General features: G+C 73.7%; 49 protein-coding genes, 1 tRNA gene and 1 riboswitch (1 of these 51 cut by a window edge). Of the genes, 18 read left to right on the top strand and 32 right to left on the bottom strand.

The annotated features are described in order from the left end of the window. On the top strand, positions 1-294 hold the 3' portion of the coding sequence (locus tag ACF1AK_RS21575) for a GNAT family N-acetyltransferase (protein ID WP_391500432.1). The gene continues 201 nt to the left of window position 1, outside the view; 294 of the gene's 495 nt are visible here — the last part of the coding sequence; the start codon falls outside the window, past its left edge; its stop codon occupies positions 292-294. Between the two features lie 4 nt (positions 295-298). Here ACF1AK_RS21575 and ACF1AK_RS21570 read toward each other — a convergent pair whose 3' ends face one another. From ACF1AK_RS21570 to ACF1AK_RS21550, 5 genes are all read right to left on the bottom strand, one after another. Then, entirely contained in the window at positions 299-2,008 is a 1,710-nt protein-coding gene (locus ACF1AK_RS21570) for a glycosyltransferase family 39 protein (protein WP_391500431.1), read from the bottom strand. A 2-nt stretch (positions 2,009-2,010) separates the two neighbouring features. Next, on the bottom strand, positions 2,011-3,849 hold the full coding sequence (locus ACF1AK_RS21565; protein ID WP_391500430.1) for an ArnT family glycosyltransferase: 1,839 nt from the start codon (positions 3,847-3,849) through the stop codon (positions 2,011-2,013). Then, complete coding sequence (locus ACF1AK_RS21560) at positions 3,849-4,952, bottom strand: glycoside hydrolase family 26 protein (RefSeq protein ID WP_391500429.1); 1,104 nt, start codon at positions 4,950-4,952, stop codon at positions 3,849-3,851. Before ACF1AK_RS21560 ends, ACF1AK_RS21565 begins: the two co-directional genes overlap by 1 nt. After that, positions 4,949-6,385 (bottom strand): glycosyltransferase family 2 protein, encoded by a 1,437-nt coding sequence (locus tag ACF1AK_RS21555; RefSeq protein WP_391500590.1) that lies wholly within the window; start codon positions 6,383-6,385, stop codon positions 4,949-4,951. Before ACF1AK_RS21555 ends, ACF1AK_RS21560 begins: the two co-directional genes overlap by 4 nt. A 292-nt stretch (positions 6,386-6,677) precedes the next feature. Continuing rightward, positions 6,678-7,775, bottom strand: a complete 1,098-nt coding sequence (locus tag ACF1AK_RS21550) for a hypothetical protein (RefSeq protein WP_391500428.1) — start codon at positions 7,773-7,775, stop codon at positions 6,678-6,680. A gap of 157 nt (positions 7,776-7,932) precedes the next feature. Further along, positions 7,933-8,074, top strand: a riboswitch (cobalamin riboswitch). 179 nt (positions 8,075-8,253) lie between these two features. Between ACF1AK_RS21550 and ACF1AK_RS21545 the strand changes: the two genes are divergently transcribed. Further along, the gene (locus ACF1AK_RS21545; protein ID WP_391500589.1) at positions 8,254-10,659 is read left to right on the top strand and encodes a ribonucleoside-diphosphate reductase subunit alpha; all 2,406 of its coding nucleotides are present in this window, start codon (positions 8,254-8,256) and stop codon (positions 10,657-10,659) included. Beyond that, a complete protein-coding gene (locus tag ACF1AK_RS21540; RefSeq protein WP_391500427.1) occupies positions 10,659-11,675 on the top strand; it encodes a ribonucleotide-diphosphate reductase subunit beta in 1,017 nt (338 codons plus the stop codon). Before ACF1AK_RS21545 ends, ACF1AK_RS21540 begins: the two co-directional genes overlap by 1 nt. Before the next feature lie 51 nt (positions 11,676-11,726). On the opposite strand, the gene ACF1AK_RS21535 is transcribed toward ACF1AK_RS21540, so the two are convergent. The 5 genes from ACF1AK_RS21535 to ACF1AK_RS21515 all read right to left on the bottom strand — a co-directional run bounded on the left by ACF1AK_RS21535 (position 11,727) and on the right by ACF1AK_RS21515 (position 14,838). Then, positions 11,727-12,803: a protein-L-isoaspartate O-methyltransferase gene (locus tag ACF1AK_RS21535; protein ID WP_391500426.1), complete on the bottom strand. Its 1,077-nt coding sequence runs from the start codon at positions 12,801-12,803 to the stop codon at positions 11,727-11,729. Positions 12,804-13,075: 272 nt separating this feature from the next. Further along, positions 13,076-13,279, bottom strand: coding sequence for a DUF397 domain-containing protein (locus ACF1AK_RS21530; RefSeq protein WP_391500425.1), 204 nt, complete (start codon positions 13,277-13,279; stop codon positions 13,076-13,078). Positions 13,280-13,356: 77 nt separating this feature from the next. Further along, positions 13,357-13,578 (bottom strand): DUF397 domain-containing protein, encoded by a 222-nt coding sequence (locus ACF1AK_RS21525; protein ID WP_391500424.1) that lies wholly within the window; start codon positions 13,576-13,578, stop codon positions 13,357-13,359. A 166-nt stretch (positions 13,579-13,744) separates the two neighbouring features. After that, positions 13,745-13,954: a DUF397 domain-containing protein gene (locus tag ACF1AK_RS21520; RefSeq protein WP_391500423.1), complete on the bottom strand. Its 210-nt coding sequence runs from the start codon at positions 13,952-13,954 to the stop codon at positions 13,745-13,747. Between the two features lie 29 nt (positions 13,955-13,983). Then, the gene (locus ACF1AK_RS21515; protein WP_391500422.1) at positions 13,984-14,838 is read right to left on the bottom strand and encodes a helix-turn-helix domain-containing protein; all 855 of its coding nucleotides are present in this window, start codon (positions 14,836-14,838) and stop codon (positions 13,984-13,986) included. A gap of 231 nt (positions 14,839-15,069) precedes the next feature. Between ACF1AK_RS21515 and ACF1AK_RS21510 the strand changes: the two genes are divergently transcribed. The 4 genes from ACF1AK_RS21510 to ACF1AK_RS21495 all read left to right on the top strand — a co-directional run bounded on the left by ACF1AK_RS21510 (position 15,070) and on the right by ACF1AK_RS21495 (position 17,313). Continuing rightward, a complete protein-coding gene (locus ACF1AK_RS21510) occupies positions 15,070-15,504 on the top strand; it encodes an ATP-binding protein (protein ID WP_391500421.1) in 435 nt (144 codons plus the stop codon). A 93-nt stretch (positions 15,505-15,597) separates the two neighbouring features. Next, a complete protein-coding gene (locus ACF1AK_RS21505; protein ID WP_391500420.1) occupies positions 15,598-15,852 on the top strand; it encodes a type II toxin-antitoxin system Phd/YefM family antitoxin in 255 nt (84 codons plus the stop codon). Beyond that, positions 15,849-16,100, top strand: coding sequence for a type II toxin-antitoxin system RelE/ParE family toxin (locus ACF1AK_RS21500; RefSeq protein WP_391500419.1), 252 nt, complete (start codon positions 15,849-15,851; stop codon positions 16,098-16,100). Before ACF1AK_RS21505 ends, ACF1AK_RS21500 begins: the two co-directional genes overlap by 4 nt. 202 nt (positions 16,101-16,302) lie before the next feature. Then, on the top strand, positions 16,303-17,313 hold the full coding sequence (locus tag ACF1AK_RS21495; RefSeq protein ID WP_391500418.1) for a ferritin-like protein: 1,011 nt from the start codon (positions 16,303-16,305) through the stop codon (positions 17,311-17,313). A 21-nt stretch (positions 17,314-17,334) separates the two neighbouring features. On the opposite strand, the gene ACF1AK_RS21490 is transcribed toward ACF1AK_RS21495, so the two are convergent. The 5 genes from ACF1AK_RS21490 to ACF1AK_RS21470 all read right to left on the bottom strand — a co-directional run bounded on the left by ACF1AK_RS21490 (position 17,335) and on the right by ACF1AK_RS21470 (position 24,364). Continuing rightward, a complete protein-coding gene (locus tag ACF1AK_RS21490) occupies positions 17,335-18,195 on the bottom strand; it encodes a sugar ABC transporter permease (protein ID WP_391500417.1) in 861 nt (286 codons plus the stop codon). Further along, entirely contained in the window at positions 18,192-19,796 is a 1,605-nt protein-coding gene (locus ACF1AK_RS21485) for an ABC transporter permease subunit (protein ID WP_391500416.1), read from the bottom strand. Before ACF1AK_RS21485 ends, ACF1AK_RS21490 begins: the two co-directional genes overlap by 4 nt. A 48-nt stretch (positions 19,797-19,844) precedes the next feature. Beyond that, positions 19,845-21,137: an extracellular solute-binding protein gene (locus ACF1AK_RS21480; RefSeq protein WP_391500415.1), complete on the bottom strand. Its 1,293-nt coding sequence runs from the start codon at positions 21,135-21,137 to the stop codon at positions 19,845-19,847. Between the two features lie 75 nt (positions 21,138-21,212). Then, complete coding sequence (locus ACF1AK_RS21475) at positions 21,213-22,556, bottom strand: alpha/beta hydrolase (RefSeq protein ID WP_391500414.1); 1,344 nt, start codon at positions 22,554-22,556, stop codon at positions 21,213-21,215. Then, positions 22,553-24,364 (bottom strand): glycoside hydrolase family 13 protein, encoded by a 1,812-nt coding sequence (locus tag ACF1AK_RS21470; RefSeq protein ID WP_391500413.1) that lies wholly within the window; start codon positions 24,362-24,364, stop codon positions 22,553-22,555. Before ACF1AK_RS21470 ends, ACF1AK_RS21475 begins: the two co-directional genes overlap by 4 nt. 183 nt (positions 24,365-24,547) lie before the next feature. On the opposite strand from ACF1AK_RS21470, the gene ACF1AK_RS21465 reads away from it, so the two are divergent. After that, the gene (locus tag ACF1AK_RS21465; protein WP_391500412.1) at positions 24,548-25,561 is read left to right on the top strand and encodes a LacI family DNA-binding transcriptional regulator; all 1,014 of its coding nucleotides are present in this window, start codon (positions 24,548-24,550) and stop codon (positions 25,559-25,561) included. Between the two features lie 69 nt (positions 25,562-25,630). On the opposite strand, the gene def is transcribed toward ACF1AK_RS21465, so the two are convergent. The 8 genes from def to ACF1AK_RS21425 all read right to left on the bottom strand — a co-directional run bounded on the left by def (position 25,631) and on the right by ACF1AK_RS21425 (position 33,628). Continuing rightward, positions 25,631-26,242: a peptide deformylase gene (def, locus tag ACF1AK_RS21460; RefSeq protein WP_391500411.1), complete on the bottom strand. Its 612-nt coding sequence runs from the start codon at positions 26,240-26,242 to the stop codon at positions 25,631-25,633. 51 nt (positions 26,243-26,293) lie between these two features. Then, entirely contained in the window at positions 26,294-27,283 is a 990-nt protein-coding gene (locus ACF1AK_RS21455) for a tetratricopeptide repeat protein (RefSeq protein WP_391500410.1), read from the bottom strand. Between the two features lie 283 nt (positions 27,284-27,566). Next, positions 27,567-28,850, bottom strand: a complete 1,284-nt coding sequence (locus ACF1AK_RS21450; RefSeq protein ID WP_391500409.1) for an HD-GYP domain-containing protein — start codon at positions 28,848-28,850, stop codon at positions 27,567-27,569. Positions 28,851-28,966: 116 nt separating this feature from the next. Further along, complete coding sequence (locus ACF1AK_RS21445) at positions 28,967-30,460, bottom strand: HD-GYP domain-containing protein (RefSeq protein WP_391500408.1); 1,494 nt, start codon at positions 30,458-30,460, stop codon at positions 28,967-28,969. A gap of 371 nt (positions 30,461-30,831) precedes the next feature. After that, positions 30,832-31,203 carry a mycothiol system anti-sigma-R factor gene (gene rsrA, locus ACF1AK_RS21440; RefSeq protein WP_391500407.1) on the bottom strand — a complete coding sequence of 124 codons (372 nt, stop codon included), beginning with the start codon at positions 31,201-31,203 and terminating at the stop codon, positions 30,832-30,834. Further along, positions 31,200-31,943, bottom strand: coding sequence for a sigma-70 family RNA polymerase sigma factor (locus tag ACF1AK_RS21435; protein WP_380295037.1), 744 nt, complete (start codon positions 31,941-31,943; stop codon positions 31,200-31,202). Before ACF1AK_RS21435 ends, rsrA begins: the two co-directional genes overlap by 4 nt. A 247-nt stretch (positions 31,944-32,190) precedes the next feature. After that, entirely contained in the window at positions 32,191-32,850 is a 660-nt protein-coding gene (locus tag ACF1AK_RS21430; RefSeq protein WP_391500406.1) for an alpha/beta family hydrolase, read from the bottom strand. 25 nt (positions 32,851-32,875) lie between these two features. Next, entirely contained in the window at positions 32,876-33,628 is a 753-nt protein-coding gene (locus ACF1AK_RS21425; protein WP_391500405.1) for an SOS response-associated peptidase, read from the bottom strand. Positions 33,629-33,763: 135 nt separating this feature from the next. Here ACF1AK_RS21425 and ACF1AK_RS21420 point away from each other — a divergent pair, with 135 nt between their 5' ends. From ACF1AK_RS21420 to hisN, 5 genes are all read left to right on the top strand, one after another. Beyond that, the gene (locus ACF1AK_RS21420; RefSeq protein ID WP_391500404.1) at positions 33,764-34,480 is read left to right on the top strand and encodes a M50 family metallopeptidase; all 717 of its coding nucleotides are present in this window, start codon (positions 33,764-33,766) and stop codon (positions 34,478-34,480) included. An 85-nt stretch (positions 34,481-34,565) separates the two neighbouring features. Beyond that, entirely contained in the window at positions 34,566-35,897 is a 1,332-nt protein-coding gene (gene aroA / locus ACF1AK_RS21415) for a 3-phosphoshikimate 1-carboxyvinyltransferase (protein ID WP_391500403.1), read from the top strand. 16 nt (positions 35,898-35,913) lie between these two features. Beyond that, entirely contained in the window at positions 35,914-36,969 is a 1,056-nt protein-coding gene (gene rsgA / locus ACF1AK_RS21410; RefSeq protein ID WP_391500402.1) for a ribosome small subunit-dependent GTPase A, read from the top strand. Positions 36,970-37,095: 126 nt separating this feature from the next. After that, positions 37,096-37,419 (top strand): DMT family transporter, encoded by a 324-nt coding sequence (locus tag ACF1AK_RS21405; protein ID WP_391500401.1) that lies wholly within the window; start codon positions 37,096-37,098, stop codon positions 37,417-37,419. Positions 37,420-37,525: 106 nt separating this feature from the next. Further along, positions 37,526-38,323 (top strand): histidinol-phosphatase, encoded by a 798-nt coding sequence (gene hisN, locus ACF1AK_RS21400; protein WP_391500400.1) that lies wholly within the window; start codon positions 37,526-37,528, stop codon positions 38,321-38,323. A gap of 143 nt (positions 38,324-38,466) precedes the next feature. Here the strand turns inward: hisN and ACF1AK_RS21395 are convergent, their stop codons facing one another. Continuing rightward, the gene (locus tag ACF1AK_RS21395) at positions 38,467-39,945 is read right to left on the bottom strand and encodes a catalase (protein WP_391500399.1); all 1,479 of its coding nucleotides are present in this window, start codon (positions 39,943-39,945) and stop codon (positions 38,467-38,469) included. A 103-nt stretch (positions 39,946-40,048) separates the two neighbouring features. On the opposite strand from ACF1AK_RS21395, the gene ACF1AK_RS21390 reads away from it, so the two are divergent. Further along, on the top strand, positions 40,049-40,471 hold the full coding sequence (locus tag ACF1AK_RS21390; protein WP_391500398.1) for a Fur family transcriptional regulator: 423 nt from the start codon (positions 40,049-40,051) through the stop codon (positions 40,469-40,471). Between the two features lie 83 nt (positions 40,472-40,554). Here ACF1AK_RS21390 and ACF1AK_RS21385 read toward each other — a convergent pair whose 3' ends face one another. The 3 genes from ACF1AK_RS21385 to ACF1AK_RS21375 all read right to left on the bottom strand — a co-directional run bounded on the left by ACF1AK_RS21385 (position 40,555) and on the right by ACF1AK_RS21375 (position 46,038). Next, positions 40,555-42,525, bottom strand: a complete 1,971-nt coding sequence (locus ACF1AK_RS21385) for a sel1 repeat family protein (protein ID WP_391500397.1) — start codon at positions 42,523-42,525, stop codon at positions 40,555-40,557. Between the two features lie 357 nt (positions 42,526-42,882). Continuing rightward, positions 42,883-42,956 (bottom strand) — tRNA-Met (locus ACF1AK_RS21380). A 67-nt stretch (positions 42,957-43,023) separates the two neighbouring features. Beyond that, entirely contained in the window at positions 43,024-46,038 is a 3,015-nt protein-coding gene (locus tag ACF1AK_RS21375; RefSeq protein ID WP_391500588.1) for a UPF0182 family protein, read from the bottom strand. Between the two features lie 199 nt (positions 46,039-46,237). Here ACF1AK_RS21375 and ACF1AK_RS21370 point away from each other — a divergent pair, with 199 nt between their 5' ends. Beyond that, on the top strand, positions 46,238-46,798 hold the full coding sequence (locus tag ACF1AK_RS21370) for a PPA1309 family protein (protein ID WP_391500396.1): 561 nt from the start codon (positions 46,238-46,240) through the stop codon (positions 46,796-46,798). 16 nt (positions 46,799-46,814) lie between these two features. On the opposite strand, the gene ACF1AK_RS21365 is transcribed toward ACF1AK_RS21370, so the two are convergent. The 4 genes from ACF1AK_RS21365 to ACF1AK_RS21350 all read right to left on the bottom strand — a co-directional run bounded on the left by ACF1AK_RS21365 (position 46,815) and on the right by ACF1AK_RS21350 (position 50,010). Further along, positions 46,815-47,894 (bottom strand): PDZ domain-containing protein, encoded by a 1,080-nt coding sequence (locus tag ACF1AK_RS21365; RefSeq protein WP_391500395.1) that lies wholly within the window; start codon positions 47,892-47,894, stop codon positions 46,815-46,817. 90 nt (positions 47,895-47,984) lie between these two features. After that, a complete protein-coding gene (locus ACF1AK_RS21360) occupies positions 47,985-48,173 on the bottom strand; it encodes a hypothetical protein (RefSeq protein ID WP_391500394.1) in 189 nt (62 codons plus the stop codon). Between the two features lie 182 nt (positions 48,174-48,355). After that, positions 48,356-48,796: a molybdenum cofactor biosynthesis protein MoaE gene (locus ACF1AK_RS21355; protein WP_391500393.1), complete on the bottom strand. Its 441-nt coding sequence runs from the start codon at positions 48,794-48,796 to the stop codon at positions 48,356-48,358. A 65-nt stretch (positions 48,797-48,861) separates the two neighbouring features. Next, complete coding sequence (locus ACF1AK_RS21350; protein ID WP_380295005.1) at positions 48,862-50,010, bottom strand: NAD-dependent epimerase/dehydratase family protein; 1,149 nt, start codon at positions 50,008-50,010, stop codon at positions 48,862-48,864. A gap of 209 nt (positions 50,011-50,219) precedes the next feature. Between ACF1AK_RS21350 and ACF1AK_RS21345 the strand changes: the two genes are divergently transcribed. Together ACF1AK_RS21345 and ACF1AK_RS21340 are read left to right on the top strand one after the other, a co-directional pair. Then, on the top strand, positions 50,220-51,809 hold the full coding sequence (locus ACF1AK_RS21345; RefSeq protein ID WP_391500392.1) for a zinc-dependent metalloprotease: 1,590 nt from the start codon (positions 50,220-50,222) through the stop codon (positions 51,807-51,809). Then, positions 51,806-52,396 (top strand): NUDIX hydrolase, encoded by a 591-nt coding sequence (locus ACF1AK_RS21340; protein ID WP_391500391.1) that lies wholly within the window; start codon positions 51,806-51,808, stop codon positions 52,394-52,396. The genes ACF1AK_RS21345 and ACF1AK_RS21340 overlap by 4 nt, the downstream gene beginning before the upstream one ends. Before the next feature lie 316 nt (positions 52,397-52,712). Here ACF1AK_RS21340 and ACF1AK_RS21335 read toward each other — a convergent pair whose 3' ends face one another. Continuing rightward, positions 52,713-53,372: a M48 family metallopeptidase gene (locus ACF1AK_RS21335; RefSeq protein WP_391500390.1), complete on the bottom strand. Its 660-nt coding sequence runs from the start codon at positions 53,370-53,372 to the stop codon at positions 52,713-52,715. A gap of 324 nt (positions 53,373-53,696) precedes the next feature. On the opposite strand from ACF1AK_RS21335, the gene ACF1AK_RS21330 reads away from it, so the two are divergent. Then, on the top strand, positions 53,697-54,785 hold the full coding sequence (locus tag ACF1AK_RS21330; protein ID WP_391500389.1) for a ThiF family adenylyltransferase: 1,089 nt from the start codon (positions 53,697-53,699) through the stop codon (positions 54,783-54,785). The last annotated feature ends 647 nt before the right edge of the window (positions 54,786-55,432 follow it).

The raw sequence follows: 55,432 nt of genomic DNA, 5'->3' as shown, positions 1-55,432 counted from the left end.
ACCTTCGCGGTCGGCGGCACCCCGTGGGCGGACATCGCCACCCCCGAGGAGGGCGAGATCCGGATGCTCGCCACCGCCCCGGCCGCCCGGGGGCGCGGCGCCGGCGAGGCCCTGGTGCGCGCCGCGCTCGCCCGCAGCCGCGAACTCGGGCTGGCCGGCATGGCGTTCTCCACCCAGCAGGAGATGACCACCGCGCACCGGATCTACGAGCGGGTCGGCTTCCGCCGCGACCCGGAGCGCGACTGGTCGCCGGTCCCGGGCGTGGACCTGATGGTCTACCGCATGACCTTCTGACCGGTCACCCGGTCCTGCGCTCCAGCAGCACCAGCCGCAGGTGCGGCAGGTTCTCGGTGCGGACGGTGCGGAACCCGTTCAGCTCCTTGGCGACCTTGTCCGGGACGGCGCCGAACGGCCGGCGGTCGGCGCCGGACACCAGCAGCCAGATCCGCCGGGTGCCGGCCAGGCAGCGGGCCGGCTCCTCGCACTCCAGCGCGCCGAAGCTGCCGGCCTGCTCCGCGGACACCCGCTGGAGCACGTCCGCGGGCGCCGGCCGCCCGCGCAGCTCGTAGGCCAGGGACCGGCGCAGCGAGCTGCCCGGCTCGTACACCACGCCGTCGCCGGGGCGCACCCCCGCGCCGATCAGCCGGGCGGCGGCCCGGGCGTCCGCCTCGCCGGGCAGGTCCTCGCGCACGGTGGCCTGGGCGGGCCAGGCGAGCGCGGCGGCCAGCGCGACGGCCACGACCAGCGGGGCCGGCCCGGCGAGCCGGCGCGGCGGCGTGCGGGAGGCGGTGAACCGGGCGACCAGGCCGGGCAGCCGCCCGACCGCCTCGGCGACCAGCAGGGTCCAGGCGGGCACCGTGAAGAGCAGGTAGCGGGCGAGGAACAGGTGCAGCCAGTGCGCCGTCCCCAGGGTCAGCAGCACCGGCAGCAGTGCCCAGCAGATCAGCAGGCCGGCGCCCTGCTGGCGCAGCACCAGCAGGCTGACCGCGCCCACCACGCCGACCACCAGCAGGGTCCAGCCGAGCGCGGCGGACCCGGCGAGGTCGGTGACCAGCGCGCCGAGGTCGTCCCAGTCGCGCTCGTTCCAGGCGATCTGCCCGCTCTGCCCGGCACCGAGCAGCAGCAGCGGGCTGAGCAGCAGCACGGCGCCCGCCGAGGCCAGCGCCCAGCGGCCGGGCAGCACCCAGCGGGTGCCGTCGTCGGCGGCGGCCGGCGTGCGGCGGAACTCGCGGACCACCAGCAGCAGGTGGCCGGGCAGCACCATCAGCGTCACCACGTGGGTCAGCCCCATGGCGACCACGGTGAGCCCGTAGCCGGACCAGGCGAGCAGCGCGGCGCGCGGTGCGGCCGGCAGCGCCCCCGGGCGGTCCTGGACCAGCCGGGTGAGCAGCAGGGTGCTGCCGACGGCCGCCAGCACCGCAAAGGCGTACGGGCGGGCGTCCTGGCCGTACCAGGTGACCGCCGGGCAGAGGGCGAACAGCAGGCCGCCGAGCAGCCCGGCCCGGGGCGAGAGCAGGCGCCGGCCGAGCAGGGCCAGGCAGCCGGCGGCGGCGGCCGTGGCGAGCGCCGAGGGCAGCCGCAGGGCGGCCTCGGAGTCGCCCGCGACGGCGATCCACAGATGCAGCAGCACGTAGTAGGGCGCCAGCACGAGGTCCATGTTCCCGAGCAGCGCGCCGAGGTCGGACCAGGACAGCGTGGCCGCCCACCAGGAGGCGTGCTCGTCCCGCCAGAGCTGGCGGTCCCCGAGGCCGTAGAGGCAGAGTGCCAGGACCAGCAGCACCGGGGGCAGGGCGACGGCGAGCGCGGCGCGCCACCGCGGGGCCCGCTCGTCGGTGTCCGGCACGGCGGGGCCGCGGGGCACGGCGGCGCGCGGCGGCGCCCCCGGGGCGGGCGGCACCCCGGGAGCGGGCGGCGCGGGCGGCGCGGGCGGGAACGCGGGCATCGGCGGGTGGCTCGGTTCCGGCGGCAGGTTCACCGGGCCGTCCGTCGCCTGTATCGGGGTGGTCATCGCTACTGTTTGACCCAGATCCGGTAGTAGCCGGTTCCACCGACGTGTGTGAAGGGAATGCGTCCGAGCAGCCGGTAGTGCGGGCTCCGGGCGATCGCGTCGGCCACCACCCGGTCGGTGTCCGGGGTGGCGACGCCGTCGAGCACCACGAGGTCGAACCAGCCGTCGGCGATGGCGGTGCGGTAGCCGTCGTCACCGGTGTGCAGCGCGCCGGCCTGGTCGACGTACCCGATGCCGTAGGTCGAGGTCCACTGGCTCTGCAGGGTCAGGTCGCTGGTGTAGTAGACCGGGACGTTGTCGGCCGAGGCCAGGTAGCGGCCGGTGCTGGTGACGTGCTGGCGCACCACCTCGGTCATCCGGGTGGAGTCGGGCCAGGTGTCGAACCGCCAGGTCGACTGGCTCAGCCCGAGGGCGAGCGTCACCACCCAGAGCAGGATGCCCAGTTGCGGGTGCCGGAAGTGCGGGCCGACCAGCCGGGCCAGGCCGATGCCGGCCATCGGCGCGGCGAACAGCAGGCCGAAGCCGAGGTGCTTGTACAGCGCGACCGAGGTGTTGAGGTGCATCTGGTAGGCCGGGGCGAGCAGCGCGGTGCCGGTCAGCAGCAGGCCGAGCAGGATCCGGCGGCGGCGGCCGGGGCCGGTCATGGTGCGCACCAGCGGCGACTCGTTCATCCGCCCCCGCAGCGCGTACGCGACCGCGCCGCCGACCGCGGTGACGAACATCAGGCCACCGAACTCCACGCACTGGCGCGCCAGTTCGGTCCAGGGCTCGGTGCCGTGGGCGCGCTGGGTGGTGGTCGCCCGGACGCCCGAGAGGACGTCGGTGAAGGTCATGCCCAGCCAGAGCAGCCCGCCCGCGCCGCCCGCCAGCAGCACGCCGCGCAGCAGCGGCTGGCGGTTCTTGTCCCGCCGCCCGGTGAGCACCGCCAGCAGTACCAGGCTGGGCAGGTAGAGCGCCGAGGCGTACTTCAGCCCGACCGCCAGCACCGCGAACGGCGCGGCGAGCAGCACCGCGGGCGCGGGCGCCCGGTCGGTGCGCACCACGATCCAGATCGCCAGGGCGAGCAGCAGCACCGCCGGGGCGTCGTAGGTCGCGAAGAAGCCGAGCACCACCGTCGACTGGGTCACCGCGAACATCGCCGCGGCGCCGAGCGCGACCCGCTCGTTGAACAGGCGCCGGCTGAAGCCGTAGAGCAGCGCGGTGGAGCCCAGCATGCAGACCAGGCTGAACAGCCGGACGCCGAGCATGCCGAAGTGGTTCTCCAGCACCGCGGCCGCGATCGGGTACAGGGTCGGCGCGCCGGAGAAGTAGGTGTTGTAGTCCTTCGGCAGGGGGGTGTCGTAGAGCCAGTGCGAGAGCTGCGCGTGCCCGGCGTACATGTAGAGCGCCTCGTCCTGGAACGCGGTGTTCGACAGCCGTACGGACATCGCGGTCTGGATCAGCAGGATGCCCAGCAGCAGCGCCCGGCTGATCCAGGAGCGGCGGCGGCCCGGGTCGAGCGTCCAGCTGGCCTCGGGGACCGGCGGCAGGGTGTAGCCGGGGCCCTCGGGCCGGTCGCGGTCGCCGTCCGGGCCGGACGGCCCGCCGGCGTCCGGCTCGCCGTCGGCCGGGCCGCCGTCGGCCGGGCCGGCCTCGAACGGGCCGCCCTCGTACGGCTCGTCCTCGTCCGGGTCGTCGTCGTCCGGGCGGTCGGTGAACCGCACGCCGGTGTCGGGCCGTTCCTCGTGCTGCGGGAGCGGCGGCGACGGGTGGCGGCTGTCGAACCACGAGCCGCCGGTGTCGGGCACCCGGACCGGCGCGTCCTCGGCGAGGGGGTTGCGGGGCGTGGGGATGGACGTCATCAGGGGCTCTTCACATCGAAGCTGTAGCGGCCGTCGGACACCGCCTGCTTGAAGGCGTTCTGGGACTGCGGGTCGCCCTCGATCCGCCAGTCGACCTCCTTGTTGAGGTTGAACCAGATGAAGCCCAGGCAGTCGGGGCGCTTGATCACGTTCGCGGCGAGGTTGTAGATGTCGGACACCTTGCGGGTGCCCGGCTCGGAGCCCGTCTCGGCGATGATCCACGGCTTGTCGGTGAAGGTGCGGATCTGGTTGAGGGTGGGCGTGTAGAGGGTGTCGAAGGTGCCCGCTTCGAGGTGGGTGTAGTACGCGACGATGCCCACCCAGTCGACGTAGGTGTCCCCGGGGTAGTAGGGCTTGAGCGCCACCGTCGGCACCGGGTTGATGCTGTTCGGGCTCCAGACCCAGATCACCTGGCCGACGCCGAGCTGGGTGAAGACGTCGTGCAGGTGCTGGTAGGCGGCCACGAAGTCGGCCGCCGTGGTGGTCTTGGTGCCCCAGTCGTACCAGGTGCCGTTGAACTCGTGGGCGAAGCTGATCGCGACCGGCACGTTGGTGTTGCGCACGGCCGCCGCGTAGCGCTTGACGTAGTCGTCGTGCTTGCCCGCCGCGATGTCGGCCAGCGGCGTCTTGTAGGGCTCCCAGGCGATGAACGGCAGCGCGCCGCCCTGCCAGGCGTTGGTCACGCCCTTGACGTCGTACTCGTCGCCCCAGCCCGAGTAGTACTCGACGATGTTCGGCCGCTTGCCGATCCGGCCGGCGAACTCGTCGACGCCGGCCATCGACGCCGGGGCGCCGTCGACGGCCACGCCCAGGTACTTCTTCGCCGGCTTGAGCAGCGGGCGGACGTCGTACGGCAGCGCCGCGTCGGGGGTGGCCGTCCTGGCCGGCGCGGCCGTCGCGGTGGCGCTCGCGCCGCCCGCGGCCCCGGCCGTGCTCCCGGCGGACGCCGCGGCGCTGGGGCCGGCCGCCGCCGCGGGGCCCAGCGGCTCCTGGCCGAGCAGGTCGCAGGCGGCCAGCGGCAGCACCAGCAGGGCCGCCGCGAGGGCGCGGAACAGTGCGGCACGCGCCCGGCGGGCGCCGGGGGTGCGGGTGGGGAGGCTCATGCCACGGAGTCCTGGGATCGGGGCTGGATGAGGATGCGGCCGACCGTCACCGCGTAGAACAGGCCCGAGGAGAGCACCAGGGCGAAGTCCAGCGGGTACAGCGTGAACATCCGGTACACCGCCGCGACCACCCAGACCAGCGCGGTGCCCCCGCCCCAGACCACGATGCCGGTCCAGAAGCGCCGCTGCCGGTTCTTGGCCTTGCTGGACCCGGTCGGCTGCCAGCCGCGCTGACGGCCCCGGACGAGGTCCCAGACCGCGAAGAAGTGCGCCCAGCCGTACATCATCCGTCCGGCCCAGGCCTCCAGCCGGTACGGCGCCCGGTGCCAGAGCGGGAAGATCACGGTCGCGTACACCAGGCTGGGCAGGACCAGCACCAGGTGCTGCACCTGCAGCAGGTCCGGCCGCCAGAGCAGCAGCATGATCGGCAGCATCGGCAGCGCGAAGGTCAGCAGCGCGGTGTGGATGTAGTAGAGGAACCCGGAGACGTAGCAGAGCCGGGTGGTGAAGTCGAGCTTGGTGTGCCAGAACTTGCGGCTGGTCATCAGCGACATCGAGCCCATGCACCAGCGGTACTGCTGGTTCTGGAACGCCCCGGCGTTGTCCGGGCAGACGCCGGTGGACAGGGCCACCGGTATGTACTGCAGGTCCCAGCCCAGGGCCCGCAGGTCGAAGCCGGTGTGCACGTCCTCGGAGTGGGCGATCAGCGTGGTGCCGCCGTTCTCCACCAGCGCGGCCCGCCGGTAGACCGCGCAGCTGCCGACGCAGATCGCGCCGTCGTTGCGCTGCCGGGCGACCTGCACCGAGCGGTAGAACAGCTCCTGGATGGCGCCGGCGCCGCGCTCGATCCAGTTCTGCGAGTCCAGCACCCGGAAGAACTGCGGCGACTGGACGATGCCGAGCTTGGGGTCGCGCTGCAGGTAGGGCAGCACCTCGTGCAGCAGGTCGTGCCGGGGCGCGAAGTCGGCGTCCAGGATGAGGATGAACTCGCCGTCCGAGCGGCCGAAGCCGTAGTGCAGGTTGCCGGCCTTCTTGAACCAGCCGCGGTTCTCCCGCACCCCGTACCGGAAGCCGAAGTCCGCGGCCATCGCCTCGACCTCCGGGCTCGCCGCGTCGTCCAGGACGAACGGCATGACCAGGCCCGGGTAGTGCTCGGCCATCTTCCGCACGTACGTCCAGGTGTTGTGCAGCACCTCGATCGGCTCGCCGCAGACCGGCAGGAAGACGTCCACCGTCGGGTACTCGGCGGGGCTCCACTGCCGCACCAGCCGGCGGTGCTCCTTGACGTCGAAGTTGGGCGTGAAGCTGTTCACCCGCAGCGACACCACGTAGTAGACGACCGTGAAGAACAGGAACGGCACGCAGAGCCAGAACCACGACCCGAGGGAGTACAGCTCGGCCTGACTGACCACCAGGCACCCGAAGCTCACCATCGAACAGAGGGTCAGCACCCACTGGTGGCGGATGGTGTAGCTGTACTTCTCCTGCGAAGTGGGCGGCGCCGGCAGCAGCATCGCGGGGACGGGCTCGCCCGTTCCGCGCCGGCGCCCCGCCGCTCTGCGCCGTCTGCTGGTCGCATTGACGGCAGCGCTCACCGCGCGGTACCTCCTGCTCGCTGATTCCCCGTCGGGGCGGCCACGGGGGGACGCATCCCTCCCCCGAGGGCGGTCATCCTATCCGACCGCCCCGGGCGCCCTTCGCGGGCCGTCCCGTCCCCGCCGGGGGTCAGCCGGTGTGGGATCCCCGGGCCAGCAGGACGTCCTTCGTACGCTCCGCCAGCGCGCCGGCGGCGGCCGTGGCGAGCTGGTCGCTCTGGTCCGTCCCCTGCTTCAGCGAACCGGCCACCGTGAAGTAGCCGAAGCGGCCGATCGACGCGTGGGTCTCGGTGCAGCCGGACTTGTCGGTCACGCAGAACACCGGGACGCCGGTGCCGGACAGACCCTGGATCAGTCCCGCGTGGCGGCCGATCGCCCGCTCCGCACCCGCCTTGTTGTCGAAGACCGCGACCCCGACCGTGACGGCGCTCTCGCCGCTGACGTACGTCGCGCGGACCAGCGAGCGGCAGGTGTCGTCGCCGAGCGCCAGGCCGAGTCCGCCGGTGGTCGCCTTGGAGCAGGGGGCGGTGGAACCGGTCACCTGGCGGGTCCACACCTTGCCGTCGACGGTCCGGGTCTGATCGGGGAACAGCGTCGCCGCGTCGACCGGCAGCTTGTCGGTGGCGGCGTCGGAGATCACCGCCACCGCCTGCTCGGTGGGCGTGGCGGTGGCGGACGGGGTACCGGCGGTGGTCCCGCTCGCGGCCGGCTTCGGGCCGTCACCCTTGTCCCGGCCGTTGATCCACACCCCGGCCCCGACGATGCCGCCGACCAGCACGGCGGCGACGACCACCGCGCCGATCCACAGCCGCTTGCGGCGGCGCGACTCGTCGGCGTGCCGGTCCGCCATGGCGTTCCAGTCCGGCTCGGCCGGGGCCGGCTGCGGCGGCTGGGCGCCCTGCTGCGGCCAGCCGGCGAACGGGGGCGCGGGCTGCGGTCCCGGCGGCGGTCCGGCCTGCGGCCCCGGCGGGGGGCCCTGCGGGGGCCCCGGCTGCGGGTACGGCACCGCGCCGGACGGCACATGCGGCGCCACCGGCGGCTGGGCCTGCGGCGGCACCCCCGCCCCCGGCTGCACGTACGGCGTCGCAGGCGGCCCGAACCCGCCGGGCGGCGGCACCGGCGGCTGCCCCGGCTGCGGCACCTGACCCGGCGCGCCAGGCTGCTGACCCTGCCCCGGCGGCACGGCCCTACCGGCCCAGTCCCCCGGAGCGCCCGTTCCCTCGCTCATGTGCCGAGATCGTAGGGCATGCACCCGACGGGGGACCGTCCCGGTGACCAATCCGTTTCGCAACGGACCCCGCCGCGGGCACCCCGCGGCCCCGCCCCGGTACCACCGGTCATCGGAGCAACACGCCACGCTGCACAACATGTGGTGTCGCATCCAGCGAGCACCACTAGATGTATGCTCATCCCTGCTGTCGACGCAGGGGAACCCGGTGCGAGTCCGGGACTGCCCCGCAGCGGTGTGCGGCCGCCTCCCGAGGTGCGCCGCGAGTCCGAGTACCTGCCGACGGCGTGCCGACGCCTCCCCGCAGGGGCCATGGCACCAGCACCACCTTCCGGGCCTCGCGGGCGGGCCGGGGACGACACGCGCGCGACGCCTCCGGGCCGCGCGGCGGTCTCCCCTGCCCCGAACGGTCCGGCCCGAGCCACCCCCGTCGCCGCCGCCAGGAGAGAGCGCCTTGACCACCGCTGCCTCAGCCACCCTGCCCGCCCAGGGTTCCAGCTCCGCCCCCGCCGACCCGACGGTCTCCGACCCCGGCGGTGCGCTCCTGCGCCTCCTGACCGACCGCAGCGCCGACCTCCCCCAGGCCGACCCCGGCCATGTCGCCGCCGCCGCGCTCCGCGGCCGCCACGCCGGCTCGGACTTCGCCGAGCTGCGCGGGCTGGCCGTCGACGCCGCCGCGTCGATGATCGCCGAGGACCCGCAGTACTCCAAGCTCGCGGCCCGCCTGCTCGCGCTGGAGATCGTGGACGAGGCGGCGAGCCAGGGCGTGGTCTCGTTCTCCACCTCGATCGCGGTCGGCCACGCCGAGGGCCTGATCGGCGACACCACCGCCGCCTTCGTCGCCAAGCACACCGCCGCCCTGGACGCCCTGGTCGACCCCCGGGGCGACGACCGCTTCGAGTACTTCGGCCTGCGCACCGTGCAGTCCCGCTACCTGCTGCGCCACCCGATCACCCGCAAGGTCGTCGAGACCCCGCAGTACTTCCTGCTCCGCGTCGCCTGCGGCCTGGCGGTCGGCGACACCGAGCAGTCGGTCGCCGAGGTCGCCGAGCTGTACCGCCTGATGAGCCGGCTGGAGTACCTGACCTCCTCGCCGACCCTCTTCAACTCCGGTACCCGCCACCCCCAGATGTCCAGCTGCTACCTGCTGGACTCCCCGCTGGACAACCTGGACTCGATCTACTCGCGCTACGCGCAGATCGCCCGCCTGTCCAAGCACGCCGGCGGCATCGGCCTGTCCTACTCCCGGATCCGCTCGCGCGGCTCGCTGATCCGCGGCACCAACGGCAAGTCCAACGGCATCGTGCCGTTCCTGCGCACCCTCGACTCCTCGGTCGCCGCCGTCAACCAGGGCGGCCGCCGCAAGGGCGCGGCCTGCGTCTACCTGGAGACCTGGCATGCCGACATCGAGGAGTTCCTGGAGCTGCGCGACAACACCGGTGAGGAGGCGCGCCGCACCCACAACCTCAACCTGGCGCACTGGATCCCGGACGAGTTCATGCGCCGGGTCAACGCCAACGCCGACTGGTCGCTGTTCTCCCCCGCCGACGTCCCCGAGCTGGTCGACCTGTGGGGCGAGGAGTTCGACGAGGCCTACCGCAAGGCCGAACTGGCCGGCAAGGCCGTGCGCACCATCCCCGCGCAGACCCTCTACGCCCGGATGATGCGCACCCTCGCGCAGACCGGCAACGGCTGGATGACCTTCAAGGACGCCTCCAACCGCGCCGCCAACCAGACCGCGCTGCCGGGCCGCACCGTCCACTCCTCCAACCTCTGCACGGAGATCCTGGAGGTCACCGACGACTCCGAGACCGCCGTCTGCAACCTCGGCTCGGTCAACCTCGGCGCCCACGTCGCCGCCGGCGCGACGGCCGGCGACCTGCTGGGCGCGATGGACTGGGAGCGGCTGGACGCCACCGTGCGCACCGCCGTCACCTTCCTCGACCGCGTGGTGGACATCAACTTCTACCCGACCCCCGAGGCCGGCGCCTCCAACTCCCGCTGGCGGCCGGTGGGCCTGGGCGTGATGGGCCTTCAGGACGTCTTCTTCCAGCTGCGGATCGACTTCGACTCCGCCGAGGCCAGGACGCTCTCCACGCTCATCGCCGAGCGCATCATGCTCACCGCCTACGAGCGCTCCGCCGACCTGGCCGAGCAGCTGGGCCGCCACGAGGCGTACGGCGAGACCCGCGCCGCCCGCGGCGAGCTGCACATCGACCACTTCGGCTCGGCCACCCCCGAGTGGGCCGACCGCTGGGCCGCGCTGCGCGAGCGGATCGCCGTCACCGGCCTGCGCAACTCGCTGCTGCTCGCGATCGCGCCGACCGCGACCATCGCGTCCATCGCGGGTGTGTACGAGTGCATCGAGCCGCAGGTGTCCAACCTGTTCAAGCGCGAGACGCTGAGCGGTGAGTTCCTCCAGGTCAACCCGTACCTGGTGCGCGACCTCAAGGAGCTCGGCGTCTGGGACCAGCAGACCCGCGACGCGCTGCGCGACGCCAACGGCTCGGTCCAGGAGCTCGGCTGGCTGCCCGAGGAGATCCGCTCGCTGTACCGCACGGCCTGGGAGCTGCCGCAGCGCGCGCTGATCGACCTGGCCGCGGCCCGCATGCCGTACATCGACCAGAGCCAGTCGCTGAACCTGTTCATGGCCGCGCCGACCATCGGCAAGCTCAGCTCGATGTACGCGTACGCGTGGAAGGTCGGCCTGAAGACCACCTACTACCTGCGCTCGCGCCCGGCCACCCGGATCGCCCAGGCCGCCTCGGGCACTGCCCGCGCCGCCGCCCCGGTGCCCGTGAACGCCCCCACCATGACCCAGGCCGAGCAGGACGCCATCGCCTGCTCCCTGGAGAACCCCGAGTCCTGCGAGGCCTGCCAGTAATGAGCTCCGAAGACCGCAAGATGCTGCTCGACCCCGGCTTCGAGCTGACGCTGCGCCCGATGCGCTACCCGTCGTTCTACGACCGGTACCGCGACGCCATCAAGAACACCTGGACGGTGGAGGAGGTGGACCTTCACTCGGACGTCGCCGACCTGGCGAAGCTGAGCGAGGGCGAGCGGCACATGATCGGCCGGCTGGTCGCGTTCTTCGCGACCGGTGACTCGATCGTCGCGAACAACGTGGTGCTGAGCCTCTACAAGCACATCAACTCCCCGGAGGCGCGGCTTTACCTGTCGCGCCAGCTGTTCGAGGAGGCCGTGCACGTCCAGTTCTATCTGACGCTGCTCGACACCTACCTGCCGGACCCGGAGGACCGCGCGGCGGCCTTCGCGGCGGTGGAGAACATCCCGTCGATCGCCCAGAAGGCGAAGTTCTGCTTCAAGTACATGAACGCGGTCGACCACATCGACTCGCTGCAGACCAAGGAGGACCGGCGGGCCTTCCTGCTGAACCTGATCTGCTTCGCGGCGTGTGTGGAGGGTCTGTTCTTCTACGGCGCGTTCGCCTACGTGTACTGGTTCCGGAGCAGGGGTCTGCTGCACGGCCTGGCGACCGGCACCAACTGGGTGTTCCGCGACGAGTCCATGCACATGGACTTCGCGTTCTCGGTGGTCGACACCGTCCGCGAGGAGGAGCCCGACCTCTTCGATGAGGAGATGGCGAAGCAGGTGACGGAGATGCTGGAGGAGGCCGTCGAGGCCGAGCTCCAGTTCGCCCGCGACCTCTGCGGTGAGGGCCTGCCCGGTATGAACACCGAGTCGATGCGCGAGTACCTCCAGGCCGTCGCCGACCAGCGCCTCGCCCGCCTGGGCCTCCCGATCCGCTACGGCTCGACGAACCCGTTCGGCTTCATGGAGCTCCAGAACGTCCAGGAGCTGACCAACTTCTTCGAGCGCCGGGTCTCGGCGTACCAGGTCGCCGTCGAGGGCTCGGTCTCCTTCGACGACGACTTCTAGGAAACGAGGTTCGGAGGGGGGAGCGCCGCTCGGCGCTCCCCCCTCTTCGCTTCATGGATCGGGCCGCACCCATTGGCGTTCCGGTGTGACGGTGACCCTGTAGTCGTACGGGGTCGGACGGCCGTGCTCCTCCCACTGCGACCAGGCGGTCAGCACCTCGTCACCGATCCGGCGCGGGCCGCCCTGGAGCAGCACGGCACCGCCTGCGGAGACCGCCGCCCACGACGCTTCGCCGTCGTGGATCCAGACGTTGACGCCGTCCTCGTCCCGGCCGGTGACGATCACGGCGTCCGGAACGGCGACGCGCACGGCGAAGCGCAGGTCCCAGTCGTCGGCGAGCGGGGCGAGGTCACGTCCGATGATCCGCTCTGCGGCAGGGTCGCCGGTGCCACGCACCTTCGCGTAGCCGGCCGTCGGTACCGGAGCCGACCGGTCCGCCATGAACTGCCCGAGGCCCTGGACCCAGCCGCTCGCGCTTCGGCCGTCGGCGGCCACCGTGAGCGCCACGTGCCCGAGCCTGCCCCACGGGTAGACGATCCGGCCGCCCGGCTTGGCGGCCTCGATCCAGGTGTAGGGGACGGTCTCGACGGCGTAGGTCGCGTGGATGCGGTCGAACGGACCGCCGGGCGGGACGCGACGGGTGCCGTTGCCGACGAACACCTCGACGGCGGGGAGCCGTTTGCGGGCGAGCAGGGCGAGGCCTTCGTCGATCTCCGTGGAGACGACCTGGCCGGGCCCGGCGCGCCAGGCGGCGAGCGCACAGCTCCAGCCCTGGCCGGTGCCGATGTCCCACACGGTGTGGCCCGGCTCCAGCATCAGGCTGTCCAACATGTCCGCCACCACGGCGGGCGCGGAGAGGCTGGAGGAAGGGAGGCCGTCGGTGACCTGGGTGACCGCCGCCGCGTCCGGCCCGGAGTAGAGCTCGTCCGCCCACGCGGCCGGGTCGGCCGCACGATCGACCGGCACGTAGGCGTGGCCGTCCCACCGCCACAGCCGGTCCGGCGCGAAGGCGTCACGGGGCAGCGCGTCCATCGCCTCCCGCACCCACGGCGATTCGGCGGGCCAGGCCCCACGCTCCTCCATGGCCGCATCCATCCGCTTGCGGTGGTCGACCAGATCGCCGGTCATCGCTTCTTGTGCTTCCCGTCGCCTGGTGGCGGAGGCGGTACCTGCCCATCGGCGTTCCCCGGCGGTGGCTCTCCCTGCCCCGGATCCGGCGGCGGCTTCTCGTGCTCACCCATGCTGCGCTCCCTCCGTTCGAAGCCCATCCTCCGGCGACGCCGATGCGCCACACCAGACGCGCAGAGGCGCACCTGCACCGCGCGCATATCCGAGGCTCGCGCTGGCAGGGATGACGATGCCCCGCACGGCCACAGCCCGTGCGGGGCATCCATGCTTTCTCAGTCCGTCGGAAACTCCCCACCCTTGACCCCTGCCAGGAACGAATCCCAAGCTTCAGCCGCGAAGAGCAGTGCAGGCCCGCTCGGGTCCTTCGAGTCCCTCACTGGCACAACGCCGGACAGCCCAGCAGCCACCTCGACACACTCGCTCTGCGCACCTGAATACGAAGACTTGCGCCACTCGACTGGCGAGAACTCGCTCACGATCTAGACCTTCCTCACTCACGACACACCCGTCGGACGCCATCGACTTGAAGACTTCGCCCAGCACGTCTGGTGGTTCAGCTCTCCGGGAACTCCCCGCCCTTGATCCCGGTCAGGAAGGACACCCAAGCCTCAACCTCGAACAGCAGGGACGGCCCATCAGGATCCTTCGAGTCCCGCACCGGCACAACACCGGTCACGCCGCCGGCCACCTCAACACAGTTGCTCTGGGCCCCGGAGTGAGAGGACTTTCGCCAGATCAGGCCAGCCGCGGCCGAGCCCTGGAGGATGCTGATCATCGCTGTAGGCCCCTTCGTGATGCGCGTGATGAGCGTGGTTCCCCCGTCCTGCCTCAGCGTTCACGCTGAGGCAGGACGGTCCGTCTTCGACAACAAACCTCTGCGGGCGAGGCTAGAGGCAGGGGTGCCCCGCGCGGCCATAGCCACGCGGGGCACCCCTCTCGTCTCAGCCGCTCGGAAACTCCCCACCCTTGAGCCCAGCTAGGAACGATGACCATGCCTCAGCATCGAACACCAAGGCCGGCCCACCCGGGTCCTTCGAGTCGCGGACCGCCATTCCACCCAACAATGGCTGCCTGGTCTCCACGCACTCGTTGGCCTGTGCGCTATAGCTGCTCTTGTACCAACCCCGAGCGGCGATCTCCCGCACAGTCATGCGCCTACACCTCTTGTCTGATCTTGTGGTCATGTGTCCGCCGCGATGGCCGCGATCATATCCAGTGACTTCGCAGGGTCCAGCGCAGCTGATCGCAGGTACTCGAAGACCAGCCCGTAGCCGTCCAACTCGCCATGCTGTTCCAAATAATGGCTGCTTGTCAGTGTCTCCAGAAACACCGCCCCCGGCATAGGTGAGTCAGAGAAGCCATACATCACGAAAGCTCCACATGCACCTGCGGTCGCTCCGACATCCAGGGGCACCACTTGCAGCGTCACGTTTGGGAGGCTCGCCATCTCTGCCAGGTGCTTCAACTGCTCTCGGTGGACCTCCGGCCCTCCCACCGGACACCTGAGTGCGGGCTCCCAGATGATCGCCCAGAAGCGGGCCGGGTCCGGCCTCGCAAGGACTTCTTTCCGCTCCATCCGGATCTCGACCAACTGGTCAATACGCTCCGGGCGCACAGCAGCGGGATTGGCTTCAAGCAGGGCTCGGGCGTAGCTCCTTGTCTGCAACAGGCCCGGCACAACCATGGTCTGCCACATGCGGATGTACCGGGCATCTTCCTCAAGCCCAAGAACGTCAACATAGGCCGACGGGATCGTATCGCCGTAGTCGTGCCACCAGCCGCGCTTCTTGCTTTCCCTGGACAACTTCTCAAGAGCCTGACGCTCTCCGCCGGTCACCCCGTACAAGTCCAGCAGGATCCCAAGGTCCAGCCGACGAACGCCGGACGCCCCTGTCTCTATGCGGCTGATCTTGGCGCGAGAACAGGCAAGGGCCTGCGCCGCGTCGTCGGTTCCCTTGCCGACGGCTTCGCGTAGGCGGCGAAGCTCCGATCCAAGTCGGCGGGCCCGGACCGTCGGCCTCGGTTCATCAGCCATACGTAAGTCCTCTCCCTGGCCATCCCAGTTTGCCTCGTGACGATTCGTCAATCCAGCGTAGCGAGAACTGCATCGTTGCAGTTGTTCTGCTTGCAGATTGCACGAGAGCAGGTGAATGCTACCTGCAGTAGCGGGCCGAGCCACACAGAGTGATTTGGCAGGCCCGCCACCCGGGCATCCCCATGCCTGCTTCAGCTGCCGTCACCCAGACCAACCCGAGGTGGCTCCGCCATGCCTGAAACCGTCTCCCCCACCCCCGCCGAGCGCACTTGCTGGCTGCCCCGCCACCGCAAGTCGCCCCGCCTCGCCCGTCAGGAGCTCCGCTCCTTCCTCCTCCCCCTCCCCTCCGGCGAACTCCTCCTCCCCAGCGGCGAGCTGCTGGTCAGCGAGCTCGTCACCAACGCCGTCCAGCACGCCCGAACGCCGCGAGACCGGCTGATCTTCATCCTCTTCCGTCTCGCCCCCGACCTCACCCTCCGGATCGAGGTACACGACGCGGACAGCGAGAAGCCCGCCCTCCGCGCCGCCTCGGACTCCGACGAGGCCGGCCGAGGCCTGCTCCTCGTCCACGAGTTGGCCTCCCAGTGGGGCTGCTGCCCGCGCGTCGGCGGCGTCGGCAAGTTCGTCTGGTGCCACCTCTCCCCCGACACCACCGCCGCCGCATGAACACCGCCCCGCCCGGCGTGCACGCCGGGCGGGGCGGCCACCCGTTCAGCGCCTGCCATGCACCAAGACCAGCGCGAAGTGTACAGTTCTGCTATGAGTGAGACTCTGCCCATCACCGAGGCGCGAGCGAGATTCGGCACTCTGGTCCGCCGTGCCTCCCACAGCCGCGAACGCATCACGATCACCGACCACGGCCAGCCCGCTGCCGTCCTCATCAATCCGCAAGAGCTGGCCGATCTGGAGGACGAGCTCGCACTCGCCCGCTATCGTGCCCGCCAGGCCTCCGGCACGGCCACCAGCGTGCCGCACGAGGAAGTCCGCTCCATCCTCGGCCTGGAGCGTGAGTGACCTACCGGATCAGCTGGGACGAGCCAGCGATCAACGCAGCCGCCCGGTTCCTCAAGGACGACGCCGACGGCCTCCGCCAGGTCATGGACGCAGTCGACCTGCTGGCCTTGAATCCTCGACCAGCAGGCTCAGCCGCCTATGGCTCTCCAGACCTCCGCCGCATCCACATCGGTCTCTACCGTGTCATGTACGAAATCTCCGAGCAGACGGTGACCATCGTGGTCATCCACCTCGGCCGCATCGCCTGAGGAACAGAACTCCACTCGACGATGTGCCCCGCCTGGCGTTTCACGCCGGGCGGGGCCGTTCGGCTGGACTCGTGGGCTGCGGTGGCGGGATGTGTCCATGGATGATCGGTTCCCGCATACGGTCCGGCCACAGGCGATCGAGAGGGGACGCAATATGGCCACCAGGGTTCTGGATTACGAGAGTGACGCGATCGTTCAGCTCATGAGCGTCGGGGAAGACGAGTGGGGCGAGCAGGAGCTCAAGGACGCACTCCAGCGGGCGATCATGCTGGAGTTGTCGACCATCCCTCCTTACGCCACCGCGTTGTGGTCGATCACGGATCCGGACAACAACAAGCCGGTCCGCCACACCATCCGCGAGATCGTCTTCGACGAGATGTCGCACTTCGGCCTGGTGGCCAACATGCTCACCAGCATCGGCGGCACGGTCACCCTCACCGACCCGCTCACCGTCCCCAAGTACCCCGGTCACCTGCCCGGGGGCGTCAACCCCGGTCTTGAGGTGTTCCTCAGCGGGCTGACCCGGGACTCCGCCGCGCTGTTCGCCGCCATCGAGAAGCCGGAGCACCCGCTCGGCTTCGCCGAGGACGGCAACACCATCGGCGCCTTCTACCAGCGGATCGCCGACGTCTTCCCCAGGTTCGAGCACCTGCTCACCGGCCGGCAGCAGGTGAGCGTCCCGCTCGGGGCCGGCCACGGGGCCGGCAACGACATCGTCCCGATGAACGCCCTCGGCGACGTCCTGAGCGCCATCCACGTCATCCAGGCCCAGGGCGAGGGCACCACCGCCTCCCCGGAGAACCCGTTCCCCGGCGCCCCGGGCGAACTCGCCCACTACTACGCGTTCAAGGAGATCGCCGTCGGCAAGAAGTTCGTCCGTGACGAGCAGACCGGGACGTTCGACTTCGTCGGCCCCGACGTGCCGCTGCCGGACACCTTCCCGGTCGGCCGCGTCCCGCAGGGCGGCTGGGCCAACTCCCCCGGCAACGAGCCGGACGCGGCCACCGCCGAACACCTGCACACCTTCAACCAGCAGTACAGCGCCCTGCTGAAGGCCCTGGAGGACGCGTGGAGCCCCTCCGCAGCGGACCTCAGCCCGGCCGTCCACCTCATGGGCGAGCTGCGCCGCACCGCCCAGAAGATCAACGCCGTCAAGCTCCCCGCCGACCCCCACTTCACCTACGGCCCGGAGTGGTTGTTCGTCACCGGCTGACCGGGCGGGCCCGCCACCGGCTCAGCCCTTGACCGAGCCGGCGGTGAGCCCCTGGGCGAGGTAGCGCTGGAGGAACTGGTAGACCACGATCACCGGCAGCGAGGTCACCAGCGCCCCGGCCGCGAAGAGGCCGTAGTTCTGGTCCTGCTGGCCGGAGATGATCCCGTAGAGGCCGACCGCCACCGTCTTGGACTCGTTGGAGGTCAGGAAGATGCCGGCCAGGATGACGTCGTTGAGCGCGGTGGTCAGCGAGAGGATCCCGACCACCACCAGCATCGGCGCGGCCAGCGGCAGGATGATCCGGAAGAAGATCTGTGCATGCCCGGCCCCGTCCACCCTGGCGGCCTCGTCGACCTCCTTCGGGATGGTGTCCAGGTACCCCTTCATCAGCCAGGTGTTCACCCCCATCGCCCCGCCCAGGTAGACCAGGAGCAGCCCCCAGGGCGTGTCCAGCCCGATCGCCGGGAGCACGTCGCCGATCCCGGCGAACAGCAGGTAGAGCGAGACGACCGCGAGGAACTGCGGGAACATCTGCGCCAGCAGGACGGTGAGCAGTCCCACCCGCCGGCCCCGGAAGCGGAACCGGGAGAACGCGTACGCCGAGCAGATCCCGAGCAGCACGTTGAGGACGGCGAAGCTGCCGCAGATCAGCGCCGTGTTCGCCAGCCAGCGGCCGAACGGGTACTGCTCGTCGGTGAACAGCGCGGTGAAGTTGGCGAGCGAGGCGTGCTCGGGCAGCAGGGTGGAGGACTGCAGGGTGCCGAGCGGATTGAGCGCGGCGGAGACCACGAACAGCAGCGGGAACAGCGCGAAGCCGACCGCGAGGAGGGCGACCAGGTGCCGCCAGCCGAAGCGGCGCAGCCATCGGGCGGTGGTGGTCATGCGTTCAGCTCCTCAAGGGCCCGGGTGCGGCGGAAGCCGACCAGGGTGATCAGGCCGACCAGCAGGAAGATGAAGACCGACAGGGCGGCGGCGAAGCCGTACTGGGCGCCCTGCCCGCCGAAGGCCACCCGGTAGGTGTAGCTGATCAGGATGTCCGTAGCGCCGGCCGTTCCGCCCGCCCCGTCGAACGGTCCTCCGCCGGTGAGCAGCTGGACGGCGTTGAAGTTGTTGAAGTTGAAGGCGAAGGAGGAGATCAGCACGGGTGAGGCGGCCACCAGCAGCAGCGGGAAGGTCACCGCGCGGAAGGCCGTCCACGGCCCCGCACCGTCGATCCGCGCGGCCTCGTTCAGCTCGGCGGGCATCGACTGCAGCACCCCGGTGCAGATCAGCAGCATGTTGGGGAAACCGAGCCACAGGCTGGTCAGGACGACCGCGAAGCGCGCGCTCCAGGTGTCGCCGAGCCAGTCGATCCGGGTGGGCAGCAGCTGGTTGAGCAGCCCGAAGTCCCGGTTGTACATGCTCTGCCAGATCAGGATGCCGATGAACGCGGGCATCGCGTACGGGAGCAGCAGGAGCGAGCGGTAGGCCCGCTGCCCGCGCAGCCGGGGGTGGTGCAGGGTCAGGGCGAGGCCGAGGCCCAGCGCGAAGGAGGCGCCGGTGGAGAGCGCGGCGAAGCCGAAGGTCCAGGCGAGCACGGAGAGGAAGGGGCCGCGGACGGCCGGGCTGGTGAGCACGGCGGTGAAGTTGGCGAAGCCGACGGTGCGGTGCCAGCCGGTGGGCAGGGTCCGCCCGGAGCCGTCGGTGGCGGTGAAGCGGCCGTCCTCGGCGCGGTAGACGGTGCCGCTGCGGGTGTCGGTGAGGGTGTCGGCCCGGGCGTCGTAGGTGAGGGTGGGCCGGGCGGTGGTGGCCGAGGAGAGTCCCTGGCCGATCACGAAGCCGCCGTCCACCGGGACCCGCAGCCCCTTCAGCTCCTGGGCGCGGCCGTTGACCTGGCCGGGGGTGAGGATCCGCAGGCCCGGCGCGGCGGTCACCCGCCCGTCGGCCGCGGTCACCGTCCCGTCCGGGGCGGGGGCCAGGCCGCGCGCGGTGCCGGCCGAGGTGCGGCCGGTCGCCGGGTCGGTGAGCAGCAGGACGAGCGGGCCGCCGTCCGCGCCGGTGGCGACGGTGAGCGTGTACGAGGCGCCGTCGGGGACGGCCTCCACGGAGGTGTCGACCAGGGTGCGCACGGCCTGCTCCTTGGTGAGCAGGTGCCCGTCGCCGTAGTCGGTGAAGGAGACGGCGACGATGTGGAGCACGGGGTAGACCACGAAGGCCAGGAAGAGCACGGTGGCCGGCAGCAGGTACTTGGCGGCGAGCCGGCGCGGCGAGAGGTAGACCCAGAAGGTCGCGCCGGTGCCCGCGGCAAGGACGCCGAGGCCGGCCCAGTGGCCGTCCCGGTAGAGCTTGGGCGCGGCGAAGAGGGCGAGTGCGGTGACCCCGGACAGCAGGGCGATCTTCACCAGCTGCGCGGTCAGGGCGCCGGCCCGGCGGGGCCGGCGCCCCGGGGGCCCGGCGGCGGGGGCGGCCGGGCGCCTGCTGCCTTGAAGGGTGGGGGAGGTCATGGGGTGGTCCCTGGTCCGTCCGGGAGGGGCGCGGGGCGCCGGGGGGTGTCAGTGGCCGGTGCCGAGGGCGGCGCGGATGGCCTCGCCGGCCTGGCGCATGGTCTCGGCCGGGTCGGCGCCGGCGACGATGCTCGCCTCGGCCTGGCCGAGCGGGCCCCAGATCGCGTTCATCGCGGGGATGGTCGGCAGCGGCTGCCCGGCCTCGCCCGCGGCCGCGAAGGCGCCGATGTCCGGGTCGCCGGCGGTGGCCTTGGCGAGGGCGGAGCTCAGCGCGGGCGGCTCCGGCGAGGCCTGGTAGAGCGCCAGTTGGCCCTCCTCCGAGCCGATGGCGCGCAGCAGGAACTCCTGGGCGAGCGGCTGGTTCTTCGCCTTGGCGGAGAGGTAGAAGGCCTGCACGCCGATGAAGGGGCGGGCCGGTCCCTTGCCGGCCCAGCCGGGCACCGGGGAGATGGCGTACGGCAGGCCGGCCTGCTTGACCTGGCCGAGCGCCCACGGCCCGGCCACCAGGTAGGGCGACTTGCGTCCGGTGAACAGCGAGATGGCGTTGGTGTCGACCGAGCGGTTGAGCAGCCCGGTGCCCTTCTCCCCGTGCTGCTTGAACAGCTCGCCGGCCGCGATCGAGCCCGGGCCCCCGACCCCGAGGTCCGCGGTGTCCCAGCCGCCGTCCGGCTTGGCGCCGAACAGGTAGCCGCCGGCCGAGGTGAACAGCGGCTGCAGCGCGTAGGCGTTGCCCTGCTGGCCGACCGGCAGCGCCAGCGGGACCTCCGCCTTCCCGGACCGGACGGCCTCGGCGGCGGCGGTGGCGAGGTCCTCGAAGGTGGCGGGCGCGGCCGGGGCCAGTTCGGTGTTGCGGAAAAGCACCAGGGTCTCGGTCGCGTAGGGCAGGCCGAACTGCTGGCCCTCCCGGGCGACGGCGGCGAGGGCGGCGGGCTGGAACAGCGCCTTCTGCTGAGCGGTCAGCGGAACGGGGGCGACCGTGCCGTTCTGCACCAGGTTGCCGAGCCAGTCGGAGGCGCCGACCACCAGGTCGGGGCCCTTGCCCGCGTTGGTGGCCGTGACGTACGCCTGCTGGGTGTTGACGGACTGCGGGGCGACGGTGACCTTGACGCCGTTCTCCTTGCCGAAGCGGTCGGCGAGCGGCTGGAGGGCGGCGGCCTGCTGGGTCTGGGCCCAGATCACCAGGTCGCCCTCGGCGGCGCCGAGCGGCGGGGCGGTCATCGGCCCGTCCGCGGTGGGGGTGCCGGCGGGGCCGGCGGCGGGGGAGGTGCCGCCGCAGGCCGTGACCAGCAGGGCGAGCAGGCCGAGCGCGGCGGTTCTGCGGTGGATGATCCGGTGGCGCATGGTCCGAGACTCCTTCGTCCGGGAGGGGTGCGGGGATTGGGTCGCGGGGGCGGGTCGCGGCGGACGGGGTGCGGGTCAGATGCCGTCCGCCGGCCGGTGCCAGCGCTCGACGGTGAGGTCGAGCCGGGTGTCGCGGTCGACCCGCAGCGGGTGCAGCACCCGCCGGCCGTCGGCGTCGACGGCGTCCAGGCCCCAGCCGCGCGAGACGCCGCCGTCGAAGCCGGTGCCGCGCGGCACCGCGATCCGGCCGCGGAAGCGGCCCGGTCCGGCCGGGGCGCAGGGCAGCGGGCCGAACATCACGGGGGCGTCGTCGGGGGTTCCGGGCGGGACGGTCACGGTGACCTCCAGGACCGGGTGGGCCGGCAGCTCCGGGTCGACCGCGACCTCGGTGCGCGCGGCCAGCCCGTGGGCCCGGACGGTGACCGCCGTCCGCCCGGCGGCCAGCGGGAGCAGCCCGCCGTGCGGCGAGACGGCCGCGACCTCGGGGCGCTCGACCCGGTAGCCGGCCTCCAGCGCGGTGTACCGGACGCCGTCGGCGCGGACCGCGACCGGGTTGACGGCGCTCCAGGTCTCGCCGGGGGCGAGCAGGATCTCCGGCTCGACGGTGAGCGAGCGCACCGGCGAGGGCGCGCCGAACAGGTGCAGCAGCGCGTGCCGGGAGCGCGGGCGCCAGGCGTTCTCGTGGTGCGGCGCGTCCGGGTCCTCGTAGTAGAGCAGGTCGGCGCCGGAGGTGTAGCCGGCCTCGTCGACCAGTCGGCCGGCCAGCTCACGGGCGGGGCGGGCCATGATCAGCCCCTCCCGGCCGCCGATGTCCAGCCAGATCCGGCGCGGCCCGCGCCGCCGGTAGCGCTCGTGCACCACCTTCTCGCCGAGGCTCTGCGGGTCGACGTGGGTGAGGAACGGGGAGAGGACGGCGGCCAGGCCGAAGACCTCCGGGCGGCGGAAGGCGATGTGGTACGTGACCAGGCCGCCCATCGAGGAGCCCATCAGCGCGGTGTGCTCCGGACCGGTCCTGGTCCGGTAGCGGGCGTCGACGAACGGCTTGACCTCGTCGGTCAGGAAGGCCTCGTAGCGGTGGCCCTTCAGCGGGGTGCCGGGGGTGCGCCAGTACTCGGCGACGTGCGAGTACTCCACGCCCCGGTCGGCGCCGGCGTTGGGCACGGCGACCGCGATCAGCTCGGGGATCAGGCCCTCGGCGTACAGCGCCTCCAGTGTCCGGTCCACCGCCCAGGTGGGCTGCTGCCCCTGGTCGAAGACCTGCTGGCCGTCGTGCAGGTAGAGCACCGGGTAGTCGGCGTCCGGCCGGTCGTCGTAGCCGGGCGGCAGGTGGACCAGCAGGTCCCGTTCGTTGCCGAGCCGTTCGGAGCGGAAGCCGGGAATCCGTTCGATCCGGCCCCGGCGCACGGTGGCGGCGCTCATCGGGCCACCGACCAGACGTGCACGGCCGGGCCCTCGCTGGGCAGGTCACGGCCGGGGACCAGCTGCGGCCCGCCGAGCAGATGGGTGGCGTGCCACTCCCCCGCCACCGGCGGGTGGTCGGCCCGGCTGATCTGCACCAGGACCGTCTCCCGCTCGTCCTCCCGCTCGAACAGCAGGACGTCGCCCTCGGCGACCAGCCAGCGCAGCCCTCCGCCGGTCAGCGCGCTGTGGCTGCGGCGCAGCCGGACCAGGTCGCGGTAGGTGCGCCAGGTGTGCTGGTCCCAGGCGGACTCGTCCCAGGGGAACGGCTTGCGGCCCTCCTCCAGGCCCTCGCCCAGCACGCCGACCTCGTCGCCGGAGAACACCATCGGGATGCCGGGCAGGGTGAACAGCAGGGCCGCGCCGAGCAGGTGCCGCTCCGGGCCGGCGAAGGTGCGGAACCGGGCGGTGTCGTGCGAGTCCAGCAGGGTCAGGTTGTGGGCGCGGCTGCGCCAGGGCAGCGCGGCGCCGAAGGCCGTCATGGTGGCGCGCACTTGGGCGGCGTCGTAGTCGGGGATCGGCCCGGGGACGGCCCAGAAGTCCTTCTGGTCGTGCTTCTCGACCAGCCAGCTCCAGACCGGCCGGGTGAAGCCGGCGTAGCTCATGGTGCCCTGCCAGCCGTCGCCGGCCAGCGCGAGCGAGGCGTCGTGCTGGTGCTCGGCGAGCAGGACGGCGTCGGGGTTGGCGGCCCGGACGGTGGCCGCGGTGGTGGTGGCGACCAGGTGGTTGAGCTCGACGTCGCCGCGGCGGCCGGCCATCTGCGCCACGTCGACCCGCCAGCCGTCCAGGTGGAACGGCGCGCCGAGGTACTTGGCGATCACCGAGTCGGGGCCCTCGTAGAGGCGGCGGCGCAGTTCGGCCGAGCGGTGGTCGAAGGTCGGCAGGGTGCGCACGCCGAGGAAGGTCGCGTAGTCGTCCGGTCCGCCGTCGCCGAAGAAGTAGAAGCCGGCCTCGGGGCTCTCCGGGTCGGCCTGCGCGGTGCGGAACCAGGTGTGCTGGTCGCCGGAGTGGTTGAGGGTGATGTCGCCGATCACCCGGATGCCGCGCCGGTGCGCCTCGGTGGTGAGCGCGATCAGCGCCTCGTCGCCGCCGAGCGCCGGGTCGACCCGGTCGAAGGAGACGGCGTCGTAGCGGTGGTTGGAGCGGCCCTCGAAGAACGGGGTCAGGTAGATCACCGTGGCGCCGAGCCGCTGGATGTGGTCGATCTTGCGCACCACGCCCCAGAGGTCGCCGCCGTACATCTGCTGGAGGGCCTCGGCGTCGCCGGTGCGCAGCGGGGTGTCCCAGTCCGCCGGGCGGGCCCAGGCGGCGAGCGGGGCCTCGCCGGAGCGGTGGTAGCGGTCCGGGAAGATCTGGTAGACCACCGCGTCGGCGGCCCAGGCGGGCGGGGCGGGGTGGGTGGTGAGGCGGAAGTCGGTGGCGTCCGGCAGGTCGTGGTCGCGCAGGCCGGCGGCGGTGAGCCAGCGCCCGCCCTCCGGGGTGTGCAGCCAGAACCGGTAGTTCATCTCCGGGTTGACCATCTCCAGGGCGGCCCGCCACCAGGTGGTCCCGGTGTCGTCGACGCGGTCGACCACGGCGGCCGTGAAGTGCGGTTCGCCGTCCGGGACGGAGCGCAGGAACACCCGCTCGACCTCCTGCCCGGCGGGCACCCGGACCAGCAGGTCGACGTGCTGCCCGAGGCGCGGGGCGAGGTCGCCGACGTACCGCGCGGACCCGTCGTGGTGCGGCTGGTGGCGGGCGGCGAGGCGGTGGCGGCTGGCCGGGTCCATGGGGCTCCTCGGGGCGGGTGGACAGGTTAACGGATGCCGGCGTTCCGCTTTCCGGAGCCGACGAGGGAACCGTAACGGCGATGAAACTGTTGCGCAATATGTTGCTAAGATCGTTTCATCCTGATGCGCGGCCCGCCGCGCCGGGCTTTGTAAGATGCAGGCCGGACCAGACCGGAGGACCAATTGAGCGGCCCGTCACTGCGCGACATCGCCGCCCGGGCGGGCGTCAGCGCCGCCTCGGTGAGCAGGGTGATCAACGACCGGCCGGGCGTCTCCGACGACACCAAGGTCAAGGTCGCCGAGGCCATGCGGGAGCTCGGCTGGCAGCCCGACCAGGGCTACGACCCGCACCAGGGCGCGCTGATCGGCATCGTCGTCCCCGAACTCGACAACCCGGTCTTCCCGCTGCTCGCCTCCGCGATCGAGGTGCAGCTCGCCAAGCACGGCCTCACCGCCGTGGTCGGCACCTCCACCCGCCAGGGCACCGCCGAACTCGGCTACATCGACGTCCTGCTCCGCAAGGGCGTCTCCGGCCTGGTCCTGGTCTCCGGCCGGCACGCCAACCCCGACGCCGACCACGGCTTCTACCGGCTGCTGCACGAACGCGGCATCCCGATGGTGCTGGTCAGCGGCCGGGTGGAGGGCCTCGCCGTCCCCACGGTCGCCACCGACGAGGCGCTCGGCGCCCGGACCGCCGTCGCCCACCTGCGCGAACTCGGCCACCGCCGGATCGGCCTGGCCGGCGGCCAGGGCTACCTGCGCCCCTCGCTCAACCGCCTGGACGGCTACCGGCGCGCGATGCGCGAACTGCTCGGCGAGGAGCCGCCCGCGGACTGGTACGCCGAGTCCGCCTACTCCATCGCCGGCGGCGCGGCCGCCGCCCGCCAACTGCTCGACGCCGACGTCACCGCGGTGATCGCCGGCAGCGACCTGATGGCCCTCGGCGTGGTCCAGGCCGCCCGCGAGGCCGGCCGCACCGTCCCCGGCGACCTCTCGGTGATCGGCTACGACGACTGCTACCTCGCCGCCCACAGCAACCCGCCGCTCACCACCGTCCGCCAGCCGATCGACGAGATGGGCGCCGCGGTCGCCGACGCCCTCTGGCGCCAGCTGGAGGGCCACGGCGGCCGGGCCCGGGACTACCTGTTCACCCCCGTCCTGGTCGCCCGCGACTCCACCGCCCGCGCCCGCGGCTGACGCCGCGCACACACGCCGGAGGGCCGGGGAGCGGCTGCTCCCCGGCCCTCCGTCAACTCCCGGGCGCCGTCAGTCGTTCGGGACCGTCGCGTAGCGCGCGGTGCCCTCGGCCATCTGCCGCAGGGCGTCCTTGCGGTCCCGCTTCGACAGCTTGTCGATGTAGAGGAAGCCGTACAGGTGGTCCGTCTCGTGCTGCAGGCAGCGGGCGAAGAAGCCGGTGCCCTCGACCCGGACCGGGTTGCCGTCCTTGTCCTGGCCGGTCACCGCCGCGTAGTCCGGGCGGGGCAGCTCGGCGTAGGCGGTCGGCACCGAGAGGCAGCCCTCGTTGCCGTCGTCCAGCACCCGCTTGCGGTCCTTCGGGAACTCCTCCAGCACCGGGTTGATCACGTGGCCGATGTGGCGCACGCCCTCGTCGTCCGGGCAGTCGTAGACGAAGACCTTGAGGTCCACGCCGATCTGGTTGGCGGCCAGACCCACGCCCTCGGCCGCGTACATCGACTGGAACATGTCGTCGATCAGCGCGGACAGCTCACCGTCGAAGGCCGTCACGTCCTTCACCTCGCGGTGCAGCACGGGGTTGCCGTAGACGGTGATCGGGCGCGCCGTGCCCTTGGAGAGGTCCGGCTGCTCGCCGACCACCTTCGGGGTCCCGTCGTGCTCGTGCTGGTCCTGCTCCGCCATGTCTTCCGCTTCCCTAGGCCTACGCGTACCGCACCAGGGTACTCAGGGCGCTCAGCAGACCTCTTCGAGATCCCGGTACGCCCGGGTCCCCGGCGACGCCGCGGCCCAGCGGTCCAGCAGCACCCGCACCAGGTGCGCCGGGGCCGCGATCCCGCACTCGCGCTCGGCCAGCCAGGACATCCCGCCCGCGCCGGGGCTCAGGTGGCTGAGGTGGCCGGGGTGCGCGGCGTCCCCGTCGTCGTGCGGGTCGTGGTGGGCGGTGTGGCCGTCGTCCGAGGCCATCCGGCTCTCCGAGCAGGCCCGGCACAGCAGCCGCACCGAGGACGTCCAGTCCTCCGCCGCGTAGCCGGCGTCCGCGACCAGCCGCTCCAGCGCGTCCCGGTCCGCCTCGGTGGCCGCCTGCAGCAGCACCACGTACGTCGGCACCGGGGACGGCGCCCACAGCTCGATCTCGTCGAACACCGGGTAGGCGACGCCGTCGGTGACCCGCTCGCCGTGCGGGGCGCCGTCGTGCAGCACCACCTCGCCCCAGCGTCTGCCGGAGGACGGCAGCGGGATCGACAGCACCTCGATCCGGGCCGGGTCCAGCCGCCGGCCCCAGACCACCTCGGACTCGCCGTCCGGGGAGAGCCGCACCGGGGTCGTCCCCAGGTCGAGGCTGACCGGCCCCTCCTCCCGCGCGTTCGGGCCGCCGGGCAGCTTCAGCCCGTACGCCTGCCAGGCCCGGCGGGCCAGCGGCCAGTCCTGCAGCGCGGTCGCGGTGATGCCGAGGTTCCACCAGTCCGGGGCGCCCTGCTCGCGGTCCAGCAGCGCCACCGCCCGCAGCCCGGCCGCCCGGGCCTGCTCCCAGTCGCGGCGGAACTTGTGCAGCAGGGCCAGGTTGAACCAGGAGTCGGACAGCCACGGCTCCAGGTCGGCCGCCATCACCAGCAGGGCGCCGGCGTCCTCGTAGCGGCCGTCACCGATCAACGTGAAAGCCCGGTCGGTCGTCTGCCGCCAGGTGGCGGACGGCCGGTGCCGTGCCCGGTGGAAGATCCTCACGTTCGTCCCTGCCGTCGTCGTCCGCTCAAGTCCCGCAACCGCTCCCGCGTCACGGGCCCGGTGCTCCGGGTCGGTTTTCCACGCTACGACCGCATCCAACCACGACGGCCGCCGCCCGCGCTCCCCACCGCCGGGGTTGCCCGGTTCCGTCCCGGCCCGTTTCCGGCCCCTCCCCCAGCCTGCCCGCCCGGCCCGGCCGCCTCAACCCCGGACGCCCCCTGCCGGACCCCGCAACCGGCCGCCCGGCCCGCCCCCGGGCGCCCGGGCGCACCGCCGGAGGCGGTCAGCCGCGCACCCGCACCAGCGCGTCCACCACCCGGGCGTCGTACACCCGCCCCCGCTCCAGCCGCAGCGCCTCCAGCACCTCCAGCCGGCCCACCGCCTCCCCCACCCCGCGCTCCCGGGCCGCCGTCAGCAGGTCGTCGTGCGCGTTCGCCACCCGGATGATGCGCGCCGCCAGCGGCACCGCCCGCCCGCCGTCCGGCCCGGGGAACGGGTCGGCCAGCCGGGCGACCTGCTCGGCCACCCGCCGCGGCACCCCGGTGCGCCGGATCACCTCGCTGCCCAGCCGGGCGATCCGCTGCTGCTCCTCGTCCGGCAGCAGGGCCGTCGCCCCGCCCGGCACCGGCTCCACCAGCGACAGCTGCCCGACGTCGTGCATCAGCGCCGCGTACTCCAGCAGAGCCAGCTCCCGGGTGCCGAGGCCGAGCTCGCGGCCGACCGCGCACGCGGTGTCGGCGACCCGGCGGGCGTGCCCCGGCGGCGTGTACCCGGCCACCTCGGTGGCCTTGGCCAGGCTGGCGATGGTCTGTCCGGTGGTGGCCCGCACCGCCGCCGCCCGCCGGAAGGACACCTGGGCCAGCAGCAGCGGCGCGCAGAACAGCGGCAGCGCCCAGAGCCCCACCTCCCCGGCGGCCAGGCTGACCAGCATGCCGGTGGCGGCGATCGCGGTGCCGATCCCGAACAGCGAGCGCAGTTCGTCCTCCAGCGCCGCCGGGAACCGCAGCCCGCTGCGGGCCCGCCGCAGCAGCGCCGCCAGCACCGCGTCGCAGAGCGCGGCCAGCGCGGCCACCGCCGTCAGGAACGCGCCGTACGCGGGGCCGTCGGCGGAGAACCGGTCCACCACGCCGCTGTTGTAGAGCGGCTGGAACACCGCGGCCGCGAAGCCCGCGCCGAGCAGCCGCCGCGCCGCGCCGTCCCGCCGGGCCCGCTCGCGCCAGGGGGCCGGCCCGGTCGGCCCGCACCCGCGCACCCGCCCGGCGGCCGCCCGCAGCGCCGCGGGCAGCAGCGCCAGCAGCAGGCCGGCGCCGGTCACCGCCGTCACCTGGAGCACCCCGGGCCCGGCCGGCAGCCCGCGCAGCGGCCCGAGCAGCGCGTACGCCAGTGCCCCCGCCGCCCCGATCGGCGTCTGCTCGCGGTCGCCCGGAAGAGTGATCCGCACGCACTCGCCGAGCGCGATCAGCGCGGTGAACGCCAGTGCCACCCCCGGCTGGGCGGGCCCGCGCACCAGCACCGCCCCGAGGGACGCCGCCAGCAGCGCCAGCGCCGCCCCGTGCACCGCGCACACCGCACCGGCGCACCCCTCCTGTGCGTCTGCGCGCCCGGCGCCCGACCACTGCCGCGCGCCGCCCTCCATGATCGGCGCGCCCGCCCGCGCGCCCCGCCGCACCTCCCGCCGCGCGCTCACGAGGACCCGGCCGTCGGGACGCCGCCGCCACCCTGGACCGGCACCGTGCCCGGGGCGGGGCCCGGACCGGCGCCCGTACCCGGACCGGCGCCCGGCGCCGGGGCCGCGCCCTGCGCCGGGGCCGCCCGGGCCGGTTCGGGAACGCCGAGCGGGATGTCCGGCACCTCCTTGATGCACTCCGGGGGCGGCGGCAGCACCGGCTGCCAGTCGTGCACGGCCAGCGCGTCCACCAGCGCCCGCACCATCACCGGGTCGAACTGGCTGCCGGAGCAGCGCTCCAGCTCGGCGACCGCCTCGGTGACCGGGCGGCCGCGCCGGTAGGAGCGGGTGGAGGTCATCGAGTCGAAGGCGTCGGCGACCGAGATGATCCGGGCGAACTCCGGGATCTGCTCACCGGCCAGCCCCGCCGGGTAGCCGCGGCCGTCCATCCGCTCGTGGTGGTGCAGGATCCCGGCGTGTGCCTCGCCGAGGAAGGCGATCCCGCGCACCAGCTCGTACCCGTGCACCGGGTGCACCTCGACGGCCCGGCGCTCCGCCTCGGTGAGGGGACCGTTTCTGCGCAGCAGCTCGGTGGCCACCCCGAGCTTGCCGACGTCGTGCAGGATGCCCGCGTAGCGCAGGGTGCGCAGCCGTTCGGCCTCCATGCCCAGCTGATCGGCGATCAGCACCGCCGCCCGGCCGACCCGTTCGCTGTGGCCCCGGGTGTAGGCGTCCTTGATCTCCACCGCCTGGACCAGCGCCCGCACGGTCGCCTGGTGGGCCTCGCGTTCGCGGTGCCCCTGGGCGAACACCCAGGCCGAGATGGACAGCGGCAGCAGGGCCAGCAGCGCCGCGAACGCGCCGTACGGCCCCTGCCACAGCACGGCGAGCATCAGCCCGCCCGCCGCGTGCACCAGCACCGCGAGCCCCGGCACGACGGAGGCGCCGCCTCGCCGCCCGGCCGGGCAGCGGCCCTCCGTCAGCACCCGCATGCCGCCCACCAGACCGCCGTTGACCAGGCAGAACGCGGCGAGCGCGGCGAACGCGGGCAGCAGCGCGGCGGGGAAGCGCGAGCCGAGCAGCAGCTGCGGCCCGGCCAGCAGGTGGAACACCGCCGAGGACGCGAAGGCGGACAGCGCGAGCTGCGCGCCGTTCCACACCTGGCGCCGCCGGCCGCCCGGCCCGGCGGCCCCGAGCAGCGCGGCCGGCACGGCGGACAGCCCGGCGGCGGCCGGCGGCAGCATCAGCACCCCGGCGAACAGCACCGGGAAGAACGCGTTGACGCCGGGCCGCACCGGCCGGCGGGCGCGCAGCGGCGGACGGCGCAGCAGCAGCCACGCCAACCGCAGGCACGGCGTCGACAGACCCTGGGCGAGCGACTCCCAGCAGGCGTGCAGGAAGGCCAGGAGTCCGACCTTCGGCCAGTCCACCGGGGCGCCCAGCCAGTGCACCGCCGCCGGGCCGGGCAGCGGCAGCAGCGTCAGCAGGCAGCAGAGCGCCGCCGCCGGCACGGCCACGAGGTAGCGCGCGGCGCCCGGCGGAAGGTCCCCGTCTCCACTGTCGGTAGCGATGTCGACCTCCCCGCGTGCTGGCCCGCGCCGCCCTGGCCCGTCCTCCCGGACCGCCCGCCGGCCGTCCGCGCACGCCGAAACGGCGGCGCGCGGCCCGGGGTGAGCGTCCGTCAGGAGAATAGGGTGCCGCTCCGGCACGGGGACGCGTGATCGCGCAATGCCGCTGCTGGCACACCGCCAACTCACTCGATCGAGTGAGGGCGGGGCCCGGGCGGGCAGGACGCGGACGGACGGCGGCCCCGGGAGCATCCGCTCCCGGGGCCGCTCACGTGCCTCGTCCGGTCGTGCGCCGTCCGGCGCAGCCGCCCGCCTCAGGTCCCGGCCGCCGCCTCCGCGGCCCGGCCCGGCCCGGCCGGCTCACCGGCCGCCTCGGCGTGCACCTCCGGCATCGTCTCGACCGCCACCGCCACCGCCTCGCCCGGGCGCTGGCCGGCCCGGATCGAGTCGATCCTGGCCAGCACCTTCCCGCGCAGGTCCGCCGGGGTGTCGTCGCAGCCGCAGGAACGCTTGATCAGCGCCTTGATCGCCTGCTCCAGTCCGTACTGCTTCAGGCAGGGCGAGCACTCCTCGAAGTGCACGCGCAGCTTGACGCAGTCGCCCTCGGCCATCTCGTTGTCGAGGAATTCGTAGAGGTGGTCGAGGACCTCGCCACACTCGGTGTCGTGCGGATCGCCGCAGCTCATGAGCCCGAGCCCTTCGCTTCCTGCCCTGCCCCGCTGCCGGCCGGGACCAGCCCGCGCTCACGGGCGTAGTCCTCCAGCATGCCGCGCAACTGACGGCGGCCACGGTGCAGCCGGGACATCACCGTACCGATGGGAGTACCCATGATGTCCGCGATCTCCTTGTACGCAAAGCCCTCGACATCCGCGAGATAGACGGCGATGCGGAACTCCTCCGGAATGGCCTGGAGGGCGTCCTTCACATCACTGTCCGGGAGGTGGTCCAGGGCCTGGGTCTCCGCCGAGCGCAGACCGGTCGACATGTGCGACTCGGCCCGGGCCAGCTGCCAGTCCTCGATCTCCTCGGCGGCGGTGCGCTGCGGCTCCCGCTGCTTCTTGCGGTACGAGTTGATGAAGGTGTTGGTGAGGATGCGGTACAGCCACGCCTTGAGGTTGGTGCCCTCGCGGAACTGGTGGAAGGACGCGTAGGCCTTCGCGAACGCCTCCTGCAAGAGGTCCTCCGCGTCCGCGGGGTTGCGCGTCATCCGCAGCGCGGCCGAGTACATCGGATCCAGGTAGCCCAGGGCGTCGCGCTCGAAGCGCTCCCGCCGGGCCTCCTCGGTCTCCTCCGCCGACACCCGGAAGGTGTCCTCACCGATCGCCTCGGCCAGCTCCTCACCGGTGAGCGCCTCGCCCGCGGGCAGGCCCTCCTCCGGGCCCCGGCCCGGCTCGGCCTCGTGCTCGGTCCCGACGACCGGACCCACCTCCTCGGCATGACGGACACGGCCCACCGTGGGCCGCCCCGAAAGGGAGGATATCGGGCCGACGGGCTTCTCGCCCGCGACTAGCCAGTCCGACCAGGAGGGAGCGAACGCCGACGCGGCCTCGCGCTCCTCCGGCCGCTCGGGGCACGCGATCGAACCCATCTGCCCTGCCTTCCACCGGGACTCCACCTGACGAGGATGTCAACCACGCCGGTCCCGCCCGCATTCCCGCACCCCGCGGCCCGGCTCACACCACCCGCAGCACCCAGTCCCCCACCGCCGAGACGATCAGCTCCAGCAGTTCCTGCTGCCCCACCGCGGCCCGCTTCGGCACCTCGAAGCCGTGGTTGCCGGCCGGCAGTGCCAGCAGCTCGTGCGAGTCCGGCAGCTCCGGGAACTCCGCCGGTCCGCCGAACGGGTCCGCGGGCCCCTGCACCACCAGCGTCGGCAGGCCCGAGCCGAGCAGTTCCTGCGCCCGGCTCTTCTCCGGCCGGCCCGGCGGGTGCAGCGGGAACGCCAGCGCCACCACCCCCACCGCACCGCTCGCCGCCCCCGTCCGGCAGGCCACCCGGGCCCCGGCGCTGCGCCCGCCCACCACCAGCGGCGGGCCCTCCCCGGCCAGCCGCCCGGCCACCGGCTCCCAGCCGGCGTCCAGCGTCCTCGGCGCGGGCGCCACCTTCCTGCCCGCCACCCGCCAGGGCTGCTCGACCAGCGCCACCGACACCCCCCGGGCGGGCAGGGCGGCGGCCAGCGCCGCCAGGTCCCGCGCCTCGATCCCGCCGCCGGCGCCGTGCCCCAGCGCCAGCACGGCCCGCGGCGCGGGGGCCGGGTGCAGGGTGATCCGGGCGTCCCCGGCGGGCGTGGGCACCGTCTCCGTGGTCACGGGGGCGGACTTCGCGGCGGTCACGGCGGTGGTCCTCTCGCAGGGGCGGTCAGAACAGGGTGGTCTCGGGCTCGGTGTGGGGCTCGGTCAGCCCGGCGTGGTCGTTGCGGATGCTGCCGACCTCCGGCGACACCGGCGTCACCCGCAGCGCCCCCGGCGGCGGCGGTTCCAGCAGCCTGCGCAGCTCCGGCGCCCCGCTGTCGTCCAGCCGCGGGTCCAGCCAGGCGTCGAACGACCCCGGGTCCAGGTACAGCGGCATCCGCTCGTGGATCGGCGCCAGCAGCTCCTCCGCCTCGGTCGTCACGACGGTGAAGGTCACCAGCCAGCCCTCGGGGTGGCCGGAGGGCACCGCCCGGTTGCGCCAGAACTCGTACAGCCCCGCCAGCGCCAGCGGCGCGCCGTCCGCCCGGGACACGAAGAACGGCTTCTTGCGCGCCCTGCCCCGCTCCCCCGGCACCGTCTGCCACTCGTAGTAGCCGTCCACCGGCAGCACGCACCGGCGCGAGGCGAACGCCTGCCGGTAGGCCGGCTTCTCGTGCACCGTGTCCGCCCGCGCGTTGATCATCTTCACCGCCGTCTCCGGCGACTCCGCCCACTGCGGCACCAGCCCCCAGCGCAGCACCCGCAGCTGGCGCACCGGCGCCGGCGCCCCCTTCGCCAGCCGCTCCAGCACCACGAAGGCGCTCTGCGTCGGCGCGACGTTCCAGCTCGGGTCCAGCGTCTCGGCCGGATCCCACTGCTCGACGCCGAACAGCTCCACGATGTCCCCGGGCCGGCTACTCGCGGCGAAGCGACCACACATACCGTCAGCTTGCCACGGCCCCGTCCGCCCCCGGGCCCCCGTCCGCCCCGAGAACCACCCGCCCCCGGACGGCCGTCCCCTCCCGTGGCAGGCTGCCACCCCGGGAGGAACGCCGGACCGAGACGGAGGAGCACGATGGACGCCAGGACCCTCGACGAGCTGTGGACCGCCGTCACCGGCACCCAGCCCGACCCGCCCGGCTGGCTCACCCTCGCCACCGGCGCCGCCGCGCTGCTCACCGTCCTCGCCCGCCCGCTGTGGCGGATCGCCCGGGGCGCGGTCACCATCGCCCACGAGGGCGGCCACGGCCTCGCCGCCCTCGCCACCAACCGCAGGCTCGCCGGCATCCGGCTGCACTCCGACACCTCCGGCCTCACCCTCTCCTACGGCCGCCCCACCGGCCCCGGCATGGTCCTCACCGCCGCGGCCGGCTACACCACCCCCGCCCTGCTCGGCCTCGGCTGCGCCGCCCTGCTCGCCGCCGACCGGATCACCCTGCTGCTGTGGCTCGCCGTCGCGCTGCTGCTCGCCCTGCTGGTGCGGATCCGCAACGCCTTCGGCTGCTTCGTCGTGCTGCTCACCGGCGGCGCCTTCGTCCTGGTCTCCTGGTTCGGCTCCCCCGAGGTCCAGGCCGCCTTCGCCTACCTCGGCACCTGGTTCCTGCTGTTCGGCGCCGTCCGCCCGGTCCTCGAACTCCAGCGGCAGCGCCGCCGCGGCGAGGCCCGCGACTCCGACGCCGACCAGCTCGCCCGCCTCACCGGGATCCCCGGCCTCGCCTGGACCACCCTGTTCCTCGTCGCCGCCCTCGCCGCGCTCGCCCTCGGCGCGAGCTGGCTGCTGCACCCCCTCTGACCGCCCCCGCGCGCCGCCGCACCCCGCCGGCCCCCGCATCGGAGGCGAACGGGCTGCCCCCACCACGGCCCCTAGACTTGGGCCCATGACCGAGACCCTGTGGCCCGCCCCCGTCGCGACCACCCCCGTGGACGCCACCGTCACCATCCCCGGCTCCAAGTCGGTCACCAACCGGGCCCTGGTCCTGGCGGCACTCGCCGACGGCCCCGGCTGGGTGCGCCGACCGCTGCGCAGCCGCGACTCCCAGCTGATGGCCGACGGCCTGCGCGCCCTCGGCGTCACCATCGAGGAGCGGGTCAACAACGACACCGGCGGCACCGGCGGCGGCGAGGCCTGGCGGGTCATCCCCGCCCCCGTGCTGCGCGGCCCCGCCTCGGTCGACGTCGGCAACGCCGGCACGGTCATGCGCTTCCTGCCCCCGCTCGCCGTCCTCGCCGACGGCCCGGTCCACTTCGACGGCGACCCGCGCAGCCACGAGCGCCCGCAGCATGGCGTCATCGACGCCCTGCGCGCCCTCGGCGCCCGGATCGACGACGGCGGCCGCGGCACCTTCCCGCTCACCGTGCACGGCACCGGAGCCCTCGACGGCGGCGCCGTCGAGCTCGACGCCTCCGCCTCCTCCCAGTTCGTCTCCGCCCTGCTGCTCTCCGGCGCCCGCTACAACAACGGCGTCGAGGTCCGGCACGTCGGCGGTCCGGTCCCCTCGCTGCCGCACATCCGGATGACCGTCGACATGCTGCGGCTGGCCGGCGTCCAGGTCGACGCCCCCGAGGACGGCGGCGAGAAGGACGTCTGGCGGGTCACCCCCGGCGCCCTGCTCGGGCGCGACCTGGTCGTCGAGCCCGACCTCTCCAACGCCGCGCCGTTCTTCGCCGCCGCCCTGGTCACCGGCGGCCAGGTCACCGTCCGCGACTGGCCGAAGCACACCACCCAGCCCGGCGACCAGCTGCGTGACCTCTACACCCGGATGGGCGGCAGCTGCGCGTTCACCGACGAGGGCCTGCGCTTCACCGGCACCGGCCGGATCCACGGCATCGAGGCCGACCTGCACGACGTCGGCGAGCTCACCCCGGTGATCGCCGCGGTCGCCGCCCTCGCCGACTCCGAGTCCCACCTCTACGGCATCGCCCACCTGCGGCTGCACGAGACCGACCGGCTGGCGGCGCTCGCCAAGGAGATCAACGGCCTCGGCGGCGACGTCAGCGAGACCGCGGACGGCCTGCGGATCCGCCCGCGCAAGCTGACCGGCGGCGTCTTCCACACCTACGAGGACCACCGCCTGGCCACCGCCGCCGCGGTGATCGGGCTCGCCGTGCCCGGCGTCCAGGTGGAGAACGTGGCCACCACCGCCAAGACCCTGCCGGACTTCCCCGCCATGTGGGACGAGCTGCTCGCCGGACCGGTGGCGGGCGGCTGAGCGGAGGACTGGGCACATGCGCCGCTACGGCAAGGACGCCGACGAGGACGACATCCGCAACCGCCCCGCCCGCCGGGGCTCGCGGCCGCGGACCCGGATCCGGCCCAAGCACGAGGACGCCGCCGAGGCGATGGTGCTCACCGTCGACCGCGGCCGGCTGACCTGCCTGGTCGACCCGGGGACGAAGCAGGAGCACGAGGTCGTCGCCATGAAGGCCCGCGAGCTGGGCCGCAAGGGCGTGGTGGTGGGCGACACCGTCTCGCTGGTCGGCGACCTCTCCGGGGACACCGACACCCTCGCCCGGATCGTGCGGGTCGAGGAACGCACCTCGGTGCTGCGGCGCACCGCGGACGACGACGACCCCTACGAGCGGATCGTCGTCGCCAACGCCGACCAGCTCGCCATCGTCACCGCGCTGGCCGACCCGGAGCCGCGGCCCCGGCTGATCGACCGCTGCCTGGTGGCCGCCTACGACGCGGGCCTGGAGCCGCTGCTCGTCCTCACCAAGGCCGACCTCGCCCCGGCCGCGCCGCTGCTGGAGTCCTACGCGCCGCTCGGCATCACCTACGTCGTCACCCGCCGCGACGAGCTGGAGACCACCGGCGCCGAGGCCGTCCGCGAGCACCTGCGCGGTCTGCGCACCGTGTTCATCGGCCACTCCGGCGTCGGCAAGACCACCCTGGTCAACGCGCTCGTCCCGGAGCGGCAGCGGACCACCGGCCACGTCAACGCCGTCACCGGCCGCGGCCGGCACACCACCGTCTCGGCGCTCGCGCTGCGGCTGCCGCCGCCGCCCGGGGCCAGGCCCGGCTCGAAGAAGGCGCTGAACGCGGGCTGGGTGATCGACACGCCCGGGTTCCGCTCCTTCGGCCTGTCGCACATCGACCCGTCCCGGGTCATCCACGCCTTCCCCGACCTGGAGCCCGGCACCGAGGACTGCCCGCGCGCGTGCAGCCACGACGAGCCGGACTGCGCGCTGGACGCCTGGGTGGCCGACGGACACGCCGACCCCGCGCGGCTCTACTCGCTGCGCCGCCTGCTGGCCAGCAAGGAGGCCCGCGAGGGCGACTGACGGCCGTCTCCGGACCGTTTGCGCCTTCGAGGTGTCGGAGCGGCCTCTCGTGGTGATCATAGGAAAGTCGGGCCGGATCACGGCCCGGCCGCCGACCGATCACGCGACCGACAGGGAGAGCACGCGATGGCATGGGCCCTGGTGATCCTGGCCGGCCTGCTGGAGACCGGATTCGCGATCAACCTCAAGCTCAGCGAGGGCTTCACCAAGCTCTGGCCCACCATCAGCTTCTGCGTCTTCGCCCTCGGCAGCTTCGGCCTGCTCACGCTCTCCCTGAAGACCCTGCCGGTCGGCCCCGCCTACGCGGTGTGGACCGGCATCGGCGCCGCCGGCACCGCGATCTACGGCATGCTCTTCCTCGACGAGTCCTCCTCGGTGCTCAAGCTCGTCTCGATCTCCCTGGTCATCGCCGGGGTCATCGGCCTCCAGCTCAGCGGGTCGGCCCACTGATTCCCGCCCGCTCACCTCGGGGGCGAGGGCTCTCCCGGATCGGGGTCTTCCGGGCGGGGCCCGCGGATCGTGTGACCCGGGGCGGGCCCGCGCTAGGGTTTCGACCATGGCCGACTACCACGACGATCTCCGACTCGCCCACGTCCTCGCCGACTCGGCCGACTCGGTCACCCTGGAGCGCTTCCGCGCCCTCGACCTGCGGGTCGAGACCAAGCCCGACCTGACCCCCGTCAGCGACGCCGACAAGGCCGCCGAGGAGCTGGTGCGCAGCGTGCTGCAGCGGGCCCGCCCGCGCGACGCGGTGCTCGGCGAGGAGTTCGGTCTGCAGGGCTCCGGCCCGCGCCGCTGGGTGATCGACCCGATCGACGGCACCAAGAACTACATCCGCGGCGTCCCGGTCTGGGCCACCCTGATCGCGCTGCTGGAGGACGGCCCGGACGGCGTGGAGCGCCCCGTCGTCGGCATCGTCTCCGCCCCCGCGCTGAACCGCCGCTGGTGGGCCGCCAAGGACCTCGGCGCGTTCGCCGGGCGCAGCCTCGCCAAGGCCGGCCGGATCCAGGTCTCCGGCGTCTCGCGGATCGAGGACGCCTCCTTCTCCTACTCCTCGCTCACCGGCTGGGAGGAGCGCGGGCGCCTCGACCCGTTCCTCGACCTCACCCGGGCCTGCTGGCGCACCCGCGCCTACGGCGACTTCTGGTCCTACATGATGGTCGCCGAGGGTGCGGTGGACATCGCCGCCGAGCCGGAGCTGTCGCTGTGGGACATGGCGGCCAACTGCATCATCGTCGAGGAGGCCGGCGGGCGCTTCACCGGCCTGGACGGCGTCCCGGGCCCGGGCGGCGCCGACGCCGTCGCCTCCAACGGCCTGCTGCACGAGGAGGCGCTGCGCCGTCTGAGCGTCTGAGCGTCCGAGCGCGTCCCGGGCGCCCCCCGCGTCCGGTCGCGGCGCCGTGACGACATGGTGCGGGCCCCGAGCGCCGGTTCTCCGGCGGCACTCGGGGCCCGCTGCTCGTGGGGCCCCTCACCGGGCCCCGCGATGCGGCGCGGTCACTGCTGCTTGCGCAGCTCCCGCACCGCGGTCTCCAGGCGCCGGCCGAAGTCGGCGTCCGCCTTGCGGAAGTTGTCGACCGCCCGCTCGACGATGTCGTCGCGGTCGGCCGAGACCTTGGCGAGGAAGCCGGACAGGTTGCCGATCAGCCGCTGCTTCTCGTCCTCGCCCATCAGCCGGTAGAGGTCGCCGGCCTGGACGAAGTCGTTGTCCTCGGCGTGCGAGGGCGCCTCGTGGGTGCCGGTGACGCCGTCGACCGGCAGCGGGGCCCACAGCGGACGGCCGGTCTGCACCGGGCCGCCGAAGCTGTTCGGCTCGTAGTTCTTGCGGCGCCCGTGGCGGCCGTCGTACAGCGAGCCGTCCCGGTGGTTGGTGAGCGCCTCGGTGGCGTGCGGGCGGTTGACCGGCAGGTGGTCGGCGTTGATGCCGACGCGGTAGCGGTGGGCGTCCGCGTAGGCGAACAGCCGGCCCTGCAGCATCTTGTCCGGGGACGGGCCGATGCCGGGCACGAAGTGCGCCGGGGAGAAGACCGACTGCTCGACCTCGGCGAAGACGTTGTCGGGGTTGCGGTTGAGCTCCAGCTTGCCGAACTCGACCAGCGGGTAGTCCGCGTGCGGCCAGACCTTGGTGAGGTCGAAGGGGTTGAAGCGGTAGTGGGCCGCGTCCGCGGCCGGCATGATCTGGACGCTGACGGTCCAGGTCGGGAAGTCGCCGCGCTCGATGGCCTCGCGCAGGTCGCGCTGGTGGCTGTCCGGGTCCTCGCCGGCGAGCTTGTTGGCCTCGTCCTGGGTGAGGGTCCTGATCCCCTGGTCGGTCTTGAAGTGGTACTTCACCCAGAAGTACTCGCCGGCCTCGTTCTGCCACTGGTAGGTGTGCGAGCCGAAGCCGTCCATGTGCCGGTACGACGCCGGGATGCCGCGGTCGCCGAACAGCCAGGTCACCTGGTGGGTGGACTCGGGCGACAGGCCCCAGAAGTCCCAGACGTTGTCCGCCTCCTGGGAGCCGGTGTAGGGGTCGCGCTTCTGGGTGTGGATGAAGTCCGGGAACTTGCTGGCGTCCTTGATGAAGAACACCGGGGTGTTGTTGCCGACGAGGTCGTAGTTGCCCTCCTCGGTGTAGAACTTCAGCGCGAAGCCGCGCGGGTCGCGCACCGCGTCCGCCGCGCCGAGGTTGCCGGCGACGGTGGAGAACCGCAGGAAGGTCTCGGTCTGCTTGCCGACCTCGGAGAGGAACGCGGCCCGGGTGTAGGCGGTGACGTCCGCGGTCACCGTGAAGGTGCCGTAGGCGCCGGCGCCGCGGGCGTGCACCACGCGCTCCGGGATGCGCTCGCGGTTGAAGCGCGCGAGCTTCTCGAACAGCTGCTGGTCCTGGATCAGCGCCGGACCGCCGACCCCGGCGGTCTCGGTGTTCTGGTTGTCGGCGACGGGGGCACCCGCCTCCGTGGTGAGGGTGGGGCGCAGCTCGTCCTGGGTAGTCATGTGAGGGCCTCCGCGTGATCCGGTCGTGACGAACCGATCCTAACTTGGACTTTGTCTAAGTCAACACTGGAACCAAAGTCGGAGTGTCACTTACCCTGAGTCCATGAGTGACCTGCTGGAGAGACTTCGCGGACGTGGTTGGCGGCTCACCTCGCAGCGCCGGGTCGTGGCCGAGGTCCTCGACGGCGAGCACGTCCACCTGACCGCCGACGAGGTGCACGCGCGCGCCGTCGAGCGGCTGCCCGAGATCAGCCGCGCCACCGTCTACAACACCCTCGGCGAACTCGTCGGCCTGGGCGAGGTGTTGGAGGTCGCCACCGACGGCCGCGCCAAGCGCTACGACCCCAACGCCCACCACGCGCACCAGCACCTGGTCTGCTACGGCTGCGGCGCCATCCGCGACGTCCACCCCCAGGGCGACCCGCTGGCCGCGCTGCCCGACGCCGAACGGTTCGGCTTCACCCTCTCCGGCGCCGAGATCACCTACCGCGGCCTGTGCCCGGACTGTTCCGCAGCCCGAGCCTGATCCGCCCCCGCGCGCACGGCGCACCCGCCGGCGCGCACCGCCGCGCGCACGACTCCTCGTCCCGCCGCGCGCGGCCACCGGCGCTACGCGCTCAGCTCCGCGTGCAGCGCGCCCAGCAGCCGGCCCGCCCGCTCGGCGACCTCCGCCGGACCGTAGTCCGCGGCCCGCCGGCACCAGCCCTCCGCCTGCACCGGCTCGCCCCGGCGCAGCGCCAGCAGCGCCAGGCGCAGCGCCGCCCGCCCGTGCCCGGCGTCCGCCGCCCGGGTGTACCAGAGCATCGCCTCGGCCTCGCTGTCCTGCCGGGCCAGCAGCAGCCCCAGGTTGAACGCCGCGCTGCGGCTGCCCGCCTCCGCCGCCCGCCGGTACCAGCTCTCGGCGATCTCCAGCGCCCCCCGCTCGGCCGCCCGCACCCCCATCCGCACCTGCGCCCGGCGGTGCCCGGCGTCCGCCGCCACCGCGTACCAGTGCTCGGCCTCCGCGTCCGCGTCCCCGCGCCGGTCCAGCACCGACGCCAGCCGGAACGCGCCCTCCGCCGAACCGCCCGCCGCCGCCTGCCGGTAGCGCTCCAGCGCGCCCGCCGCGTTGCCACGCTGCTCCTGCACCACCGCCAGCTGCAGCGCCGCCTCGCCGTGCCCCTCCGCGGCGGCGCGCGCGTACCACTCCTGCGCCTGCCGGTGCTCGCCGCGCCCGGCGTGCAGCACGCCCAGGTTGAACGCGCCGTCCACGCTGCCCGCCTCGGCGGCCTTGGAGAACCACGGCTCGGCGCCCGACTCGTCGCCGCGCTGCAGCAGCACCACGGCCAGCGCGTTGCAGGCCTCCCGGTGCCCGGCGTACGCGGCCCTGCGGTACCACTGCTCGGCCTGCTGGTCGCGGCCCGCACCGGCGCAGAGCAGACCCAGGTTGAACGCGCCGTTGTGGTCGCCGGCCTCCAGCGCGCTGCGGTACCAGCGCTCCGCCTCCGCGGCCTCGCCGCGCGAGGCGTGCAGCGCCCCCAGCGCGTTGGCCGCGTTGCCGTCGCCCGCCTCGGCGGCCTCCTGCCACCACTCGGCGGCCGCGACGAGGTCCCCGCCGTCGCGCAGCAGGTAGCCCAGCGCGCACGCGGCCCGCGGCTCGCCGTTCTGCGCCGACTGCCGGTACCAGCGGGCCGCCTCCTCCAGCAGCGCCTGCTCACCGCCGGCCCGGTCCTCCAGCAGCACGCCCAGGCGCAGCGCGGCGCGGGCGTGGCTGCGGGCGGCCGCGATCCGGTACCAGGCCTCGGCGGTCTCCTTGTCCCCGGCCGCCTCGCGCATCCGGGCCAGCCGGTAGGCGGCCTCCCGGTGGCCGGCGTCCGCGGACACCTTGAACCAGCGCTCGGCGCGCACGTCCCGGCGGTGCTCCATGAGGTCGCCCAGCGCGTAGGCGCCCAGCGGATGGCCGTGGTCGGCGGCGAAGTGCAGCCAGTACTCGGCGGCCTCCTCCTCGCCCTGTTCGCGCAGTTGCAGGCCGAGGGCGTGCGCGGCGGGAGCGCTGCCGGCCACCGCCGCCTGCCGCCACCACTGGGCGGCCTCGGCCCGGTGACCGCGCTGGTGCAGCAGCACGCCCAGGTTGTTGGCGGCGGCCCGCAGCCCGGCGGCCGCGGCGCCCCGCAGATAGGGTTCGGCGTCCTCCAGGTCCCCGCGGCGCAGCAGCAGGGTGCCCAGCCGGGCGGCGGCGTCCGGGTCCCCGCCGTCGGCGGCGCGCCGGTGCCGGGCCTCCAGGGCGGCCTGCTCCCGGGCGGCGAGCGCGGTCTCGAAGCTGGCCGAGTCGAAGCCGGTGTCGCTCTCGACGCCGGGGCCGGCCGAGCCGTCGGACGGCGCGCCGCGGGCGCCGGGCGCGGCGGCCGGGCCGCCGGCCGGGACGTGCACCAGGGAGTCCGGGCCCCAGCCGCCGGCCGGACGGCGCTCGGCCAGACCGCTGGTGCGCTGGGCGGGCAGGGCGCCGGGCTGCCGTTCGGGGCTCTCCGCCCAGGCCTCGGTGTCCGCCTCGGTGGTCGCCGCCGGCTTCGCCCCTGCCCCGTTCCTGCCGATCAGCCTCATGCCGACTCCCACTCCCCCCGAGTGTCGCGGCGCCGTCCTCCGGCCCGGGGCCGGGGGGACCCCACGGGGAGCCCGCGGACCCGACGGCCGGTCAGCAGCCGGGCGGCGTCCCCCGTGTGTCCCATCGTCGCATCACCCGCAACCCGCGTACACCTGCCCCGGCCGAATTCGGCGGGGCGGATCCGAAGCCGACGAAATTGCTTCGGCGCTTTGTCGATTTCCCGACACTTGGCTCCCACAAACCCCGCTGCCGTCGTCCTTGGCGACGCTCGATGGTACCGGAGCGTGCCCGCCAGGCCGTGCGGGCAAACGCCGAAGGCCCGGAGGAAGAATCCTCCGGGCCTTCGGGCTACTGAGTAGCGGGGACAGGATTTGAACCTGCGACCTCTGGGTTATGAGCCCAGCGAGCTACCGAGCTGCTCCACCCCGCGTCGGTGGTTGAACCATAGCACGGGCGCGGGGTGGGACCGAAATCGGTCAGCGCGGGATCGCCGCAGCTCAGGGGCCGCTGCTCGGCGGGGCCGGGGCGGTGGCCCCCGCCGACGGAGCCGTCGACGGGGCCGCCGGCGGTCCGGAGGACGGGGCGGCCGTCGGGTTCGCCGAGGGGGTGGCCGAGGGGGCGAGGCCCGACTTCTGCTGCGCCGCGGCCAGTTCCCTGGCCGCCTCGCTCTGTGCCTTCTGCGCCTGGCCGAGGGCCACGAAGTCACCGGCCTTCAGCGCGGCGTCCACGTCCCCCTGCGCCTTCAGCACGTCGGCGATCGCCTTCTGCAGCTCCGGCGAGACCGTGGCCCCCGGCGCCGGCGTGGTCGGCGTCGTGGGGGTGGTCGGGGTCGTGGGCGTGGTCGGCGTGGTGCCGGGCGCCGGGGGCGTGACCGGCGCACCGGTCACCGCGCCGCCGAGCACCTTGGCCAGCGCCTTCTCCAGGTTGTCCTCGACCGCGACGGTCGCGTGCTCGTTGCCGTAGGTCGCCAGCACCTTCTTCAGCACCGGGACCTTGGCGCTGCGGCCGATCAGGTACACCGGCTCGACGTTGAGCAGGCCGCCGCCGACCGGCAGGGTCAGCAGGTTGCCGTACTCGATGTCGGAGTCGGTACCGGTCTTCAACAGGGTCAGCTGGTTGGCGACCAGCGGGTCCGAGTTGAACTTCGCCTGGACCTGCTTGGGGCCGAGCGCCCCGGAGTCGGTCGGCACCTTGGCGATCCGGATCTTCCCGTAGTCCGGCCCCGGGTCGGCGCTGACCGACATGAAGGCGGCCAGGTTGTCACGCCCGGACGGCCCGAAGCTGGTGGTCAGCGAGAACGACGCGGACTGCGCGCCGGGCATCCGGACCGTGAGGTAGTACGGCGGCTGCACCTCGTTGGAGTTGGTGGTCGGGTCGGTCGGCACCTGCCAGATGTCCGTGCCGTTGAAGAAGCCGCCGGCGTCGGTCATGTGGTACTCGGCGAGCAGGTCGCGCTGCACCTTGAACATGTCCTGCGGGTAGCGCAGGTGCGGCATCAGCGAAGCCGGGATCTCGGCCTTCGCCCGGACGGTGTCCGGGAACGCCTTCATCCAGGTCTTCAGCACCGGGTCCTGCTCGTCCCACTGGTAGAGCGTGACCTCGCCGGTGTAGGCGTCCACGGTGGCCTTGACCGAGTTGCGGATGTAGTTGACCTGGTTGGCAGCGGTCAGCAGCTCACCGCGCTGGTTGGTCAGCGAGTCCTTGGTGACGTCGCCCAGCGTCGTGCGGGACGAGAACGGGTAGCCGTCCGAGGTGGTGTAGCCGTCCAGCACCCAGAACACCCGGCCGTCCTCGACCACCGGGTACGGGTCGGCGTCGATCGACAGCCACGGCGCGACCTTCTCCACCCGCTCCTTGGGGGTGCGGTCGTAGATGATCTTCGCGCCGTCCCTGATCGCGCTGGAGTAGAGGATCTGCGGCTCGGCGAACTTCACCGCGTACGCGGCCCGGGTCAGCGGGTTGCCCAGCCCGACGCCGCTGTCGCCGTCGTAGCTGAAGTGCACCGGGGTGCCGTTCTCGGCGGTGTAGTCGATGTCCTGGTAGCCGCCGCCGACGATCGAGTACGTGCTGGTCTTCTCGCCGTAGTAGATCCGCTGCTGGTAGTCGCCGAACGATCCCTTCGTCGGCAGCGCGGACTCGGTGTAGACCGGGTTGCCGCTGGCGTCCACCTGGTTGCCCTTGGCCGCGATCACGCCGTAGCCGTGGGTGTAGTTGAAGTGGTCGTTGATCCAGTTGCGCTGGATGCCGTTGAGATCCAGCTCACGCACGCCCAGCACGGTGTCCTGGTCGCCGTAGCGGTCGACGTCCAGCGACTTCGGGAAGGCGTAGTAGGTGCGCAGCGCCTGGTTCTGCTGGAAGGTCGGGCCGACCACGTTGGGGTCGAGCAGCCGGATGTCCGAGATCGTCTGGGCGTCCGGGGCCAGCGCCGCCGCGTCGGTGGTGTCCTTCGGCTCGTACGGGGTGATCTCGCTGTCCGCGATCCCGTACGCCTGGCGCGTGGCGTCGATGTTCTTCTGGATGTACGGCGTCTCCTTGGCCTGCTCGTTCGGCTTGACCTGGAACTGCTGCACGATCGCCGGGTACACCCCGCCGATCAGCACCGCCGACAGCACCATCAGGCCCAGGCCGATCAGGGCCGGCGCCCAGGTGCGGCGCACCGGGGTCAGGAAGAACAGCACCGCGCAGATCACCGCGACGAAGAACAGGATCGTCTTCGCCGGCAGGAACGCGTTGGCGTCCACGTACCGCAGGCCGGTCCAGCCGGACACGCCCTTGTAGGAGCCGGTCTTCACCGCCAGCGCGTACCGGTCCAGCCAGTACGCCACCGCCTTCAGCAGCACGAACACGCCCAGCAGCACCGCCAGGTGCCCCTGCGCGCCGGTGCTCGCCCGCCGCCCCGGCCCCTGCAGCCGCAGGCCGCCGTACAGGTAGTGCACCAGCGCCGAGGTCAGCAGCGAGACGATCACCGCGCTGAACGCGAAGCCCAGCAGGAACTCGTAGAAGGGCAGGTCGAAGGCGTAGAACGAGACGTCCTTGCCGAACTGCGGGTCCTTGGTGCCGAACGGCGTCCCGTTCGTCCACAGCAGCCAGGTCCGCCACTGGCCCGAGGCCGCGGCGCCCGCCACCAGCCCGATCACCAGCGAGATCCCGAGCAGCGCCCAGCGCTTGAACGGCGCCAGGCCCGAGCGGTAGCGGTCCAGGCTCTGCTGCTCCACCGACATCGCCGACAGCGGCGGGCGCAGCCGGTGCGCCAGCCAGACGTTGAAGCCGACGATCACCGCCATCAGCAGCCCGAACACCGCGAACAGGCCGATCTTCGTCCACAGTTGGGTGGTGAAGACCGACGAGTAGTGCACCGACCTGAACCAGAGCCAGTCCGTCCAGAACCCGGCGAACATGACGAACAGCAGGAACAACACCGCGAGCACGCCCAGGCTCAGCAGGAGCACCCGCGCTCGCCTTGAGGGCGGGCCTACTCTGCGCCGGAACCCCGGCCCTGAGCGTTCCGGCATCTGGAATACCACGGTGGCACCTCGGCTGTATCGTCGTGGGATCGGTCGGTCCTCAGTGCAACTTAACCAGTCTTTGGCCGAGTTCCCACCGTTAGCAGACGGTTACGACAACCCTCCCCGGCCCTCCCCGCCCCGCCCCCTCCCTTTCCCGGAGCGGCGGGCGCCACGCACCGGGTGCCCGGCGTGTGAGGATTGAGGCATGTCCGATGGATCCAACCTCCCCGACGACGTCTCCACCCTCCCGGCCGGCAGCCCGCTGACCCGGGCCGCCCTGGAGATCGACGAGTACGCCGCCACCCTCGGCTGGGACCTCCCGGCCCGCCTCTTCGCCCTGGTGGACAGCTCCGCCCTGCGCAAGGCCGACCCCCGCATCGCCGAGCAGCTCGGCCTCGCCGACGACCAGCCCGGCCTCACCCCGGTCGAGCAGGACGAACTGCCCGCCGGCATGGAGCTGGACAAGTTCCTCGGCACCATCGCCTGGCCCGACGCGGTGGCCGGCTGCGCCCTGGTCGTCGAGCGCCTCATGCTGCCGCCGGGCGCCGAGCAGTCCCGCCCGCGCAACGCCAGCGACGCCCAGCTCGCCGAGTGGGTGGCCAACCACCCCAAGCGCGAGGAGGTGCGGATCACCGCCGCCGTGCTGCGCGACGGCAGCAAGGAGATCGCGCTGCGGCTGCGGTCGAAGGACACCGCCCGCGAGGTGCTGACCGGCCCCGACCTGGTGCCGGGCCTGACGCAGGCGCTGCTGGCGACCTTCTCCTGAGCGCCGGGACCCGCCCCTAGGAGGACGCGCAGGACGGCAGCGCGGAGGTCTGCCCGGAGCGGATCTGCTCCAGCGCCTTCAGCGCGCCGTCCAGCGTCTCCACCTTGACCAGGTTCAGCCCGGACGGGGTGTTCTTGGTGGCCTCGGCGCAGTTCGACGCCGGGGCGAGGAAGTACTCGGCGCCGGCGTCCCGGGCGGCGATCAGCTTCATCGCTATGCCGCCGATCGGGCCGACCTCGCCCTCGTCGGTGATGGTGCCCGTGCCGGCCACGAACCGCCCGCCGGTCAGGTCGCCCGGGGTCAGCTTGTCGATGATGCCGAGCGAGAACATCAGGCCCGCGCTGGGACCGCCGACGTCCTGTAGGCCGATGTCGATCCGGAACGGGTAGGTGTGCCGCAGGCCCGGGCGGATGCCGACCATCGCGGCGCCGGTGTCCGGCGACTTCACGGTCGGGACGCTGATGTCGGTGCGCACCCCCGGCTCGGCCGAGCCCTCCTTGACCCGCGGCACCACGGTGAAGACCGCCGGCTCGCCGGGCTGGTGCCGGGTGACGGCCTTGGCGACCGCGTCCGCGTCGGCGACCGGGGTGCCGTCGACGGCCACGATCTGGTCCCCGGCGTGCAGCCGGCCCTCGGCCGGGGCGCCGGCGGTGACGCTCTGGACGATCAGCTCGCTGCCCATCGGGATGCCGAGCTGGTTCAGCGCGGCGGTGCGGGCGTGGTCCTCGGAGAGCGCGAACTCCTCGGCGTTCTGCCGCTTCGCGTCGGCGTCGCTCTGGCCCTTCGGGTAGACGTTGTCGTGCGGCACCACCAGCACGTCGTCGCGCAGCCAGCCGATCACCGCGTTGACCAGGCTCGGCTCGTACTTGGCGCCGGTGACCTGGACGGTCGTCATGTTGAGGTGCCCGCTCGCCGGGAACGACTCGTGGCCGGTGACGGTGATCACCGGGGTCCCCGTCTTCTCCTGCACCCCGAGCGTGTTGTACGTCGGGCCCGGGCTCATCTCGGTGTACGGCACCTTCATCAGCACCGAGGCGCAGAGCAGCGCTATGAGGAGCAGGGTGGCGGCGAGCATCGTCGCAGAGCGGCGTGGCATGCCTCGACAGTACGGGACGCGGCTGACGGGCCGCCCGGCGGGCCGGGCTCCGCCGGCGCCCCGGCACTCGGGCGGGACGCCGGCGGGCGGCTAGCGTTCCGGGCGCTCGGGCGGGGCGCCGGCGGAGGTGGTGCGTTCCATCGCGGCCATGAACCGCTGGTGCTCGGCCAGCGAGGCCGGGTCCCCCGTCGCTCTCGGGGCCCGCTGGGCCCAACCCGCCCACACGGTGGCCAGCACCGCGGCGACGCAGGGAATGATCAACCAGGCGAGCGCAGCCATCTCAGTACTCCCAGCTCGTCGTGTCTATGAGCAGATTAACCATCCCGGCGGACAACGCCGCGGGCGCCGTCCGGGTTACGGCACGGCCGATCGGCTCACTGCCAGGGAGTATCCGGCCCACCGGCCCACACCTGTTCGAGTGAGCGGCCGGCGCGTCCGCACGCACCGGGTCCGACGGGAGCTCAGCAGTCCCCGGCGCCGACCCACTCCTCGCCGCCGTCCGCGAACACCTGGTGCTTCCAGACCGGCACCTCGTGCTTGAGGTCGTCGATCAGCCGGCGGGCCGCGGCGAACGCCTCGGCCCGGTGCGCGCAGGACACGGCGACGATCACGGCCCGGTCGCCGATCTCCAGCCGGCCGACCCGGTGCACCGCGGCCAGCGCCCGGACCGGGAAGTCCGCGGCGACCTTCTCGGCGACCCGGCGCAGCTCCCGCTCCGCCGACGGGTGGCAGCTGTACTCCAGCACGGAGACGGGCCGGCCGCCGTCGTGGTCCCGGACCGTCCCGACGAAGACCGTCGTACCGCCGGCCGCGTCGTCGCCCACCGCCTCGTACACCTCGTCGAGCGAGAGCGGGGTGTCGCGGATCGCGAGCAGGCGGACCGGGTCGTGGTTCTCGGACATGCCCCCATGATTGCCCATCCCGGGGGCGCCCCGGACCACCGCCCGGGGCCGCCGCCCGGAACCGGTCAGAACCGGCGCCGCTTGCGCGCCCGCCGCACCAGCGCCGCCGTGCCCACCAGTGCCACCGTCGCCCCCGCCGCGCCCAGGCTGGTCGCCGCCTCCTTGCCGCCCAGGCGCCGCCCGGCCACCGCGTGCTTGCCCGCCACCTGGGCCAGCAGCTCGGCCAGCACCTCCTCGTTGCTGTGCACCGGACGCCAGCCCGCCTCGTGCAGCCGGCTCCCCGACACCACCCACGGGTACATCGTGTAGGCGAGGTCCCCGGCCGGCGCCGGCGTCAGCCCCAGCCGGTGCAGCCGGGCCGCCGTCCCCAGCGCCAGCGAGGCCGGCAGCTCCATCCGCCGGATCCCCGACAGCCGCTCCACGTCCTCCTGCTCCAGCCAGCCGTCGCAGCCGACCGTCACCTCGCCCTCGACCAGGCCCAGCGCCGCGTACTCCAGCGCCGCCGCCAGGTCGTCCACGTGGCAGAACTGCCAGCACGGGCGCGAGCCCGCGACCACCAGCAGCCGGGGCGCCTCGAAGTGCCGGGTCAGCACCGTGTCCACCCCGGGGCCCACCACCACCGCCGGGCGCAGCACCGTCACCTGGAGCCCCGGGTGCGCCCGCGGCGCCCGGCGGGCCAGCCGCTCGATCTCCAGGAGGTCCCCGACCAGCGAGGCCTCCTCGGTGGCCCGCAGCTCGGAGTCCTCCGCCAGCGGCACCTCGTTGTCCGCCAGCGCGCCGTAGACCATCGCCGACGTGCACAGCACCACGCGGTGCACCCCGGCCGCCGCGGACGCCGTCAGCACCGTCTGCGCGCCGCGCACGTTGTAGGCGCTGCGGGCCCGCGGGTCCGACTCCATGCCGAGGTCCATCGCCAGGTGGACGACCACGTCCACCCCGGCCAGCCGCTCCGCGACCGCCGGGTCCCGCACGTCCAGGACCCGCCACTGCACCCCGGGCACCTCTCCGCGCCGGTCGTCCACCGCCAGGACGCGCTTCACCCCCGGCGAGGCCACCAGCCGGGCCGCGACCCGCTCGCCGAGCACCCCGGCGGCACCCGTCACGGCCACGGTCAGCGGCCTTCCGGCATAGGCTGGAGGCGGCGACGCCGTGATGTCCGGGGCGTCCTCTCCTCCGGTCAGCCCAGAGCGAACGTCCGAGGGCGGGGAACTCACCGGCCATCCTCCACGGTTAGCTTATGTGCGTACGTACGTGTGTCACGTACGTCCATCCTGCCCGAGGCGAAGGCCCGGCGGTGCACCCGGCGCGGGCCAGCCGCGCGGGAGCCGCCCACCGGCCGGGAGTCCCCCACTCCGCCGACCGCCCCGGGCGCGCAGACTTCACCGCCACCACCCGTATGACGGCCGACCGGATCGAGGACCCCGTGAGCGACCTTCCCTTCGGATTCGGCGTTCCGCCCGAGGAGCCCGAGGACGGCAAGGCCGAGCCCGACGACCAGAAGAAGAAGGAGGAGAGCGGCGACGCCCGGAGCGGCGGTCCGCAGCCCTTCGGCTTCGCCGGCGGCAACCCGCTCGGCGCCCTGTTCGGCATGGGCCTGCCCGGCATGCCCGGCACCCCCGGCGCGGGCGGCCCCGGCGCCGGCGACAACCCCTTCGCCGCGATGTTCGGCGGACTCAACCCCAACGACCTCGGCGCCGCCTTCCAGCAGCTCGGCCAGATGCTCTCCTTCGAGGGCGGGCCGGTCAACTGGGACCTCGCCAAGGACATCGCCCGGCAGACCGTCGTCGCCGAGCCCGCCGAGGGCAAGAGCAAGGACCGCTCCGTCAGCGCCGCCGAGCGCTCCGCCGTCGCCGAGGCCGTCCGCCTCGCCGACCTGTGGCTCGACGGCGTCACCACCTTCCCCTCCGGCGCCGGCACCGCCGTCGCCTGGAGCCGCGCCGAGTGGATCGAGGCCACCCTCCCGGTCTGGAAGGACCTCGTCGACCCGGTCGCCGAGCGCGTCGGCAACGCCATGGGCGGCGTGCTGCCCGAGGAGATGCAGGCCATGGCCGGCCCGCTGCTGGGCATGATGCGCTCGATGGGCGGCGCCATGTTCGGCACCCAGATCGGCCAGGCGCTCGGCGCGCTCGCCGCCGAGGTCGTCGGCTCCGCCGACGTCGGCCTGCCGCTCGCCCCGGCCGGGAAGGCCGCGCTGCTGCCGCAGAACGTCGCCGAGTTCGGCGAGGGCCTCAGCGTGCCCGCCGAGGAGGTCCGCCTCTACCTCGCCCTGCGCGAGGCCGCCCACCAGCGGCTCTTCGCCCACGTGCCGTGGCTGCGCGCCCACCTGCTCGGCGCCGTGGAGGCCTACGCCCGCGGCATCAAGGTCGACAGCTCCCGCATGGAGGAACTCGTCGGCCAGCTCGACCCGGGCAACCCCGAGGCCCTCCAGGAAGCCCTCGCCGGCGGCCTGCTCCAGCCCGAGGACACTCCCGAGCAGAAGGCCGCGCTCGCCCGCCTGGAGACCGCGCTCGCCCTGGTCGAGGGCTGGGTCGACGCCGTGGTGCACGCCGCCGCCGAGCCCCACCTGCCGCAGGCCGGCGCCCTGCGCGAGACCGTCCGGCGCCGCCGCGCCGCCGGCGGGCCCGCCGAGCAGACCTTCGCCACGCTGGTCGGCCTCGAACTGCGCCCGCGCCGGCTGCGCGACGCCGCCCGCCTCTGGGCGCTGCTCGCCGACGCCCGCGGCACCGAGGGCCGCGACGACCTCTGGCAGCACCCCGACATGCTCCCCACCGCCGCCGACCTCGACGACCCCGACGCCTTCGTGCACCGGGGCACCGGGGGCGACCTGGAGGGCGGCATCGACTTCGACGCCCTCGACAAGCTGCTCGGCGAAGCCGCCGCCGGCGGCGCCCCGGGGAAGGCGGACCTGACGAAGGACGACGGCGCGCCCGGGAACGACGGCTCCGGGAACGACGGCTCCGGGAGCGACGGCTCCGGGAACGGTGACCACGGAAAGGGCGAGCCCACCGCATGACGGCCACCGAGACGGACCGCGCCGCGGCCCTGCACGCCGACGCGGTCCGGGCCCTGGACGGCTGGCGACCGGCCGACCCCGAGCAGGAGCAGCTGCGCCGCGACTACCTGCGGCACCTCGCCGAACAGCCCGAGGGCCTGTTCCGCTCCTGCCTGCCCGCCCACATCACCGCCAGCGCGGCCGTCGTCGACCCGGCCGCCGGGCGCGTCCTGCTGACCCTGCACCCCAAGGTCGGCCGGTGGCTGCAGATGGGCGGCCACTGCGAGCCCGGCGACCGTGACCTCGCCTCGGCCGCGCTGCGGGAGGCCACCGAGGAGTCGGGCATCCCCGACCTCGCCCTCCTCACCCGCGACGGCGCGCCCGTCCCGGTCAAGCTCGACCGGCACCAGGTCCGCTGCACCGGCAAGGACCGGCCCGAGAACACCCACCTCGACGTCCAGTACATCGCGGTGGCCCCGCCCGGCGCCCAGGCGCTGATCAGCGAGGAGTCGCTCGACCTGCGCTGGTTCGACTACGACCGCCTGCCGGAGCTCACCGACCACTCCGTGCGCGCCCTGGTCGCGCGCGCCCGCGACCTCACCGGCTGAGGCACTTGGGAGCGCACGGACGACGAGAGGGGGGGGGGCCCCCCCCCCCCCGCCCCCCCCACCCCCCCCCCCGGGCCCCCCGGGGGGGGGGGGTGCCCCGGGCCCCCGGTTCGGGGGCGGGCCGCCCCGCGGCCGCGCCCCCCCCCCCCCCCCGGGGGGGGGCCGGGGGGCCCCCCCCCCCCCGGGGGGGGGCCCCCCCCCCCCCCCCCCCCCCCCCTCTCGTCACCCGTTTCGGCCGCCGGTGCTGTCGGCGTTCCCGGTGCCCCCGTTTCCGGGGCCTTCCGGCCTCGCGTCCTCCGCGGCCTCCGGGAACCGCTCAGCCGCAGGACTCCGCCGGCCCCGGATCCGACGGGGCCTCGTGCCGGGCCCCCGGGATGTGGGGCAGCCGGGCCGCCGACACCACACCCTCCAGATAGCCGCGCGCCCGTTCCGTGCGCGGATACGCCTCCAGCAGCGCCCAGAAGTCCGGGCCGTGGTCCGGCACCAGCAGGTGCGCCAGCTCGTGCAGCAGCACGTAGTCGACCACGTACTCCGGCATCCCCTGCAGGCGGTGCGAGAGCCGGATCGTCCGCTCGCTCGGGGTGCACGACCCCCACCGCGAGTTCTGGTTGGTCACCCAGCGGACCTGGGCCGGCCGGGCACGACCGCCCAGGTAGGCCGTGGAGAGCTCGCGCGCCCGGGCCACCAGCGCATCGTCCCCGAGCACCCGGCGGCTCTCCTGCGCGGCCAGCTTCTCCAGCATCTGGGCGACCCAGCGCTGCTCCTCCGCGTGCGACATCCGGGCCGGGATCAGCACGATCGTGCGGTCGCCCTCGCGGTAGGCGGACACCGTCCGGCTGCGGCGGGCGCTGCGCCGCACCTCCACCCGGGAGCGGTCGAACGGCTCGCGGGCGACCCCGGGCTGCGGTTCCCCGCGCGGGTCGGGGCCCTGGTCGGGACGCTGCTCCGGACGCCCGCGCGTACTCGGCGCCGCCACGTGCGACCCGGACGCTGCACGGGCACGCCGAGGCAACGCCGAGGGATGGGAGTCCCGTTCGGCTGCCATGGCACACGACGTTACCCGCTTCCCCTGACAGAAGTCCGCTGCCATGGCCGAAATGTTTCGTGGAGCGATCGGGAACGAAAGGCCGACGGCAGGTGTCCGGAAACCGTCTCCGGACCGGACGCCAAGTTATCCACAGGGTGTGCGAACGGATCATCCGATCATGCCCCCGTCCCTGTGGACAACCCACCGCACGCCGCCGTCCCGATCGGGCATGCTGCCGTCAGCCGTCCGGAATCGATCGGAAGGAAGACCGCCGTGCGCCTCGCCCTCAAGCCCGCCCTCTCCCGCAGCTGGCGGGACTCGGACACCCTCCAGTTCGGCACCATCCCCCAGCACGCGGGGGTGCTCGGCCACGCCGCCGACGACGCCCTGCGCGCCTTCCTCGGCCTCGTCGACGGCACCCGCGACCGGCCCGCGCTGCTCGCCGAGGGCGAGCGGATCGGCTTCGGGCGCGAACCCGCCGACTCCCTGCTCGACCTGCTGGAGCAGGCCGGGGTGCTCGACGACGCCGAGGCCTCGGACGAGGCGCTGGCCCGCTTCCCCCAGCCGCACCGCGAACTGCTCGGTCCCGACCTCGCCTCGCTGTCGCTGATCCACGCGCCCCCCGGCGCCGCCCCCGCCGTCCTGGCCCGGCGGCCCGAGCACGCGGTCGAGGTCCGCGGCGCGGGGCGGATCGGCGCGGCCGTCGCCGCCGTCCTCGCGGCGGGCGGCATCGGCACGGTCACCGTGGTGGACTCCGGCCGGGTCGCGCCCGCGGACTGCTCCCCCGCCGGGCTGCCGCCCACCGATGTCGGCCGGCTCCGGTCCACCGCCGCCCGCGAGGCCGTCGACCGGGCCACCGCCCGGCGCCCGGGCCGGCGCAGCCGCCCGCCGAGACCGGGCCTGCCCGACCTGGTGGTGCTGGCGCCCCGGGACGGCAGCGCCGCGTTCGCCGGCGGCACGCCCCAGGCCCGCGAGCTGCTCCGGGCCGGGGTCCCGCACCTGTACGTCGGCGTGGTGGAGGAGTTCGGGGTCGTCGGGCCCCTGGTCCTGCCGGGTGTCTCGGCCTGCGGCCACTGCCTGGTCCTCACCCGGGAGGACGAGGACGCCGCCTGGCCCCGGGTCCTCACCCAGCTCGCCGACGGCGGCCCGGGGCGGGCGCCGACACCGGCCTGCGACACCGCACTCGCGACCGCGGTCGCGGGGCTCGCGGCGCTGCACGTCCAGGTCTACCTGGACGGCGACCGACCGCCGAGCGTGGACGGCTGGTGCGAGCTGTCGGCCGTCGACGGCATGGTCCGCCGCCTGCGGCTCAAGGGGCACCCGGACTGCGGCTGCCTGTGGCAGCCGACACCCCCGCACTGAGGCCGGCGCGCGGCGACCGCCGGGGCGGACCCGGGTCGGCCACTGCGGCACCGCTCCGGGCGCGCGCCGGAGGGGTGCTCGGAGCGGCGGCCACGGCACCGCACCGGACGGCCACCGCAGCAAGCCCGGGCAACGGCTTCGGCACTGGAGCGGACAGCGCTCCGAAGCCGCCCCCGGGCGACGACGGCGGCACCGTGCCGGTGGTGCCGGAGCCCTGCGCGCAGAGACGGCCGCCGCGGCACTGCCACCCGTCCGAGCTGCCTCCGGGGCGGATCCGGGGCCACGGGCTGGGGCGCCGCTCACGCCGGCGGGTGCGGGAGCGGCGGCCGAGGTAGCGCTTCCGGCGTGCACCGCGCCGCTGCTCCGGGGCGGCAGCTGGGGCGCCGCTCCGGCGGGGCCCGCCGGAGCGGCGCCACGGTCGAGGGCCGCTCCGCCCGGGCCGGGCGGCGGGGACGGTGCTTGGGGCTGCCTCGGCGCCTCGGCACGGGCCGAGGGGCCGAGGGGGCCAGTGAGCCGAGGAGGAGGGTGGGGCGGGGAGGGGGCGGGGGGAGGCCCCCAGGAGGGGAAGAACTCCGCAGCGGGACGCGGAGCAGTGCCGGGGGGGCGGGCGGGGCGGGCGCGCGCCCCCCCCGCCCGCCGCCCCCCCC

Origin of the sequence: Kitasatospora sp. NPDC015120 (assembly GCF_043080305.1) — a bacterium.
GTDB lineage: Bacteria > Actinomycetota > Actinomycetes > Streptomycetales > Streptomycetaceae > Kitasatospora.
Note: the sequence above shows the minus strand (reverse complement) of the source record. Positions and strands in the feature narration are given on the sequence as shown.

What these genes read in the sequence shown, in the direction of transcription:
- ACF1AK_RS21560 (WP_391500429.1), bottom strand. Translation starts at nt 4,952, where the DNA reads ATGAGCCTCCCCACCCGCACCCCCGGCGCCCGCCGGGCGCGTGCCGCA.
- ACF1AK_RS21565 (WP_391500430.1), bottom strand. Translation starts at nt 3,849, where the DNA reads ATGACGTCCATCCCCACGCCCCGCAACCCCCTCGCCGAGGACGCGCCG.
- ACF1AK_RS21365 (WP_391500395.1), bottom strand. Translation starts at nt 47,894, where the DNA reads ATGCCACGCCGCTCTGCGACGATGCTCGCCGCCACCCTGCTCCTCATA.
- ACF1AK_RS21485 (WP_391500416.1), bottom strand. Translation starts at nt 19,796, where the DNA reads ATGACCTCCCCCACCCTTCAAGGCAGCAGGCGCCCGGCCGCCCCCGCC.
- ACF1AK_RS21360 (WP_391500394.1), bottom strand. Translation starts at nt 48,173, where the DNA reads ATGGCTGCGCTCGCCTGGTTGATCATTCCCTGCGTCGCCGCGGTGCTG.
- def (WP_391500411.1), bottom strand. Translation starts at nt 26,242, where the DNA reads ATGGCGGAGCAGGACCAGCACGAGCACGACGGGACCCCGAAGGTGGTC.
- ACF1AK_RS21555 (WP_391500590.1), bottom strand. Translation starts at nt 6,385, where the DNA reads ATGGTGAGCTTCGGGTGCCTGGTGGTCAGTCAGGCCGAGCTGTACTCC.
- rsrA (WP_391500407.1), bottom strand. Translation starts at nt 31,203, where the DNA reads ATGAGCTGCGGCGATCCGCACGACACCGAGTGTGGCGAGGTCCTCGAC.
- ACF1AK_RS21540 (WP_391500427.1), top strand. Translation starts at nt 10,659, where the DNA reads ATGAGCTCCGAAGACCGCAAGATGCTGCTCGACCCCGGCTTCGAGCTG.
- ACF1AK_RS21475 (WP_391500414.1), bottom strand. Translation starts at nt 22,556, where the DNA reads ATGAGCGCCGCCACCGTGCGCCGGGGCCGGATCGAACGGATTCCCGGC.
- ACF1AK_RS21490 (WP_391500417.1), bottom strand. Translation starts at nt 18,195, where the DNA reads ATGACCACCACCGCCCGATGGCTGCGCCGCTTCGGCTGGCGGCACCTG.
- ACF1AK_RS21510 (WP_391500421.1), top strand. Translation starts at nt 15,070, where the DNA reads ATGCCTGAAACCGTCTCCCCCACCCCCGCCGAGCGCACTTGCTGGCTG.
- ACF1AK_RS21520 (WP_391500423.1), bottom strand. Translation starts at nt 13,954, where the DNA reads ATGACTGTGCGGGAGATCGCCGCTCGGGGTTGGTACAAGAGCAGCTAT.
- aroA (WP_391500403.1), top strand. Translation starts at nt 34,566, where the DNA reads ATGACCGAGACCCTGTGGCCCGCCCCCGTCGCGACCACCCCCGTGGAC.
- ACF1AK_RS21525 (WP_391500424.1), bottom strand. Translation starts at nt 13,578, where the DNA reads ATGATCAGCATCCTCCAGGGCTCGGCCGCGGCTGGCCTGATCTGGCGA.
- ACF1AK_RS21375 (WP_391500588.1), bottom strand. Translation starts at nt 46,038, where the DNA reads ATGCCGGAACGCTCAGGGCCGGGGTTCCGGCGCAGAGTAGGCCCGCCC.
- ACF1AK_RS21470 (WP_391500413.1), bottom strand. Translation starts at nt 24,364, where the DNA reads ATGGACCCGGCCAGCCGCCACCGCCTCGCCGCCCGCCACCAGCCGCAC.
- ACF1AK_RS21515 (WP_391500422.1), bottom strand. Translation starts at nt 14,838, where the DNA reads ATGGCTGATGAACCGAGGCCGACGGTCCGGGCCCGCCGACTTGGATCG.
- ACF1AK_RS21495 (WP_391500418.1), top strand. Translation starts at nt 16,303, where the DNA reads ATGAGCGTCGGGGAAGACGAGTGGGGCGAGCAGGAGCTCAAGGACGCA.
- ACF1AK_RS21340 (WP_391500391.1), top strand. Translation starts at nt 51,806, where the DNA reads ATGACGGCCACCGAGACGGACCGCGCCGCGGCCCTGCACGCCGACGCG.
- ACF1AK_RS21505 (WP_391500420.1), top strand. Translation starts at nt 15,598, where the DNA reads ATGAGTGAGACTCTGCCCATCACCGAGGCGCGAGCGAGATTCGGCACT.
- ACF1AK_RS21370 (WP_391500396.1), top strand. Translation starts at nt 46,238, where the DNA reads ATGTCCGATGGATCCAACCTCCCCGACGACGTCTCCACCCTCCCGGCC.
- ACF1AK_RS21390 (WP_391500398.1), top strand. Translation starts at nt 40,049, where the DNA reads ATGAGTGACCTGCTGGAGAGACTTCGCGGACGTGGTTGGCGGCTCACC.
- ACF1AK_RS21570 (WP_391500431.1), bottom strand. Translation starts at nt 2,008, where the DNA reads ATGACCACCCCGATACAGGCGACGGACGGCCCGGTGAACCTGCCGCCG.
- rsgA (WP_391500402.1), top strand. Translation starts at nt 35,914, where the DNA reads ATGCGCCGCTACGGCAAGGACGCCGACGAGGACGACATCCGCAACCGC.
- ACF1AK_RS21420 (WP_391500404.1), top strand. Translation starts at nt 33,764, where the DNA reads ATGGACGCCAGGACCCTCGACGAGCTGTGGACCGCCGTCACCGGCACC.
- ACF1AK_RS21355 (WP_391500393.1), bottom strand. Translation starts at nt 48,796, where the DNA reads ATGTCCGAGAACCACGACCCGGTCCGCCTGCTCGCGATCCGCGACACC.
- ACF1AK_RS21425 (WP_391500405.1), bottom strand. Translation starts at nt 33,628, where the DNA reads ATGTGTGGTCGCTTCGCCGCGAGTAGCCGGCCCGGGGACATCGTGGAG.
- ACF1AK_RS21405 (WP_391500401.1), top strand. Translation starts at nt 37,096, where the DNA reads ATGGCATGGGCCCTGGTGATCCTGGCCGGCCTGCTGGAGACCGGATTC.
- ACF1AK_RS21395 (WP_391500399.1), bottom strand. Translation starts at nt 39,945, where the DNA reads ATGACTACCCAGGACGAGCTGCGCCCCACCCTCACCACGGAGGCGGGT.
- ACF1AK_RS21550 (WP_391500428.1), bottom strand. Translation starts at nt 7,775, where the DNA reads ATGAGCGAGGGAACGGGCGCTCCGGGGGACTGGGCCGGTAGGGCCGTG.
- ACF1AK_RS21535 (WP_391500426.1), bottom strand. Translation starts at nt 12,803, where the DNA reads ATGACCGGCGATCTGGTCGACCACCGCAAGCGGATGGATGCGGCCATG.
- hisN (WP_391500400.1), top strand. Translation starts at nt 37,526, where the DNA reads ATGGCCGACTACCACGACGATCTCCGACTCGCCCACGTCCTCGCCGAC.
- ACF1AK_RS21480 (WP_391500415.1), bottom strand. Translation starts at nt 21,137, where the DNA reads ATGCGCCACCGGATCATCCACCGCAGAACCGCCGCGCTCGGCCTGCTC.
- ACF1AK_RS21385 (WP_391500397.1), bottom strand. Translation starts at nt 42,525, where the DNA reads ATGAGGCTGATCGGCAGGAACGGGGCAGGGGCGAAGCCGGCGGCGACC.